We start from the raw sequence: 57671 nt of genomic DNA on the forward strand, positions 1-57671 counted from the left end.
CCCCGCCTGGCTCACACCGCCGCCGATAATAAATACTTTAGGGTTAATCACAGCAGAAATCGAGCTTAAGGCGTGACCGATATACTGTGAAACATCCTCAAGTACTCTGATCGCCAGTGCATCATTCTCTTTAGCTGCCTCGACTATGTCTTTTGCATTCACTGTACCGTCGGAAATGATATCAGAAATGATAGTTTCTTCGAAATGATGTGTATAGTGATAAACAGCAAGATTTTTCATACCTGTTGCAGAAGCAACAGTTTCCAGACATCCCCTGAGGCCGCAGTTACAGAGAAAACGTTCGTTATGATCAACTTTAATATGACCAATTTCGCCTGCCGAACCATTTGAACCGTGCATCAGCTTACGTTCACTTACGACACCACCGCCGACACCAGTACCAAGAGTGACTAATACAACATCGTCAGCATTATTTCCCGCCCCGTGGGCTTGTTCCCCTAAAGCCGCAATATTGGCATCATTATCAACAATTGCAGAAATACCGCTTAGTTTTTCAAATTCTTCCGCAACAGATTTTTTATCACTCCAGCCTAAATTAATTGCACCGTTTAGAATTCCTGTATTAAAATCCACCGGTCCCGGGACACCAATACCGATTCCCGAACACACAGAAATATCTTCTTCAATTTCATCAAAATAGTTGAGAAATGACTGATAAATATCAGGTAGAATATGTTTCCCTTCGTCAAGGATATTTGTAGCAATCTGCCATTTGTCTTTTAAAGTATTATCATTATTAAATACACCTAACTTACATGTTGTACCGCCAATATCTACAGATAGTATCATTTTATGTCATTCATCCTTTTCGTAAGTATTAGTTTTGCGTGAAGAAACTCTTCTTTTGAAATCAGACCGCTTTTATACAATTCGGAAATTTCCATATTCATCATGGTATACATATTATGTTTATCTCTATCATACACATATATATTAAAACGTCTCAATAAACGGTTAATGTATGTTAAATCATTGTTCATATCCTTCATACTCCTCAATTAAAAGGAGAAGCTCCTCATCTTCAATATCATTTTTATCCAGTGACTCAATGATAGTCCCCATCTCTTCATAGTTACGTTCTTTCCGCAGTTCAAGGAGTCTTGGTTTTACAAGATGCTCATTCGTACTGTTCATCTCAAAGCTCATCTGCATGTACTCTTCTGACTTCTCCATATCCCCTGCCTGTTCATAAAGAATACCTAATGCGTAGTATGTCAGCGCTGTTTCCTGACCTTCCTGAACAGTTAAATTCACATAAGACAATGCACGGTCATAATCTTCATCTTCGATACTGTTAAGTGCCTCCTGATCATACGCACGTACAGGATCCTCTTCATACATCACAATGTAGGACATAATCGACAGAACAATAAGTGCTGCAAATGCACTGATGTACCAACGCTTTTTAAAAGCCTTCGGATTATACAGAACACCGAGAATCATACCGAATACAAGTCCGCCGAGATGGGCAAAGTGATTCACATTGCTGAATACACTTGTGAGAAGAGATATTAGAATAAAAATCATACCTATTTGTATCAAAAGTTTTACATTTACTTTCTTATATACAAGTAAGTGCACAACTGCAATACCGAGAAGACCGTATATTGCCCCGCTTGCTCCGAGCGATATACCTTCTGTCAGGAACATTAATGAAAACAGACTTGACAATATACCGGTCGATACATAGGCAATGATAAGCCGGTATGAACCATACAGTGTCTCAACAACCTTCCCTAAAATATACAGGGCAGCCATGTTCAAAAGGAAATGTTCGACTCCCACATGCAAAAAAGCACTGGTCAAAAGACGATAAAGTTCTCCGTCAATAATTTCAGAATGACCGACAGCAAGCCGGTTTACAAACATCAGGTCATTGGATATATGTACTTTAAATAAAGCCATCAGAAATATAATCAGGTTCATAGTAATTAAGAAAGCAGTCATCGGTGTAAACTTCATCATGAAGACTTCCAATGGATGCCCGCTCATCAGACGCCTGATGTAGTACTTATCCGGTTTACTTTTCTTATGATTCACTTCAAGCTTATAAAATGGATTCACTAAAATACCGGATAAATCCTGCACATTTTTATGAGACACTTTCAAACCGTTCTGTTTATGTTTAGTACTTAATTTTTGATCAGTCAGATAAATATTTCTTATGCTCGTTATTTTAAACTTAACCAAACTTGAAAGGTGGTCTCTGCTGTTAAATATATTTTCAGAGATATATTCCAGTTCTTCTTCAGATGGTATTTTATCCGTCACTGTTAAAAGTTTCTGGGCATGGCTGTCTTTAAGCCATATGACACCTGTCTGATTGTCATAATTAAAGAAAGAATAGTTGGTAAATCGAATAATTTCATATGCTGCCTGCCATTTACTTATCATATTTCCACCCTGCTTCTGCTGCAATTGTCTGAGTTGGTGTGATAATGACATCAACAGCAATGTCATGCGGCTCTCTTGCCGTCTCACCAATCTGTTCATTAAAAATCAGAGATACTGTATTTCCGTTAAAACCTGCTAAATAACGGTCATAAAAACCACCGCCGTACCCTATCCGGTAACCATCATGTGAAAATATCAGGCCGGGAACAATTATGAGTTCAGGCTGTACTGCACGATTGGAGATTTCAGGCACACGAATATTTTTTGAATCTGCTTTTAAATCATCAAAGCTTATAAATGGATGAAATTCCATCGTTTTTTCATCATAATCACATATTGGATTGTATACTTCCACCCCTGCTTCAAGCAACATACTGATTAAAGGGTCCGTATTAAGTTCATGAGGCATAGATAATACAACGCCGACTGAATTGATATTATGAATCTTTATATATTCCAAAAATTTTTCATATAGAATCTGTGATTCGGAGTTTTTGTATGATGGATCAAGAGTGTTTAATCTTTTCATCATTTCTTTACGAAGGGATTGTTTCGACATCATATACTTCCTTTCAAAACATAAAACGTATAATGTCATTATAAAGTGTATTGGTGTAAAGAGAAAGTGTTATAAAAAAAGACCGGTAATGTATGACTTCTGATGTGCTCTGTCACATCATTAAAGTAAAAGTCATAGATTACCAGTCTGTTACATCATCGTACTTCAAATCTTTCTCCTGTATTAATGAAATAAACATGCTCCGCAATATTTTTAATATGATCTCCGATACGTTCAAGGTATTTGGCGCACAGCTGACACTGCCCGGAAACAAACAAATCACTCTCCTCTAAAATATCAGAGGTTGATATCTGCACAAACAACCGGTCGATATCTTCATCACGGTCGAGTATTTCAAGGCAGAGTTCCATATCCTTTTCTCTAAAGGCTGTATAGATATCATTCATCATTAAGACAGCAAGTCGTTCCATCGTATATAATCTCAGAAGCAGATTATCATTCTCGATTTTAATTCGTTTTCTTACTTCTGCAATATTACTGATATTATCACTGATTCTTTCCAGTTCCATTGCTGTTTTTATACTTGCAATGATGACACGAAGATCCGTTGCAACAGGACTTTCTGCTGTAATCATTGTGATTGCTCTTGTGTTGATTCTGTATTCGAGTTCATTAATAAAGCTGTCATCATAAACGATTTTACGTGCAGTGTTCATATCATCAATACTTAGACAATTGGTGACACCATCTAAACGGGAATATACTTTTCTGCCCATATCAATCACTTCATCTATCAAGGTGTTTAAGTCATTGGAGAACTTAACACGTGAAGTCATTATCCAAATCTCCCGGAAACATAATCTTCCGTCCGTTGATCCTTCGGTTTTTCAAAGATGACATTGGTCTGATCGTACTCAACAACATACCCTTGATAGAAAAACGCTGTTTTATCTGAAACACGTGCAGCCTGCTGCATGTTATGTGTAACAACAATAATGCTGTAGTTCTTTTTCAATTCCTGCATTAAATCTTCAACTTTAATTGTTGAAATTGGATCCAGCGCACTTGTCGGTTCATCCATTAAAATGACGTCCGGTTCAATAGCAAGTGCGCGTGCAATACATACTCTCTGCTGCTGACCGCCGGATAAACCGTATGCATTTTCTTTTAATCTGTCTTTGACTTCATCCCATATCGCAGCGCCACGCAGACTTTTTTCAACGACTTCATCCAATATAGATTTCTTTTTTATGCCGTGTACTCTTGGACCGTATGCGACATTATCATAAATTGATTTTGGAAATGGATTAGGCTTTTGAAATACCATTCCGACTTTTGTACGGAGTGACTCTTCAGTAAAGGATTTATCAAATATATTTTTGTCACGGTAGATAATCTCTCCTTCAGTATGAACTGAAGGGACAAGTTCAACCATTCTGTTTAACGATTTAACAAAAGTTGACTTACCGCACCCTGAAGGTCCGATGATTGCTGAAATTTCATTTTCACTGAACGATAAATTAATATCCTGAAGTGCATGGTTGCTTCCATACCATAGATTGAAATTTTTAGCTTGAAAGACTGTGTTTTTATTCTGCTTCATCATTTTGTCTACATTTGTTTCGTGCTGGATAATTTTTTTATTCGTTTCAATGGTTCTCTCTTTTGTCGCTATCATAAATAAAACCTCCGATTATTTTAGTATCTTCTGGAAAACTTATTTCTAATAAATATTGCAACTGAATTCATTAAAAGCAGTACAATCAGCAGTATGATAATTCCGGCAGCAGCGATATACTGAAATTCCTCCTGAGGCATTTTAACCCAGCTGTATATCTGCATCGGCATTGCCTGAAATGTATCAAATACGCTCGATGGTGTGACAAGAAGTGTTGTGGGAACACCAATAACAACTAAAGGTGCTGTCTCACCGATTGCACGTGATATTGAAAGAATAATACCGGTAATGATACCTGGAATGGCTGCAGGCAGGATGATTCTTGACACTGTCTGCCATTTTGTTGCCCCCATTCCGATCGAAGCTTCTCTGACAGTGCTCGGTACAGCACGTATTGCTTCCTGTGAGGAGACTACAATGACAGGAAGTATCATCAATGCAAGTGTCAGGCCGGCGGCGAGAACTGAATTCCCAAGTGCAAGTGCCCTTACAAACATTGCAAGGCCGAGCAGTCCGAAAACAACTGAGGGTACGCCTGCCAGGTTTGAGATATTAATTTTAATAAAATCTGTAATCCTGTTTTTAGGTGCATATTCTTCCAAATATAATGCAGTACCCACTGATAAGATGATTGCAACGGGTGCAGTGACAAGCATCAGCCAGAGTGAGCCGATAATTGCACCGAAAAACCCTGCATTTTCAGCTCTGCTTGAATTAAATTGTGTTAAAAAATCGAGAGTGATTTTATCGTATCCGTCGATCAGTGTATCTACAATTAAGACCACCAGCACAATTAATCCGAGAAGTGTGCACAGTAGAAAAATACTCTTCATAATATTATTCTTCAGTAAACGAGGCGGACGTTTTTTTTCTATTACTGTTTTATCAATTAACTGCATTTTAATAATCCTCCTTGAACTTCTTAGTGAACCACTGTGAAATGACATTCATCAATAATGTAAAGATAAATAAAGTCATTCCGACAGCAAATAAACTAAAGTAGAGGTCAGTACCGTACGCAGCATCTCCGGATGTAATCTGCACGATAAATGCTGTCATTGCCTGAAGTGATTCGGTTAAGTCAAGACTCGCATTCGGTGTACTCCCTGCTGCTATAGAAACAATCATCGTTTCTCCGACAGCTCTTGAAACACCGAGAACGATTGATGCCATAATACCGGATAATGCCGCAGGAAGAATAACTTTAAATGCGGTTTCCAGTCTTGTTGCCCCCATACCGAGCGATGCTTCACGTGTCGCGTTAGGTACTGAGCTCATTGCGTCCTCACTTAAACTTGTTATCATTGGAATAATCATAATACCAACTACAATTCCGGGTGAAACAGCATTATATAGATTAATCTCTCCCCAGATCCCCTGCAATAGAGGTGTGATGAAGTTTATTGCAAAGAAACCGTAAACGACTGTTGGAATACCTGCGAGAACCTCGAGAATCGGCTTAATCACACGACGGGTTCTGTCCGAGGCATATTCACTTAAATAAATTGCGGCACCGACACCAATCGGTACTGCAAAAATCACTGCAATTCCTACAATTTTTAAAGTTCCCATAATCAGGGCGAATACACCCCATTCAGCATCTGCAGAGTACGGGTTCCAGTTTGCTGTAGAAATAAATTCAAAAAAGGAAACTCTTTGGAAAAACTCAAATGACTGTGACAGTAAAGTGTATAGAATACCTATTGTTGCCAGTACTGAAACTGTTGTAATGCAGAATAAAATCACCGGAATGATTTTCTCATATTTTTTCTTCTGTATTTTATTATTTTTTTCAATCATATCTTGAATATTATAACTGCTCATATTATCACTCGCTCTTTATTTTAGAGCGGGCGGGAGTCCCGTCCGCTCTGATTTTAATTTAAGTGTACGGTTATGGTAACTTGGAAAGCTGTTCTTGTAGTGCATCATCTTCAAGTGGAACATATCCGCTCTCCTCAGCAGCTGCCTGTGAGTGATTCAGTACAAACTCCATAAATGACCGGAATGTCTCTTTTTCCTCTAAAGACTGGTTGCTCGCATATACATAAAGCGGTCTCGATAATGGATAACTGAAATCCATCACATTTTCAAATGTCGGCTCAACGGCATCTTCATCTTCTGATAATGAAACCGGTACGGCTTTTAGTTGATCTTCATTTTCAATATAAAAGTTAAAGCCGAAGAATCCAATGGAATTTTCATCCCCTACTACGGATGAGACAACCTGGTTTGTATCCTGGATCAATTCGCCCTGCACACCTTCTTCAGCCATCACTTCTTCATTGAAGAAATCATGAGTACCGTGTGATTGATCGGGACCGTATGCTGTAATCGGCTCATCAGGGAATTCGTCTCTGACGTCTGACCAGTTTTCAGCTTCTCCGCTGTAGATTTTTTTAAGTTCTTCAAAAGTGAGGTAGTCAATAAAGTCATTCGCCTGATTAACTGCAATCGTTAAACCATCTGTTGCAACCAGGAACTCTGTCCATTCAATGCCTGCATCATCTAAAGCTGCAATCTCTTCATCTGCAATTGCTCTGGAAGCATTGGCAAAATCTGCAGAGCCTTCAGTCAAATTTGAAAATCCAGATCCGGTTCCATTTCCTCCAAGTTCAACTGCTGTTCCTTCTTCAGCATAAAAATCTTCAACAAGTAGATTCAATATTGGGAATACTGTAGATGAGCCTTCCCCTCTGACACTGCTGTTTCCGCCTGCCTCTGCATTTTCTTCAGTGGGATCCTGTGCATTACCACTGCCACATGCTGCGAGTATAAACATAAAACTCATTAAAAATGTTCCCAGAAACAATTTTTTCATCACTTGATTTCCTCCAGTATTTGAGTAATTTATCTCTTTACACCACTTATAATACAGAGGCATTGTAAATATGAAATGAACGGAATGTAAAGATTATGTAAAGGTGTTAAAGCAGTTATTAATTGTTTCTTTAATAACTGTCAGGGGTACAGCATAATAAAATGAAACACCAGGAGGAGAAGTATGAAACATGCTTTGGTTATCGGGGGAACAGGAATGCTTTCCGGGACGGTTAAATGGCTGATAAAAGAAGGCTGGCATGTGTCAGTGACGGGCAGAACCCATAGAAAGATGAAACAGTTTTTAAAATATAAAGAAATCACACCGATCTATGCTGATTATCATCACACAAAAGAAATGAATAAAAAGATCATGCAGGCTGTTGATAATGAAGGTCCGATTGAACTTGTCATTGCATGGATACATTCAGATGCCAAAGGAGCGCTACATGAAGTGATGAGTGAAATTACGAAAAGGAAACAGCATGTGGATTTATATCATATCGTATCTGGTACGACCAAGATGGATGAGCTTAAAAATGAGGTGACTGCGCCGGTAAATTGTATTTACCATCAGGTGAAGCTGGGTTTTATTAAAGAAAGAAGTATCAGGCGGTGGCTGACGCATAAAGAAATTTCAGAAGGTGTTATAGAAGCTGTTAAAAATCATCAGCGGACATTTATTATTGGTGTTTTAAAATAAAAAAGCCTTAAATTCGAGTGCAGTTCACGCTCGAATTTAAGGTTTTTGTTAATTCTGAGGTTATCTTTTAGATTCATACAGCTGAATCCACTCTTCTGCAGACATTTTCCCGGCAAGATCACCAATCAATTCATAAGGTACTTTATTCGGATTTGTAAATCGAATACATGATTTTCCCATATTAAGCTTGGTTGTCATATGTTTAGGATACTCGCCTGTAAACCAGTTATATAAATCAGGGTCACGGTAAATCCCCATATGATAAACAGCCAGGTGTCTTTTCTGAGAAGCAATACCCATAAAAGGGAGCGGCTCATTATCAACATGATAGCCGTCAGGATATATCGTTTTTGGCACTACAAAGCCCGGCATACCATGCTGAACATCGATTTCAAAATCATCAGGAATACGTTCTTCCACCGTATGCCAAAGCTTTAAAAAACTTTCTTTCCACTTAGGATCCAAAGTTTCTACATATTCATCAAAAGTCATAATAACAACCCCTTATATTATTTTAAAAAAAGGATTCAGATAAAAATCTGAATCCTTTTCACTTTAGTCATAGCTTCCATATTCAAGCTGCGGATAAAACTCGCTGATATCATATTCGTATGGGTCTTCTTCATCCTGACCGTATTCGAGTTCATAATATTTCTGTATGACATCTGCTCCGAAATACTGGGCAGGAAAGAATGGTATTGTGTACGGCATGTTCGGGAATATCACAGAAAATGCCATATCAGGATCATCATAAGGTGCATAACCCAGATAGGTCTGATTCAGAACAGGTTCACCGTCTCTATATGATTCAGCAGTTCCTGTCTTCCCTGCAGCCTTAGGCTCAAGTTCATTATAGGCATCCCATCCTGTACCGTAACGGTTTGTTGATTCATCATGCGTATTAAAAACGTCATAAAACCCATTTTGAATCTGTGACATTTCTGCATCAGATAAATCAATTGTGTTCAAAACATTTGGCGAGAATGATTTAATTACCGGACCATCTGCATTGGCATCGCTATGTCTCACTTCTTTTGCAAGGTGGTGTTGTATTCTGTTTCCTCCGTTTGCAATTGTTGAAATATACTGTGACAACTGCAGACCGGAATATGTGTCATACTGTCCAATAGCGAGATCCAGATAATTCCCGGGATTATGTTTCAACTCCGGTGCAAGACCAGTGGCTTCGTTTGGAAGGTCTATGCCGGTGGATACACCAAGGCCGAACTGATTCAAGCCGTTCCTTAAAGTCTGTCCGGCTTCTTCAATGTCACTCGGCAGAGACATACCGCTGCCGTATTCTATGCCGTCCAGTGCAAGAGCAATTTTGAACATGTAAACGTTTGATGACACCATTAATGCTTCCTGATCATCAATAGTAATCTGACTGTCCTGGTTGAAGAAGGAACGTTTAGGCGGAGACCCGCTGAATGATAACGGCTCGTCCACTAAATACTGTCCGACACTGATAACATCATTCTGATAACCTGTCGCAATCGTCGCACCCTTAATTGAAGAGCCTGCAACATATGTTGAGGTCAGACCGGCATAATGATAGTCAACAACATCTCCGTCTTCATTAATTTGTTTACCGACCATGGCAAGAATCTCACCATTATTCGGGTCCTGAACGACAAGTACAACGGAGTCCATAAATTCAGGAATGATATTGTATTCAAAATCACCATTCAGGCTGTTGCGTCTTTCAGCTTCTTCTGCAAGACCTCTCAAAGAAGTTAAATGATATTCTGCAAGTTCCTCAAGTTCCTGCTGAAGTTCAATATCAATAGTTAAATATAAATCATCTCCGGGACTGCCGGCTCTTACTACTTCCTGATTAATAATCCGTCCGGATTTATCAGTACTGTATTTAACCTGTTCTTTTTTCCCGCGGAGGACATCTTCATACTGAAATTCAAGATATGTTTTTCCCACTCTGTCATTTCTCGTATAACCAAGTGATAAATAATAATCCACAAGTTCCCTCGGCAGACCTTCATCAGGAGAAGAAACCTCACCGAAAATTGTCTTTAATGTTTCTCCGTAAGGATAATGTCTTTCCCAGTCCATACCTGTAGTAATTCCGTCAAGTTCCTCAAGTGCAGAATTGACACGGGCGAACTCCTCTTCTGTAACATCTTCATTCTTAATAACCACAGGGTGGAGTTCACGTGCATTCACCATTTCTACATAAACAGCAAGAATATTTAAATCTTCATCATTCAAAACACCTTCAATTGCTTCGGCGTCTGCACGGTTGTAAAATTCACTGTTAAAATCATCATTTGAAATATTTCCGTCTTCAAGCAACGTCATTTCATCACTCATTAAATCTTCTACAAAGTCACGATGGTTTCTGAGAATAAAATCCTGCTGATCACGGAGTGTCAGAGAATCAGTATCCATTGATATGTACCCGCTCAGTTCAGTCGCAACATCCATTATTTCCGATGTATTCATATTCCTGTGCCTTGTGAAATAAATGGCCGGCTGTGATTCATTTCCGACGAGGAGATTACCATTCCTGTCGTAAATCTCGCCGCGAGGAACACTTTGATTGATTTCTACATACTGGGCATTCTCAATCTCTTCCTGGTATTCATCTCCCTGAACAATTTGAAGATAACCGAGTCTGAATATGAGCATTAAACACAGCAGAAATATAATCAGCATAATAATATTAATACGGGATTTCAGTACCTGCCTGTTTATCGCATCAAGACTTTTAATTTTAGCACGCTTCAATAAAATTCATCCTTTAAAATATTGAAATTTCCTTTGATTCATTTTAACACATACAGGGCTGTTTATTATATTAAAATGTGCCGAAAAAAAGACGGAGGAAAATCCTCCGTCTAAAATAAATCTGTATACTGCTTATTTAGCAGCATTATATAATTCATTTACTTTATCCCAGTTAACAACATTCCAGAATGCTTTTAAATATTCAGGACGTTTGTTTTGGTATTTCAGGTAATATGCATGCTCCCATACATCTGCCCCAAGAATTGGAGTTTTACCTTCAGTTACCGGATTATCCTGATTTGGTGTTGAAACAACTTCAAGTTCTCCGTTATTTACAACCAGCCATGCCCAGCCGGATCCGAATTGTCCTGCACCGGCAGCTTCGAATTTTTCTTTGAAATCTTCTACTGAACCGAATTTTGCTTCGATATCATTTTTAAGATCCCCAGTTAATTCAGTTGCCTCAGGTGATAATAACTGCCAGAATAATGAGTGGTTATAGTGACCGCCTCCGTTATTGCGTACAGCAGTTTTAATATCTGCAGGTACTGAATCTAAGTTTTTAACGATATCTTCGATATCTTTTGATTCTAAGTCAGTGCCTTTTACTGCATCATTTAATTTTGTTACATAAGTGTTATGATGCTTAGAGTGATGAATCTCCATAGTTTCTTTGTCAAAATGTGGTTCCAATGCATCATAAGCATAAGGTAATTCTGGTAGTTCAAAAGCCATAGTTAATTCCCCTCCAATAATTATTTACATATCAAATATAACAATTCGATGTTAGAATAACAATTGAATTGTCTTATATTTTTGCAATTTAATACCTAAGTATGAGTCAGTTCATTTAAAAAGACTAATTTTACAGGAAGTAGATATACATGACAAACTATCTGGGGTATTTAAAACGCCTAATCACATTTAAAAAGTATCCGTTATTCCGGACTATCCCTTTCCGCTATTTACTGCTGAATATATTAATTATATCCATATTAATCGCAGTACCCAATGTTCTTTCATTGATTTCCAGTGTCAATGCGACCTCCCACTTGACAGACAGCAGTACCGAGCTGCCGGAATTCACAATTCAAAATGAAATGTACCACGGTGATACACAGTTAGTGGAAATCGGAAGTCAAAAAATTTTATTTACAGAAGATTTGACCACTGAGGAGACCGGAGATATTGATGATGATATATTAATCGGCTTTTTGAAGGACGGCATATATGTACAGAATGTACAGAACAGCGGATTCAGTTATTCACTGCTCGGCGGTGTCTCAAATGACAGCGAGCTTCAGACATTTATTGATAACCAGCTTTCAAGTCTGTATTTTTACATTGTAATGTATGCTTTAATTTATATCGTTTTAATTTACACACTGGTATTTACTGTTCTTCTTACAGGTTCACTCCTAATCAGTTCAGTCAGCAGACTGCTGAACAAGAAAAGTGATTATATGAATTGGTTTAAAGTGTCTTCATATATTACAGCATTATTTTACATTCCGTTTTTTCTGTTGAATCTTTTTATAAATACGCCCTTATGGTATTTATATGTTTTAATGCTTCCGTTCTATGTTTATTATTTTAAGAAATTACCTGCTTTAAAGAAGAAATAAATAAGCAGTTTTGTTACAATTAAACCCGAACTTTAGTATAATAACATTTGGTCTATAAAGATTTATAAATTAAGGAGTTTGGTTATGTCTAATATCATACATCGTTCGAAAACCAGAAAAGTACAGGTCGGTGATGTTTCTATTGGTGGTGCGGATGAAATAATTATCCAAAGTATGACCACTACAAAAACACATGATGTCGAAGCAACAGTTGCTGAGATTAAAAGACTTGAAGAAGCTGGCTGCCAAATCGTCCGAGTTGCATGTCCTAAAGAAGAAGATGCTCTGGCCATCAGCGAGATTAAGAAACAGATTAACATCCCGCTTGTTGTCGATATACATTTTGATTATAAACTTGCCCTTCTTGCTGTTGAAGGCGGCGCGGATAAAATCAGAATCAACCCCGGTAATATCGGGCGCCGTGAAAAAGTCGAAGCAGTTGTTGAAGCGTGTAAAAATAAAGGAATTCCGATCCGAATCGGTGTAAATGCGGGGAGCCTTGAAAAACATATCATTAAAAAATACGGTTACCCTACTGCAGACGGTATGGTGGAAAGTGCACTGCACCATATTAAGATTTTAGAAGACCTCGATTTCCATGATATCATTGTCTCTATGAAAGCTTCTGACGTTAATCTTGCAATTGAAGCTTATACGAAAGCTGCACAGGCTTTTGACTACCCGCTCCATCTGGGAATCACTGAAAGCGGCACATTATTTGCCGGAACTGTTAAAAGTGCGGCCGGTCTTGGTGCAATCATCTCCCAGGGGATGGGTAATACAATGAGAATTTCATTATCTGCAGATCCTGTAGAGGAAATTAAGGTCGCGAAGGAGCTTCTTAAATCATACGGTCTTGCAAGTAACGCACCAACACTGATTGCATGTCCGACATGCGGCCGTATCGAAATTGATTTAATTTCGATTGCAAATGAAGTGGAAGAATATATCTCTACAATTAAAGCACCGATTAAAGTTGCGGTTCTCGGCTGTGCGGTAAACGGTCCCGGGGAAGCAAGAGAAGCAGACATTGGTATTGCCGGCGCGCGTGGAGAAGGATTACTGTTTATGCACGGTAAAACTGTACGTAAAGTACCTGAGGAAACAATGGTGGATGAACTGAAAAAAGAAATTGATATTCTTGCAGAGAAACATTACGAAAAAGAAAGACTTAAAAAAGAAGAACTCGCAAATCAAAAAAATTAAATTTATTTAACATAAAAACGGCATCTCCTTTAATTAGAGGAGATGCCGTTTTTATTGCTGTCGTATTCTTTAAGCAGATACTCAGCATAATCATCCATTCTAGAAGTCATTATTTCTTCAGTAATATCATCTCTATTAAATGTTTTCCATCCCGGATAAACTACCAGAGGATCTTCCAGAACGTCCATTAATGAAACAATATCCCAGTATATATGATGGATGTAATTTTTTGGTGCTGCACTTATATATTCACATAAAAATTCATCTGCTGCCTCTACACCTTCAAGCATGGCGAGATTCCACCGGCAGTGCCCGATATCCACACTTTTGGGTCCGGTACAGGCATTAACCCAGTCAACTACACCTGAAACACAATCATCTTCCCATAAAACATTGGCCGGATGGAAATCACGATGAATGAAAGCTTCTTCGCTTCCGGGTGCAGGAAGATGTGCAATTCTCTTTAACTTTCCCCAGACCTCAGGCACATTTGTCCAAGACGGAATCATTATTGCCTCCGGCTGTTGATATCGTTCATAGCGACTCTCGTCATCAGTAATTTGATTATCATGTAATTTCACAAGCGCTTCTGCAAGTGAAGAAAGGAAAGAATGGTTGTTCGTGATATCGAGGTCGACATGCCCGTCAATCTTCGTCATCAAAAGCAGCAAATACCCATTCACTGAGCCGTACGGATCTACGTTAATCACTTTTGGTGTATTAATATTTAGTAAACCTGCAGTATTAAGGCTCTGTTCTTCATTAAAAATTTCTTCAGATGTGAAAATATCCTTCTCATATTCACGAAGAATAAAATCCATATGTATGCCGGACGTTAATGCCACTTTAATACCGAATAAATTCGATGTGGTACTGCCTTTTATTTCATAGACATCCAGCACAGTGGAGAACTCCGGAGATGAAGACAAAATCCACTGATTAAGAGATTGGGATAAATAATTCATCCCAATCACCTGCAATCGGCACACAGGCCGTACAATTCAACTTTATGATTTCTAATTTCAACATCGTCCAATTCATTTTTCCAGACATCAACCGGACAGTAATGAATTACTTTTGTTTCTCCGCATTTTTCACATATAAAGTGATGATGGTGATGTGTTGTACATGAAATTTTATACTGTTTCTCTCCATCGAGTACAGTTTCTTCCAACACTTCAATGTCCTTTAAAGTATACAAATTGCGGTAAATTGTATCATAACTTAAACCGGGATATTCACTGATTAAGGACTCCTGTACATCTTTCGCACTTAAATAGCGGTTTTCTTCTAAAAACAATTCAATCATTCTCATACGTTTACCGGTGACCTTCAAGCTGTTTTCTCTCAATTTTTCCTCATACTTCTTGAGATTCTTTGCCATTTTTTCTCACTCCTAACCGATCAAGCAATATTGTTCCGAGCAATATTAAAATAGATACTAAAACAATCGTACCTCCGGGGGAAATATCCAGGTGAAAACTCAGGAATAATCCGCTGATTACTGCAATTTCACCAAGGATTACGCTGACAATCATCAGCTGCTTAAAGCTTGATGTAATTCTCATCGCACTCGCCACCGGCAGTGTCATTAACGCACTTACAAGAAGAATACCGACAATTCTCATTGATGCTGAAATCACCAGTGCAACAACAATAATGAATAAAAAGTGAATCCATTTACTGATATTCATAACACTCGCGTATTCTTCATCAAAGGAAACCAAAAACATTTCCTTGTAAAGCAAAAATATAAAGAAAATTACAATGACTGCAATAACCGAAATTAATGTTAAATCAGCTGAGCTGACCGCACTGATACTGCCGAATAAATAACCGAATAAATCCTGGTTAAATCCATTGGCCAGTGATAAAAATAAAATTCCTACAGCAATACCAAGGCTCATTATAATCGGGATTGCCAATTCTTGATAATGTTTATAAACTGTCCTCAAACGCTCAATTCCAAGTGCTCCGAGTACTGAAAATACAATTCCGGAGACAAGCGGGTTAATAACAAATGATGTGATGGACGATAAGTATACACCGAATGCAATACCACCGAGTGTCACATGACTTAAAGCATCTGCAATTAAAGACAGTCTCCTGATAACAATAAATGTCCCGATTAAAGGTGCGATAAGTCCGGCTATTAAGCCGCTTATAAATGAGTAGCGCATAAATTCATAATTCAATAATGCATCAATCAACTGCAACACTCCCTGTCATGATCATGGGAAACAAGCTGCAGAGGAAATCCATATATTTTTGAAAGCTCTGCTTCACCCAGATGTTTAAATTCTTGATTGGTACCGTGAAAATGTAGATGCTCATTCAAACACGCCACTTCATCAGCATGGTCCACCACGACACCAATATCATGTGTAACAAGTAGTATTGTCACGTGCTCCTGTTTCAATTTAAACAGAACTTCATAAAACTCTTTAACATGCTTTGTATCAATACCCACTGTTGGTTCATCAAGCACCAGGATTGTCGGATTATTAATCAACGCTCTCGCAATAAGCACCCGCTGGGTCTGACCGCCGGATAACAATGAAATATTTTTATCTTTCAGGTCACTGATATCAAGAAGATCCAGCACATCCAAAAGTTTCTTTTTGTCATCTTTATTAAAGCGTTTGAACAACCCTTTTCCTTTCGTTAACCCGCTGAGAATCACTTCACTGACAGTCGCAGGAAATCCTTTTTGAAAGCTGTTTGATTTTTGTGAAACATAACCAATTTCGTTCCATGCAGCATATTTTCTGCTTTTCTTTCCATTTATATATATCTCGCCCTGCTGGGATTTCAGTACACCCAATATTAATTTAATTAAAGTGGTTTTACCGGAGCCGTTAGGACCGACAAGCGCGACAAAATCACCTTTATCTATTTCCAAATTAATATCTTTGAGTGCAGGTGTCTGCTCTAATTTATCTTTATACGTATAAGAAAGATTTTTTATTTCAAATACTGGATGAGTCATCCGCACCGTCTCCTTACAATTATTAATCATTACAATAGAATACAGGAATGATTACGTTTTGTAAATAGTAATGATTCCGCAGATAAAAGCCCGCATGTCTGATAAATTATTCATACGGACTTTATGAAAATCTATTCTTTTAGTTTTAATGTCATTGCATTGACTGCAACAATCACTGTGCTCAGAGACATCAGGACTGCACCTGCTGCCGGTGATAAAATAATGCCCATGAAAGCAAGGATGCCGGCAGCGAGCGGAACAGCAAGGATATTATACCCTGCGCCCCACCATAAATTCTGAACCATTTTTCTCATTGTATTGTCTGCAAGGCCCAGGAAATGAATAATATCCGATGGATTGCTTTTTACCAGGATAATATCTCCTGATTCAACTGCAACATCTGTACCGGCACCGATGGCGACACCGATATCAGCACGCACAAGGCTTGGTGCATCATTAATACCGTCCCCGACCATCATGACTGTTTTACCTTCATTTTGATAGGATTTAATCATTTTTTCTTTATCTTCCGGCATCAGCTGTGCATGAACATCATCTATACCTAGTTCTTTTGCAACAGCCTCTGCGACTTGTCTGTTATCCCCTGTTAACATTACAGGCTGGATATTTTTTTCTTTTAGTGACTGGATCATTTCTCTTGAACTTTCCTTAATCTGATCGCCCTGTGCAGCAATGCCGCAGTTTTTTCCCTCAACAATTAAAAAGCTTATTGAGTTCCCCTGCCCTGCAAGAGATTCAAATTGTTCGAGATCATAATTAATATTGTTGTCATCCAAATATGAAACACTCGCAATTTTCATTTTCTTACTATCAATAACAGCTTCGAGACCCACACCGGGTATATTATTTACGTCTCCTGCTTTAGGAATTTTAATTGATTCTTCTGCTACCTTCTCAAGTATTCCGACTGCCAATGGATGACTTGAAGTTTCTTCAATTGCAGCCATGAAGCCAAGCACTTCTTTATCTGAATAATTATCACTAAAACTTTCGTAATGATTAACAGCAAAATTCCCTTCTGTAAGTGTGCCTGTTTTGTCCATCATTACAACATCAAGATGTCGCGCTGTTTCTAAAGCTTCCCTGTTTTTAACCAGCAGTCCGTTTTGCGCTCCGATTGATGTGGAACGTGCAGTAACCAGAGGAATGGCAAGACCGAGTGCATGCGGACATGCGATTACAAGAACAGTAACCAGACGTTCAAGTGCAAAATCGACATCTGATGCAATGATTATCCATATAATAAATGAAGTGAAGCCGGCAATTAATGCAAAATAGAATAAATATCCGGCTACTCTGTCCGACATCAATTCTGCTCTGGACTTATCATTTTGAGCGTCATTGACAAGCCCCATCACTTGAGACAGGTAACTGCTTTCTCCAGTTCCCGTTACTTTCACAATAATCGTACCGGAACCGTTTACTGCACCGCCAATGACTGTATCATCAGATGTTTTTTCAATGCTCTTTGATTCTCCAGTAACCAGTGATTCATCAACTGTTGTCCGTCCTTCAATAATCACACCGTCCACCGGTATATTATCACCGGCTTTAACCTGAACATGATCGTCCGTATTCACTTCGGACAACTGCACTTCTCTTGTACTGCCGTCCTCATCTATAACTACAGCAGTGTTAGGAAGAAGTTCTGCCATTTTTTTTAGTGCATCACCGGCATTACCCACTGCTTTCATTTCAATCCAGTGGCCGAACAGCATAATAATAATCAATGTTGCCAGTTCCCAGAAAAAATCCATAGTATGTGTATCCGGAGCGCCAAAATGATTCATATAAAAGGCATACAAACTGTAGAAGTATGCTACAGATATGCCTAGAGAAATTAAAGTCATCATTCCCGGACTTTTTTCTTTTAATTCATCTTTAGCACCTGACAGAAAAGGCTGTCCACCGTAAAAATATAAAATTGTCGCAAGTATCAGTACGACCCAGTCAGAACCCTGGAAAGTAAATTGAAACGGCAGCTCCACTCCCATCATCGGCGCCAGGAAAATAATCGGTACCGCAAAGATTAACGATACAAAGAATTTCTGTTTGAAATCTGCATGATGATGGCTGTGTCCGCCATGACCGCCGTCATGATGGTCTGAACTGTGATGATGTTCCCCGTGGCTGCTGTGAGTATCATTCTCATGATGATGATGATTTCTTTGTTCTTTCATAAAATATCCCTCACTTATTTTATCTTTTCTACAATTATATACCCTATAGGGGTATCAGTCAAACTATAAAAATACAGAGAATATTTAATGAAGTGAACATACTCTATTCTTCAATATATTTCTCTGCATGTGGATTTTCTTTGGGATGGATGTAATTATAATCCTCTATTTCATCTGCTTCAATAATTCTTTCTGTTATTTCATAAGGTTCTCTTAAATTCATTTCAGATATTTCAACAGAGCCGTCATCATTGATTCTCTCAACATAGGCAACATGGCCAATCGGTCCTTCTTCTGTCTGCAGTATTGAACCTGTTTTAGGTGCATCATTCACAATATATCCGTCTGCTTCTGCACGTTCAGCCCATTTTTCAGCATCGTGCCATCGTCTTTCAATCTTATTCCCGTCATCTCTGACTCTGTCAAAAACATAATACGTACATTCACCGTTTTCATATGTGTTATGTGACATTGGATCCGGTGTAAAAAACAGTTTTACCTCATTGAAAATACCATCTTCCGACTGTTCATTAAGCAGTAATATGCCTGCCGTAATAAAAAACAATATGCCGCCATAAATAAATATTTTTTTCACGATAAGCACCTCCGCCTGCATTGATACTCTCTTTATTTTATACATACAGGTACAGCAGTCAAATCATCCGGCTCTAAATAATTTTTATATATCATAAAACAGTGTTCGCCGGGATAAAAATGTATAAAAATAATGATAAAGACGAATAGAAAATAACTTTGATTCTTAAAAGACATAAAAAGACCTCAGAATCCTAATCAGGGTTCTGGGGTCTTTTTGAAGAATTTACTTATCTACTCATAAGCTTTCTCACCGTGGATGACACTATCGAGTCCTTCAAGTTCTTCTTTTTCATCAGTTCTGAGAGTGACAAAGATACTGATGACTTTTGCAATCAGAAAAGTCATGACTGCACTGAAAATAATCGTAGCAGCTACTGCAATAATCTGAGCCACTACAGGCATTATGCCGCCGCCTGATAAAAGCCCGTTTGAAATGTCTGGATTTACTGCGGAAGTTTGAAATACCCCTGTTCCAATCGCACCAACAATGCCTCCGATACCATGAAGTCCAAAAGCGTCCAGAGCATCATCATAATTAAGCATTGCTTTTAATTTTGTGATGGCGAAGAAACAAATTGCCCCACCTGCAATACCTAATATAAATGCGCCCGGATAAGTGACAAATCCGGCAGCCGGTGTAATGACAACAAGCCCCGCCAGCATTCCTGATAATGTACCGAAAATGGATACTTTCTTTGTAGTCAGTCTTTCAACTAAAATCCAGCCTGCTATACCTGCTGTAGAAGCGAGTACGGTATTCACGAATGCAGACATTGCAATGGAGTCAAACGTCAATGCGCTTCCCGTGTTAAAACCAAACCATCCAAACCATACGAGTATTGCCCCGATCATAGTTATCACTAAATTATGCGGCTTATTTTTAGTTTCAGGTTTTCTTGAACCTAAAAGTAATGCCAGCACTAAGCCTGATACCCCTGAAGAAATATGCACGACTGTACCGCCGGCAAAATCAATTGCTCCTATTGAATGAATCCAGCCTCCTCCCCAAACCCAGTGTGCTACCGGGCTGTAGACTAGAATTACCCAAAGAGCCATAAAAACTAAAAATGGACCGAATTTCATACGTTCAGCTACTGAGCCGGTCAGGATTGAGACGGCAATCGTACAAAAAGTGAGTTGGAAAAGCATGAACAGCGCAAAAGGCACGGTCTCGGAAAAACCTACATTCGGTTCAAAGCCAACGTTATTCAGTCCTACAAATGAAAAATCTCCCAGCCATAAACTGCTTCCCCCGAAGCTTAAAGAAAAACCGACCAATACCCAAGTAAATGTCACAACAACTATGGCTGAAATGCTGTGCATTGAGGTATTCAGTACGTTTTTTGATTGGACAAGTCCCCCATAAAACAAGGCCAATCCAGGTGTCATAATCCACACCAGTAAAGTACAAAGAAATAAAAGAATAGTATCCATGATGATCACTCCTACAAAAAAGTATGGAGCAAGTATATCCTCTTTTTTTTAAAACACAAAATCGGTGTGATATTTACTTACACGTATTGTTAGAATATATGACATGAAATTTAATATCAGTTTTTATAATTGGTTTCAAAATGCTTGATAATATAATGATGGTAGCGCTTTACATCAGGCAATAAATCATTTGATGCCGGACTCTTTTATCCGTCACTAATAAAGCGCTGATTATCCAACTTATATCACTGAATGATTTAATTTATTTTTTAAATTTTATTTTAATGAATTTTTATCATATTTCGATAATGATTGAATTAAACGATACGTGGTTTCAATACCATGATAAAAATAATCCACTTTAATATTTTCATTTGGTGAATGATTGGCTTCATCTGCATTGGCATAAGGCACAACAACAGAAGGAACATTTAAAATTTTTGTCCAGACATCATCAGGCAGACTGCCGCCCATACTCGGCTGTATATAAGATGTTCTTTCAAAAGAATGTTCGAGTGATTCTTTAATTATTTCAATAAATTTATATTCCGGAGATGTGCGGGAAGGATTCATTGTTCCCATTTTAACGACTTCAATGTCTTTAGAGAACGACTCAACATGCTCTTTAAAAAGTTCAAATATTTTATCGGGATCTTGATTTTTGACAAGACGCATATCCATTTTTAATACAGCTTCACCGGGGATAATCGTTTTCTGTCCTTCACCCGCATATCCGCTGTTAAAGCCGGCAATGTTAAATGTCGGTTCAAAACACAGCTTATTATAGTATTCCTCCTGTGTCATATTTAAACTATCATCGCCGATGTCTCTCCTGATATCCTCAATGTCAAAAGGGAGCGCCTTCATCAATTTAATTTCTGTATCCGTCGGTTTTACAACATCATCGTAAAATCCGTCAATTAATACTTTTCCATCGGAATCACGCATTGTATGGAGAAGTTCCACAAGTGTCCATGCAGGATTTTTGGCAATATTACCTTTATTACCGGAATGATTGTCGTATGCCGACTGTTTTAATTTTAATTCGACGTATAGTATTCCACGTACACCGAGGAGAATATACGGGCTGCCGTCTGAAAGCATCGGGCCGTCTGATGTATAAACAAAATCTGTTTTCAGCAGCGCTTTATTGGCTTCTATAAAATCAGAAAGATGTACACTGCCGATTTCCTCTTCTCCTTCAATGACAAATTTCACGTTAACAGGCAGAGTTTCCTCTGCTTCAATCATTGTTTTTACTGCGAGGATGTGTGCCATAAACTGTCCCTTATTGTCGCCTGCGCCCCGGGCATAGATACGGCCGTCCCTGATTTCCGGCTCAAAAGGCGGAGAATTCCACTGTTCAATCGGGTCCGGCGGCTGTACATCATAATGTCCGTATAATAATATAGTCGGCACTTCATCGGAGACAAAATATTCCCCGTACACAACCGGATAACCGTCTGTTTCAATCAACCGGACATCATTTATACCGGCATCTCTCAGCTTGTTTAAAACCAGATTGGCACACGCTTTCATACCATCATTTTGAGGACTGATACTTTTCTGACGCAGTACTTCAAATAAACTTTCTAAATACGATTCTTTTCTTTCGGATATCAATTGTTTTATATTCAATAAAATCCCGCCTTTACTATTGATTTGATAATATTTCTTTCATTATGCGGCTTACCCCTGCTTTGTATACGGTGCCGAATTTAGCCAGATGTAAAAGAAGCAGGTAAAATTCATAGAATACAATCCGTTTATCCGCCCCGTCCTGAAGCGGATATACTTTATGATACATTTCATAAAATTCATCTGTAAAACCGCCGAATACTTTGGTCGCACCTAAATCAAATTCACGATCGCCGAAAAGCGGCGCCGGGTCGAATAGCGCAGGTGTACCATCTGTTAAGAACATATAATTACCTCCCCATAAATCTCCATGTAAAAGAGAGGGTTCACTCTGATGATTTTGAAGAGAATCAACGATGACTGCCCGTACTGAGTTATAAATTTCTAAATCAGCTTTTTCCCAGTGCCCTTTCTGCAGAATCAGGTCTTTTAAAACATCAAGACGTCTTTCGATGAATATTTCAGCCCATGTTTCAGTCCAGTCATTATTGAATTCTATATTTTCAAAGTCCGAAGGCAGATGAAAACCGAAACGACCGTCAGGCTGATGATTCAGATGAAGTTCCGCCACCATTTCACCCAGTGCCTGCTGACTGCCTCCTGTCCCTTCTCTAAGGTAGCTGAGTATTAAAAAAGCATCACCGTCAATCTCTCCGCTGTTAATTACTTCAGGTGCTCTAATGCCTGCTTCTTTAAATGCGTGCAGCCCGGCAATTTCTGCAGCGAAGAACTTTTCCGAATGATTTTTCTGTATCAGTAGAAAGTAAGTTGATTCTGAAGTAGTAACTTTATAGGCATCATTTACATCTCCACCACTTACAGAATGAATTTCTTTAATGTTTTTAATAGGAAGTTTGCTTTTCCAGCTTTCAAACATAAATTTACCACCAGTCTATTATAATATAATTTCTATTTTTTTATTCCCAAATATTTATAAGACGAATCATCATGATTTTAAAGTGTTATTTGAGAAAAAAGATATTTGAATCAGAATTAATAAATAAAAAATATTCCTGTTAAGATTGTGATTTTTCACACAATGTTCATTGTATTTTTCAATTTACCCTTATAAAATACAATATATAGATTAAATTAATTAACACACACTATATATAGTGCTTGTTACTTCGGAGGAATGAAAAATGGACAATTTTGAACAACAGTCAGTAAGCAGTCTGCTATCCAGTTTTGAAGACATAATTAATCTTAAAAATCAAAACTTAATTCAGGAAAATGCCAACGTAGACGGGACCTCCCCTTGTGGACAGATGAATAGGTTTGCGAGTGAGAGTGCCAAATATTTTGCCAGATCTAAAATACTCAGTTCTGAAGCAGCAAAAGCTGTGAACGAAAACTTTATCCATATCCATGATTTGGATTATATGGCTGCGGGGACAACCACCTGCTGCCAGATTCCTTTAGGTAAAATGCTTAAATCAGGTTTCGATACCGGTCACGGCTTTATGAGATCTCCCAAGAGCATTATGAGTGCGATGGCACTTTCTGCTATTATTTTTCAAAGTAACCAAAATCAACAGCATGGCGGGCAAAGTTTTCAGGCGTTTGATTATGACCTTGCACCTTATGTCAGAAAGACATATGACCGCAGACTTAAAAAACTGATGGAATACAGGCTGCCTCTGGAAGGCAGAGAATTAGAGTCTTTGGCATGGAAGGAAACAGAAGAAGAAACTTATCAAGCATGTGAAGCTTTCATTCATAATCTGAACAGTCTTCATTCCAGAAGCGGCGGACAGGTGCCTTTTACATCGATTAATTACGGCACAGATACAAGTAAAGAAGGACGGATGATTATTAAAAACATTCTTCTTGCGACTCTTTCAGGCCTTGGAAAAGGAGAAACCCCTATTTTCCCTATTCAGATTTTCAAGATGAAGAAAGGCGTTAATTTTTATGAAGAGGATTCAAATTTCGATTTGTATCAGCTCGCTTTAAAAACGACAGCAAAAAGATTATTTCCTAATTTTAGTTTTATCGACGCACCGTTTAATCTGAAATATTATAAAGAAGGTCATCCGGATTCGGAAGTTGCTTATATGGGGTGCAGAACGAGAATAATGAGTAATGTTAATGGTGAAGAAAACAGTGTAAGCCGGGGAAACCTATCCTTTACTAGTATCAATTTAGTAAAAATAGCATTGGTTACACGGGAAATTGATGAATTTATGAAAAAGCTTGAAAAGTATGCAGATATCGTAATCAGACAGCTTTATGATCGATATTTATATCAGGCCGGTAAAAAGGCAGGTCACTTTACATTTTTATACGGCCAGAATGTCTGGAAAAACAGTCAGAATTTAATACAGTCAGATACACTGCAGAGCGTTTTGAAGGAAGGCAGTCTAAGTATCGGATTCATTGGACTGGCAGAATGTCTGAAAGTGTTGACAGGAAAACATCACGGCGAAACTGAAGAGGCACAGATACTTGGACAGCGTATTGCAGCCGTCCTTAAAAGGAAATGCACCGATGCAAGTGAAGCCTATCATTTGAATTATTCACTTATCGGGACACCTGCTGAAGGATTAAGTGGACGCTTCACCAAAAAAGACAAGGAAATTTTCGGTTGTATTCCCGGTGTAACAGACAGGGAGTACTATACAAATTCGTTTCATATACCTGTGTACTATCATCTTCATGCAGCAGAAAAAATCAAACGTGAAGCAGTTTATCACAGCTATACTGACGCAGGACATATCACATACATTGAAGTGGACGGCGATGTCAGCAAAAATTTAGCCGCTATGGATACTATCATTAAAAAAATGGGGGCTGAAGGTATTGGATACGGCAGTATTAATCATCCAGTCGACCGATGTATTCATTGCGGCTACACCGGTATTATAGATAATGAATGTCCGGATTGTCATACAACAGATGAACAGAATATTGATCGTATCAGAAGAATTACCGGCTATCTGGTTGGTACGATGGACAAATGGAATACTGCAAAAGCAGCTGAAGAAAAGGACAGGGTGAAACATATATGACAAAAAATAAAATGGCAAATATTCTATCTATTCATCATGATTCTGTTGTGGATGGAGAGGGTCTCAGGACGGTGATTTTTTTTGCAGGATGTCCGCATTTTTGTAGAGGATGTCATAATCCTGAATCCTGGAATATAAGAAATGGTACAGAGATGATGATAGATAATATTGTGGAGCACTCACTTAATTCTATGACGGATATTACCTTCAGCGGCGGCGATCCTTTTTACCAGGCTGAAGCAGCACTGTGTCTTGCAAAAGAATTTAAAAAACATGGAAAAACCATCTGGGCCTATACGGGGTGGACACTGGAACAAATCATTGAAAATCATAACCCCTTTCAGATTGAACTCCTTAATCACATTGATGTACTGGTTGACGGTCCTTTTATTTTGAATGAAAGAGATTTAAGTTTGAAGTTTCGGGGCAGTAGAAATCAGAGAATTATTGATATGACATTAGAAAAAAATATGCCTCATATATAAATTTTTAAATTGAATCATAAATAAAGACCGCTCAAGGCGGCCTTTATATTACTAATAAAATATATCTTTAACGCCGGGGTACATGTTTAAAAAGTATTTATACTGTTCACTATACAACTCACTATTTTCTTCAACAGGATAGTAATATATGGCACTTTCATCTGCACAGATGCTTTCTGAAAATGATTGATAATCCTCAGTCCAGCCATTGTGTATAAAAGCAGATGATGCTGCACCAAGTGCTGTTAAATATTCACTGTATGCTGGTACACGTATAACCTCTCCTGTGATATCAGAAAGAATTTGACACCAGACTGTACTTTCTGCACCGCCGCCGATTAAATTTATATACTTTTTGGAACGGAGTGGTAAGGTTTCTTCAATAATTTGTTTATAGGAAAAACATATTCCTTCAATCACAGAACGTGCAAAATCACTTTTATTAACTGTCGGGCTGATGCCGACAAAAGCACCTTTTGCCTGATGATCATGAACCGGACAGCGTTCCCCATGAATATAGGGCAGAAAAAGAAGGTTATTGCTGCCGGGAGGAGATTCATTAACGAGTGAATCAAATAATTCGTATCTGTCTGTGTCAGATGATCCTATCAGAAAGTCCAATGCCCATTGATGCACATTTCCTGCATTCAATAATGGTGCGATTGTAATATACATTCCAGTTTTCATATGTGAAAGAACGAAAACACTTTCTGCCGTGTCCCTGATAGTTGTATCTACTGCCGCCGCCCATCCTGTAGTACCGATATAAAAATACATGTCACCCTTATTCACCGCTCCTGCTCCGAGGGTTGAGGCTGCGGCATCTCCGGACCCTGCAAGTACTTTTGTTGTTGTCAGAAAACCTGTTTCATCTGATGCACTGTCAGTAATAAAGCCTGTATTCTCTTCGGGCTTTAGAATTTCCGGCAGCACCGTTTTTTTAATGTTGAATAGATTTAATAAATCTGGCATCCATTTTCCGGATTTCAGGTTCATCATCCCTGTTGTCGACGCAGTTACCGGGTCAGTTACTTTTCTTCCGGTCATTTTATAGATAATAAAATCTTTCGAGCTGAAAACAAATGATTCTGCTTCATGATAAATTTCCTGTTGATGACTTTTGAGCCAAAGGATTTTAGCAAGCGGCGTAGACGATTTCACAGTATTTCCGGATTTACTTGCGAGATCGGGACAGACTTTATTAATATATTCAGCCTCTTCAACAGCACGCGTATCTGAATATAATACCGCTCTGTCACACTTTCCGTCAGCAATTGGAATCACGTCTTCCATCTGTCCGGAAAAAGTAACCGCAGTCACCTCAGATGGTTTTACTGCTGTGTTTCTCCACCAGTAATCCGTGATTTTTTTAACTGCCTCCAACCATTCGGACGGACTTTGTTCCACTTCTTTGTTGTCACCGTAGTATGTATTTACAGGCACTGAACAGTCACCTGTGACTGCAGCTGACCTGTCGACAAGAACACCCTTTACTGAAGAAGTGCCGATATCAAATACCGCAATATATTCCCGCATCTAATCAATCCCATCTATATTCCATCAAAATAAAAGCGCTCAATTTATATTATACTGAATATTCCAAACTTCATGTTATCATAAAATTAATAAATATTTCATGCAATCAAAAATCAGACAAAATAAGGAGAATACCTATGCAGGTTATAATTTCACATGTTAATACCGATTTTGATGCATTAGCCTCCATGATTGCAGCAAAAAAACTCTATCCTGATGCGAAAGCTGTTATTTCAAGTGAACAAGCAGTTCCGGTCAAACAGTTCTTATCCATTTATCGTGATACATTCCTGTTTGTTCAGGACAATCTGATTGATTGGGATGAAGTGACTGAACTGATACTCGTTGATGTGATGTCTGTCGACAGATGTGGTGAGTATGCAAAGTATGTGGATACGGATGATTTAAAAATTACAGTGTATGACCATCATACTGAAGATCATCAGGATGTGACTGCTGATGATTTATATATTGAACCTGTCGGTGCAACAGTGACTCTGCTGATTGAAAAAATTAAAGCACAGGGTATAAACATCACATCACTTGAAGCGACACTGTTCGCCTTAGGAATATATGGTGATACAGGATCCTTTAAATATTCCGGCACTACAATCAGAGATTTTGAAGCGGTACATTTTCTGATGCAGAATAACATGAATCTTGATACCATCCAGCGCTTTACAGATTATAAGATGACTCCCCTGCAGCAGGATCTTTTGAACCATCTTTTAAACCGGGAAGAAACATTTATGATAGACGGCCTAAAGATAGTAATCGTTTCATATAAAATGAAAGAATTTCAAAACGGGCTTGCGACAATTACGAATAAGCTACTCAATATTACCGGAGCGGATGCGATTATTTCAGCTGTGGAGATGAAGAAGCATGTTTATATTGTCGGTCGTGCACAGGCCGAAAGGACCACACTTCTGCCTCTTCTCAAAATTTTCGGGGGCGGCGGACATAGTCAGGCAGGATCTGCCATTGTTAAAGATTCTGAATTTGAAACTGTGTTAACAAAATTGAAAGAAAACCTGTCTGAACTTCTTAAGCCCGCTGTCACAGCTGAAGATGTAATGGCCCATCCAGTTAAGACACTGACCTCTGACACTTCCATTGAAGAAGCGGGACGATTAATGTACCGTTACGGACATTCAGGATTCCCAGTTGTCGAGAATGACAGAATGCTTGGTATTGTCACCCGGCGTGACTTGGATAAGGCCAACCATCATGAGCTTGGACATGCTCCTGTTAAAGCTTATATGACCCGGAATGTGATTACAATTACGCCGGAGACTACACTTGAAGAGATGCAGAATATTATTATCAAACATAATATCGGCAGGATGCCTGTATTAAAAAATGACATACTGACCGGTATTGTTACCCGGACGAATATTATAGAAATGCTTCATAATAAAAATATGACTGATGACTTAAGGAACCCTGCAACTGAAAATTTAAGAGCTGCAATGAAAAAAGAGCTGCCGGAAGAAATACTGTCTATTTTAAAAGATATCAGCCAGGCTGCCGCTGATACCGGCATCCCTGCTTTTTTAGTCGGCGGAATTGTAAGAGATTTATTCCTGAACCATCCGAATGATGATATTGATATTGTAGTAGAAGGAAATGGTATTTTATTTTTAGAGCATCTTTATCAACAGTTCGGCGGTGACATTAAAACACACGAGCAGTTTGCCACAGGCACATGGAGACACCCTTCAGGGCAGATGATTGATGTTACTTCAGCAAGGCTGGAATATTACAGCCACCCAGCCTCTCTGCCTGATGTTGAGAAGTCAACTTTGAAAGAAGATTTATACCGGCGGGATTTCACGATTAATTCGATGGCTTTATCACTGAATAATCAGTACTTCGGCAGATTAGTTGATCCGTTTAACGGTCAAAATGACCTGAGAAGAAAACGAATCAAAGTACTGCATAACCTGAGTTTTATCGATGACCCTACACGTATTCTCCGGGCAGTCCGTTTTGAAATGAGATTCAATTTTCAAATGGACCGGCAGACTGAAACTCTCGTCCTTCATTCAATAGGCAGAATTAAAGATTTATCGAGGGACAGACTCAACGGGCAGATGAAGCGTCTCCTGAATGAAGGTAGTCCGTCTAAAATTATTCTCCGCCTGTTCGAATTAAATTTTTGGAAACAGCTTGGAATTAACGAACATTCACAGAAAAAAAGCGTCACACATTCTGAAAAATTGGAGGATGTATACAGACAGTACGAAGGATTGCAGGCCGGATGGTTTATTTATTTTATCATTCCTTTTTACCACAGCGATGTGCTTTATACTGCAAAACAATATGCAGTGACCAAAAAATCAAAGAAATTAATACAGGATATTTATACTTTATCAGACAATACAGAATGGAAAAGTATTTCAAATGTCGGAATGATGCATTCCTACTTAAAAGATATTTCAGAAGAAGCTGTACTGTTTATCATTTCATCTGAAAATGTCCACAATGAGAAGGCGATTATGACATATTTAAAACGAAGAAAAAATATGCCGTCACTCTTAACTGGAGAGGACCTGATCAAACAAGGACTTACTCCGAGTCCGGAATTCAAAAAAATAATCATGAATCTCGATGCTGCTGTACTGAATGAAGAAATTCAGACAAAAGATGATGCTTTGAAATGGCTTAAAAATAACCATGGGACTGACGGGCTTTAACAGCCTGACTATCCCATGGTTATTTTATTATACGGACTTTGAAGTATCTTCAGGTGTAACCATCATTGTTACAGCTGATAAAATTTCTGTCTCCATCATTTCTACGGATTGTTTAACTTCCTCACCGTACTCATTGTTTTCAACCATATCTTGAATTCTTTTCTCTGCCTCTTTATTATCGCTGCCAAATACTTCTTCAATAAGACCACAAGTATATACGAGACTCAGAAGCATTGCGGGCTCAGCACCGGGCTTCCTGTTTTCAAAGATAATTCTACTAACCATGCTCTTTATGTCCTCTTCAGGGCCTTCATCAACAGTAGGGTAGACATTTTTATTGAAAATAAGCAGATACGACTGCCCCTCCTCTTTTAAAATTCCCTTCCCGACGAGTGACAGATATATCGGATCATTAATTTCATCATTTCTACCGGATAATTTTCCGAGCCAGTAACTAACTGTTCTTTTTCTACCTTCATCTTTAATCTCAGTGATGACTGAATTAAAGTAAGGGATATCTGTGAGTGAATCATTAATTACGGACACACCGCCATCTTCAAGTCTAATCCGCTCCTGAATGGTTAATTCAGCAAGTATGGCACCTACCAGTCCATAATCTAGCTTACTCCCCGCCTCAGGAACTTTAGTTCCTTTTTCATCATCCGTACCCAGTAATATTAATGCCTCCGCAATTGTTAACATACACTTCACTCCAAATAACTTTTAAATTTTCTTTATTTCTAAAACGCCGCCGCAGTGCGAAACCTGTTTAAATTCTGTTCGTCCATATTCTGAAAGTAATGTTTCAAAATCATTATAAATAATATAGAACTCATCACTGTCCCAGTAATCCTGATAATTCTGTCTGCATGTCTGCAGAGATTCCATATTTTTAAAAGCAACATCACCAATCAGAATTTTTCCGTTATCAGACAGATGATTTAAAAGGTGAAGGATTAACTTAATTTTATCTGAATCATTCAGGTGATGAATTGAATATGTGAGAATAATATAATCATATTCATTTTCAAGAAATTCTCCCGGCAGTGCCCGGGTAATATCCCATTCTATCAAATCTGCTTCAGGCATTTTTTCCTGTGCAGTTCTAATCATTTCTGAAGAAAAATCAATTCCGTCAATATGGTGGCCGTTGTCATACAGCATTTTAGTTAAAACACCTGTTCCAAAGCCGATATCGAGTACACTTGAGTTACTTTTGGTCATTACTTCATTAAAAATAATATTTAATATCTTTTTATATCCAGCAAAAGGATATTCATTTTTTTCATCACTTAAACGAACTGTCTTATCATAATCGTCTGCCCATAAGTTAAAACCTTTTTCATCCAGCATTAGGAACCTCCAAATAATTAAGAGAATTTAGTTTCGTATTTGAATTTACCCATTGATATTGTAAATAAAACCTGTACCTATTTCTCTTATACCTTTTTGAATCATTTATGTTAAAATTTAGAAAAATAGCTGTAGGAGGCTGAGCGATGAAAATTATTTATGATATTGATTTTATAATCAAGAACAGAGACAGATTTTTGGAAAAGCCTTCTGATTTATGGCTGGAATATTTCAGTATCCACAGTCAAGTGTTCAAAGTACTGATGAAAAATATATACCGTCTGAATCAAAAAGAGCTGCTGTCTCTTGTCGATAATACAGATTTTCAATGTTTATTTTCACAAGCTGTCAAAAATCATAAACAGATTGACTCTGAAGAGATTAAAAATACTTTGGAAGAATGCGTAAATTACTATAATTTTAAAGCGGATTTCGATGTCTTTTTTTTAATCGGTCTTGGTCATATTGACGGTACAGCACAGGTTGCAGACAGACCATTTTTATATTTCGGTCTCGAACGGGTGAATGCCTCCAATATTTCACCATTAATCAAACACGAGTTTAATCATATGGTTAGATTTACATCAATTGATGAAATTGGAGACTTTACTGAGATTACTGTTGGACAGCTCGTCATTGCTGAAGGGTTGGCGACATTGTCCCCATTGTTCATTAATCAACAGCAGTTAAACAGGAAAAATTTGATATCTGCATTATTTATGAGTAATCAGGAATATGAGGTGCTAAGTGATGAACATGATATAGTGATTAGAAAATTTTTTCAGGATGCTGATAAAACCCTTTCTAAAGAACTTCATCTGGAGTATTTCATTCAGAATGACGAGACATGTCTACAGAGAAAGGGCTATTATATTGGTATGATGCTTATCATTGAATTAATTGACGTAGGCCTGGATTTGAAAATTCTGACTGAAACACCGACAGAAATAATATTAAACAATTTTAATTAAGATCTTTCACAAGTACTGCCGGCAGATATATTAAGCACTCACATTTCATTAACTGTTTTAATACCAAGAAGTGACATCGCTTCTTCAATATTATTTGATACCATTTTAAGCATATAGAGTTTGCTTATATCGTTATTCGAATGGATGATTCTTTCTTTTGCATAATAACTGTTAAATTCTCTGCAGAGCTTGATTACATACTTACAAATTTCAGAAGGCATTCTTTTTTCAGCTGCTTCTTTAACGGCAGCATGATATTTGGAGAGTTGATTGAGAACAGGCCACATATTTTCATCAAACTTGAAGACTGTACCTTCTATTTTTCTATCTGTCTTTCTCAATATCGACTGAATTCTTGAGTTAGTATACATCACATATACGCCGGTCTCTCCATCAAAACGAAGCATATCTTCAATATTAAATTCATAGCTGTTCATACGATCATGCTTTAAGTCCATAAATTTAACTGCTGCATCTGTAATATGTGAAGCAATGTTTTCTTTATTTTTCAAGTCGGGATTTTTTTCAGCAATAATATTCAATGCATGATGCTCAACATCTCTAATAATATCATCAAGTAAAATAACAGATCCCTTTCTTGTAGACATTTTTCTGCCGTTTTTAAGAATCAGTCCAAACGGGACATGTTCTATATCTGTACTAATATTTAAAATATCCGAGATTTGAGACAGCTGGTTAAAATGAACAGACTGTTCCTGACCCACTACATATAATATTTGATCCGCCTGAAAATGTTTGACTCTGTGAAGCATTGCTGCAATGTCACGGGTTATATAGAGTGATGCACCATCTCTCTTTTTTATCAATGCAGGCGGCAGCTTATTCAATCTAACAATATATGCCCCCTGATCAAATTCAATCAGCTTTTTTCTTTCGAGGAGTTGATTAACATCCGATAATTTATCGTTATAAAAGGATTCCCCCTGAATATAATCAAAATCGATCCCGAGTCTTTTATAGAGTACCTCAAAAGACTCGATTGAAACTTCTCTGAACCAATTCCATAATTTCATCTGTACATCATTCCCCTGCTCTAAAAGACTGAATGCCTGTCTTGCTTCATCCTCTAGTTCCGGCGTACTCTCAGCTTCTACATGGAATTTTTGATATAGTTCGAATAATTCTTTAATAGGATTTTTCGAAACTTTTTCCTCACTACCCCATTTTTTATATGCAGTGATTAATTTACCAAACTGTGTACCCCAGTCTCCTAAATGATTAATACCAATGACATCAGCTCCTGTTTTTTTAAGAATTCTGGCTAATGAATCACCGAGAATAGTCGCTCTTAGATGACCCATTGAAAACGGTTTGGCGATATTGGGACTTGAGTAATCGATGACAATGGTCTGTCCTGACGTATTATAAAAATCCTCCGGTGCATTTTTTTCGATTTCACTTAAAATTATTTCAGCTGCATCATTTCTATTTATGTAAAAATTTAAAAAACCGTTTACTGCTTTCACTTCTGAAATAATATCAAGTTTAATGTCTTTTGATAATTCTTCAGCTATGATTTTTGGTGATTTTTTCAACATTCCGGCGAGTGTAAATGTCGGGAATGAAAACTCTCCAAATGATGAATCGGCAGGGACTTCCAACTTGCTCATTATCTCATCTTTACTCATTCTACCCATGAGTGCAGCATAAATGCCTTCCGCAATTTCTTTCTTAAACATGATTAATTCCCCCTTATATAAAATAAAACCCACCTCTTTAACAGAGGTGAGTTCATCACGGTACCACTCCAAATATGCTCTTCATTGATAACGGTGGCGCCACCGGTTGTATTGTAATGCGGTTCATTCACTTCAATCATCGGGCTCCCACCACCCCCGATTCGCTTAGGATATTCATGAACTACTCTTTTACTTATAAATATTCTATTGTTTAGATATAGTCAGTTACCGGATATATATTATTGAACATCTTTCATCAAAGGATTAATTTCTTCAAGAAGATTTGGATTGAACGTTCCGGATTTAATCATTTCAATTTCATGCTTATATGGTGCCTGCTTATTTTTCTTGTCTGTTCCTACAAATGGTGTTTCCAGTATTTTCGGAAGTTCTTTAAATTCAGGATGATTAATAATATATGTGAGGGCATCAAAGCCAATATGACCGAAACCGATATTTTCATGCCGGTCTTTATGTGCGCCGACAGGATTTTTAGAATCATTGACATGGATAACTTTAATACGGTCAGTACCGACTGTCTTATCGAACGCGTTCAATACACCGTCAAAATCGTTTACAATATCATAGCCTGCGTCATGAACATGGCAGGTATCAAAGCATACGCTGAGGCGTTCGTTATGCGTTACACCGTCAATAATAGCAGCAATTTCCTCGAAGTTTCTGCCGATTTCTGAGCCTTTACCTGCCATTGTTTCCAATGCAATCTGCACATCATGGTTGTTTTCGAAGACCTTATTGAGACCTCTGATAATTGATTTGACGCCTTCTTCCGACCCTGCTCCGACATGGCTTCCCGGATGGAGAACAATTTGTTTCGCACCAAGATGTTCAGTACGGACAATTTCCTCCTGCAGAAATTCTACACCGTGATCAAACACACCGTCACGAACAGTATTTGCGATATTGATAATATATGGTGCATGAACCACAATATTTGAAATACCGTGTTCTGCCATATGCTTTTGACCGGCTTCGATGTTCAAATCTTCAATTTTTTTACGTCTCGTATTCTGCGGTGCCCCGGTATAAATCATAAATGTACTGGAGCCGTATCCTGCAGCGGAAACACTTGCAGCTTCCAGCATTTTTTTACCGCTCATTGAGACATGAGAACCGATTAACATTTAAATCATCCTTTTATTGATTATTTTACTTTCTCTTCTTTTTACGCGCTTTAGAGTGGGTTCTTTTAGCATCTCTTTTTAGTTCTGACAGCTGGGAAGCCATCTTCTTTTTATAACCAGGACGCACTTTTTTAGGTTTTCTTACTTTGTATGCAAGATCCTTTTCAATATTTGAATCCTGATTTTTACGTACAGCACGTTTAGTCCGCTCTTTAATAGGCGAAAGTTCCCCGCGCCGTATATCCTCATGGCTGAAGCTGTACCCTTTTGATTCGAGTGAATCGACTAAATGATGTTCGTCCGGGGTATACAGAGTTAATGCAAATCCCTCATACTGCCCGCGTCCGACCCGTCCGACCCGGTGGGTGAAAAATTCGATATCTTTTGGAATATCATAATTAATTACATGTGATGCACCATCAATATCGAGTCCGCGTGCAGCCAGATCACTGGCAACCACCCATTCATATTCGAGGTCTCTGATTTTTTTAATTTCTTTTGTTCGCTCTCTCGGTTTCAGACCGCCGTGAAACAACCCGACCTTGACGCCTTTATTATTTAAATAATCGAATAAAGCATCCGCACGTTCTTTTGAATTGGCAAAAATCAATCCGATATACGGATTGAGGGTATCAATCAGCTGACTGACTTTCTCTTCTTTGCCATGTCCTTTTACTGGAATAAGGCTGTAATGAATAGACGCTTTATTCTTTGGCTGTTCAATCACAATGGTTTCTGAATCACCAATATATTTTCCGAGAAATGCCTGCAGCGGCCCCGGTATCGTTGCTGAAAAAACAAGAATCTGAGCTGTTCCGCCTATTGCTGACGCCAATCGGTCAATATCATTGAGGAAACCTAAATCTATCATTAAATCGGCTTCATCAATTACAATTGATTTTGCCTTATGAACGTTTAATACATTTTCATTCATCAATTCTTTTATACGCGTCGGGGTTCCGATAACAATTTGAGGATTTTTTTTCGCACGCTCAATATCACGTTTGAAATCAGTGCCCCCTATGAATAAACTGATATTAATATCCTTATACTGTCCTGCTACCTGTACCGCCATATCATGCAGCTGTTTAGCCAGTTCACGTGTCGGCGCTAAAATAACAGCCTGCGGGTCATTTATTTCTGTGTTAATCTGATAAATTAAAGGCAGTAAAAACGCGTGGGATTTACCACTTCCTGTTTCAGATTGAACGACAACATTCTCCCCTCTTGATATCCGGGGGATAACACGTTCCTGAACCAGTGTTGGATGTGTAAAATGAATGCTTTCAATTGCAGAAAGCATATTATCATCAAATTTAAACCGCTTAAATGCTTGAGACATACTCTCACCTTTTCTATTATAAACTCTGGATTAAATTATACCCGAAAACCACTCCGGACGCTATATTAACATAATTCAGCAGCCTATGATTTAATTTCCGCCCGAAATTAGTTATAATGCATATAGGGAGGAATGTACTCTATGGATATTATTAAAATTACACCGCGGGGATATTGTTATGGTGTGGTCGATGCTATGGTCATTGCACGCAATGCATCAATGGATAAAACATTACCGCGTCCCATATATATTTTAGGAATGATTGTACACAATAAGCATGTAACAGATGCTTTTGAAGATGATGGTATCATTACCCTTGACGGTCCGAACCGTCTTGAGATTCTGGAACAGATTAACGAAGGGACTGTTGTTTTTACAGCACACGGCGTTTCCCCTCAAGTGAAAGAACGTGCCAAAGAAAAAGGACTGACATGTATTGATGCGACTTGTCCTGATGTTGAAGTGACTCATGAGCTGATACGTCAGAAAACAAAGAAAGGCTATGATGTCATTTATATCGGTAAGAAAGGACACCCTGAACCGGAAGGTGCTGTCGGAGTTAATCCGGAACATGTACACCTTGTTGAAACAATGGAAGATGTCAAATCACTTCCTGAGATTTTGAAAGACCGGAAGCTTATTGTTACCAACCAGACAACAATGAGTCAGTGGGACGTAAGTCATCTGATGGACCAGCTGAAAACCCAGTACCCGCATATTGAGGTTCATAAAGAAATATGTCTGGCAACCCAGGTGCGTCAGGAAGCTGTTGCCGAACAAGCGAAGGAAGCAGATTTATTAATTGTTGTCGGAGATCCGAAAAGTAATAATTCGAACAGGCTCGCTCAGGTTTCAAAAGAAATAGCACATACCAATGCCTATAGAATCAGTTCACTTGATGAACTGAAAACAGAGTGGCTGGAAAACATCGATTCTGTAGCTATTACGGCCGGTGCCTCTACACCAACGCCTATTGTTAAGGAAGTCATCGATTATATTAAAGATTATGATGAGGCAAATGGAGACCTTCCGCAGTCAAAAGTGCCTAAACAAAAAATTCTGCCGAAGATAAAAAATCCGTCTCCTGTAAAAATTATGGAATAAAAAATAAGCTGCCGGGAAGCCCCGGCAGCTTATTTTTATTGAAATGGATTTGTATTTACTTCTGTTTCAAAAATATTTACATCTGTTTGATCTTGCAACAACCTGCTTAGTCCTTCTACCATTAAAACTTCAATGTAGTGTCCCGCATCGATAATATTTCTGTTCAAAAGTTTTGCATCATATGCTTCATGATATTTAACATCACCTGTAATGAGTACGTCTATGCCGCTATTGAATGCAGCTTCAGCATAACTCATACCGGAACCGCCTATGACAGCTGCTTTTTGAATCTTTTCTTTATTTCCTTTAACAACATTTACGACAGGTGTCCCGGCCTTAGTCTGAATCAGTTCAACCAAAGATTCAAGGCTCCCATCATAATCAAATGTGACACCGAGACCCATCTTTGACTGATTTTCCAAATTCAAAATATCATATGCAGGCTCTTCATATGGGTGGATATCAATAAGTGCCTGAATGACCTGATGCTGATGCTTCTCTTCAAAAATACCCTCAACTATATATTCTTCCACTTCTTCAAAAACATCGGCTGAGCCGATATGAGGGTTTGCATTTTCATTTGGCTTGAACTGTCCGGCTACAGGATATTCGAAGAAACAATTGCTGTATTCTCCGACACTGCCGACTTTATTTTCAGCAAGGTGTGATTTTAATTTTTCTTTGTCATTTTCAGGGATATTAATACGAATTTTCTTAAACTCTCCTGAAACAGGAAGCAGAATATTCGTGTTCAGAAATCCGAGTTTATCCGCAATCATATGACTCACACCGTCCGGCTGATGATCCAAATTGGTATGCATTACAATTAAGTTAATGTCATTCTTAATTAATTTTCTTATCACACGTCCGACAAACTTTTCAGTCACGGTATTCACCGACGGAAAAATGACAGGGTGATGACTGATAATTACATTAGCACCCTTTTGGACTGCTTCATCTACCGTTTCCGACGCACAGTCAAGGGAAATCAGTATTCCATTCACCTTTTCTGATTCATCACCAACAATTAATCCTGTGTTATCCCAGGACTCTGCGCTTGAAAACGGAGCGATATTATCACATATATTTAACAGCTCACTGACTTTCACTATTTAACACCTCATGCCTCTCCGAAATTTTTAAATTCAATTCGTCGATTTTTTCAGTATTTTTCTCCGCTGTGGAATCGATACCTTTTAAAATCCGCTTATGGTGTTCTAATTCCCAATTTAATTTATCGATAAACGCTTCGGTCCGGTTCTCTAAATTCACAGGTCCGAATTTAAGCTCTTTTTCAGTATAATTTTTCTGCTTTGGATAAAAATCACAGACAATAATCTCGTAAAAATGCCTGCCGTCTTTCAGTACATCTTCGTTTGTAATTGTATATCCAAGTTCTGAAATAGCTTTCCTTACTGGATATGTGTATGTGTTTGCCTGTAAAATCAGTCTGGGATGATTTCCAACATGTCCGAATCCTTCTTTAAGAATTTGAGCAATCAGAGGCCCACCCATGCCGCATATTGTAATGGTATCCACATCTTCATTATTTAATACTTTGAGACCGTTTCCGAGCCTTGCTTCAATCTTATCATTTAGTTCATGCTGTCTGATGTTATTTACAGTGGATTGATAAGGACCTTCAACCACTTCACCGCATACTGCGAATTTTATTTTATCGTTATGATACGCTTCAATAGGAAGGTAGGCGTGATCCGAGCCGATATCCACAAGAGTATCTCCAGTAATATATTCCATTACTCTATTTAATCGTTCATCTAACATAAAATGCTCCTTTACATAAAGAAAAGCTCTTACACAGAGTGCAAGAGCTAAAAGTTTTAACGTTCGTCAATTAATTAGTGAAGAATTCATATAAAGCAGTAATCTCTTCATCTCCAAGTTGACCGTCGAATGATGGCATTGAGCCTTGACCATTAAGTACGATATCATGGAATTCATCTTCACCAAGACCAGTTCCTGCTAAAGCAGGTCCCATTCCACCACTGAAGTCCTGACCATGACATGACGCACAGTTGTCACGTGCAATACCTTCAGCATCTACATCGCCTGAATCAGCTCCGCCTTCTTCACCGCCGCCGGATTCTTCCGTGGAAGCCGTCTCCTCACCTTCACCGTCATCAGTCGCCCCTTCACCTGATAGAAGGAAAACTAAACCAATTCCTAAGAAAATGATAAGTAAAAACGGAATAATTGGATTCTTGTTCATCTCTTGAACCTCCCTCGTATTCACATATATACAACTATAATTGTATATTAAATTGACATAAAGTCAAAATAAATTTTTATAAAAGTTTACACTATTATAAATTCTTTTAATCCATGAAATCTTTTAATCGCTTGCTTCTGCTTGGATGTCTTAATTTTCTTAAAGCTTTTGCTTCAATCTGACGAATCCGTTCACGTGTAACGCCGAAGACCTTACCTACTTCTTCAAGTGTACGGGTACGTCCGTCATCAAGACCAAATCTCAGGCGAAGCACATTTTCTTCTCTGTCTGTCAGTGTATCAAGAACATCTTCCAATTGTTCTTTTAACAGCTCGTATGCTGCATGATCGGAAGGACTCTGAGCCTCCTGGTCTTCAATAAAGTCTCCCAGATGACTGTCATCTTCCTCACCAATCGGAGTTTCAAGTGATACCGGCTCCTGAGCAATTTTCAATATTTCACGGACTTTTTCTGCAGGTAAGTCCATCTCTTCCCCAATTTCTTCCGGAGTTGGTTCACGACCAAGATCCTGAAGGAGCTGGCGCTGAATACGAATCAGTTTATTAATCGTTTCAACCATGTGAACAGGAATACGAATTGTTCTAGCCTGGTCGGCAATCGCACGTGTGATTGCCTGTCTGATCCACCATGTCGCATATGTGGAGAATTTGAACCCTTTGGAGAAGTCGAATTTCTCTACTGCTTTAATCAGACCCATGTTCCCTTCCTGAATTAAATCCAGGAACAGCATACCGCGTCCTACATACCGTTTTGCGATACTGACAACAAGTCTGAGGTTGGCTTCAGCCAGACGGCTTTTTGCTACTTCATCCCCTTTTTCAATACGCTTTGCAAGTTCAATTTCTTCCTGTGCATTTAATAAATCCACACGTCCGATTTCTTTTAAATACATACGGACAGGGTCGTTAATTTTAACGCCCGGCGGTGCACTCATGTCATGGAGGTTTAATTTTTCATCAGTGTCTGTAGAATCTTTTTCGTTAATTAACTGGATATCATTTTCATTGATTTCATCAAAAAATTCATCCATTGCATCCGCATCTAACTCGAAATTAGAAAGTTTATCTGCGATTTCTTCATGAGAGAGATGACCTTGATTCTTCCCTCTTTCAAGCAGGTAGTTTTTAACTTGCTCAACAGATGTAAACAACTCAACATCTTTAGTTTCTGTTGTTTCAATATTATTATCTGCCATTGGACAACCTCCTAAATTTTTTGCACTTATTTTTTATGACGACTATTGATTTCTACAAGTTTCTGCATCAACTCAATCTGACGGTCAACATCATTGGACTGTTCTGCTTCCTTGAGTTGAAGATAAATCAACTGCTTATCTCTTGTACTATTCCTAATACCACTTAAGTCCCCTAAATAATCATTCAATTCATCTTTTGAGACATCATCATGGATTTTAATACTGTCGAGATCTAGTAATGCTTCAAAGCATTCTTCACTTACATATTGATTAATCATGGAAACATCATAATCTTCAAATTTCTCATAATAAGTGCACAACCCTTTAAATATACCATAATAGGTAGGCGATGTTAATACTTCTGTGCTCACTTCATCTTTAAATTGTATAAATAATGATTTGTCGCGGCTTAGTGCTTTCAAAAAGTATCTTTCCTTCTTTTCTCTGGTGGAAAGTGCAATTTTCATCTGCGGCTCTGCCGGCGGTTCAAAGTAATTAACGTTTTCTGTTTGAGATGGAATACTGCTTAATATGTGCTCTTTTGAAACTTTATAACTGTCACTGATATGTGTAATGATTCGTTCCTTCAAAGTGTTGCCCGGCACATACTTCAAATAATTAATCAGTTTATTTAAATTTTGAGTGTAGCTTAAATCATTTTCCATACTCTCATCCAGCAGATGGTCGGCCTGAAAGTGAACAAAATGCCGTTTTTGTTTCTGAACTAACTGTTCAAACTTCTCCCGGCCGTGCTTCTCAATATATTCATCCGGATCTTCGCCCTCCGGAAGCTGGATAATAAAAACATTCAATCCCTCAAAAAGAAGTGTTTCGCCGACTGAAGTGGCGGCTTTCCGACCGGCATTATCCGAGTCGAACATCAGAGTCACATTGGAAGCAAGACGCTTAATCAAATTGATGTTCTCACCGCTTAATGCGGTTCCCATTAAACCGACTATGTTTTGGACATCCGTCATCTTGACTTTTATAACATCAAGGTGGCCTTCCATCAATATAATCTCATCCTGCTTCCGGATGAATTTCCGTGCGTCACTTAAATTAAACAGCAGCTCCCGCTTTTGAAATACCGGTGTTTCCGGTGTATTCAAATACTTCGGCTCGGAACCGTCCAACGATCTCGCTGTGTAGCCGACAATGTAGTTTTGATGATTTTTAATCGGAATCATTATTCTTGAGACAAACCGGTCATAATATGAAAAGTTTTCTTCATTCCTTGATACCAGCCCGGCCTGATAAGCACTTTCCATGCTGAAGTTTTGATTTAACAAAGCATTTTTTGTGAAGTCCCTCATGTTTGGAGTAATACCGATTTTTTCTTTCTTTATGATATCAGCACTGAACCCTCTGTCAGTCAGGTATTTAAGTGCTTCTTCACCTTCATTTGTATGCATTAGTACGTGATGATAAAGATCCGTCAAATACTCATGCATTTTAATTAAAGTCATGTCTGACTCATCGACACGACTTTCCTCGGTTGTAATACTTACCCCGAGCGGTTCACCCAGCTTTTTCACAGCTTCCGAGAAGTTAAGGCTTTCAATCTCCATTAAAAACTGGAATACATTACCACCCTTTTTACAGCCGAAGCAGTGACATATCTGTTTATCCGGACTCACACTGAATGAGGGGGTTTTTTCATTATGGAACGGACAGAGACCGACATAATTACGCCCTCGTTTCTCAAGCTTTACATAACTTGAGACCAGCTCGACAATGTCAGTCCCGTTCTTTACTTTATTTACAGTTTCATCTGGAACTCTCATTCCAATCACCCTTTTGTATCAATCTTTCCTGCTTCCACATACTTTAAGATTTCATTCGCTGTTTCTTCAATCGCTTTTTCAGAAACATCTATTACAGGGCAGCCTATCTGTCCAATCACTTCATTGAAATATTCAAGTTCTTCATTAATACGTTCATCCTTGGCATAACTCGCTGTATCCTTCAACCCAAGCTGCGAAAGTCTTTTTTTCCTGATTTTATTAAGTGAATTGGAGTTAATGACCAGTCCAATACATTTTTTAGGATCGACTTGGAATAATTCTTCCGGCGGTGTTACTTCCGGCATGAGCGGCACATTCATCACTTTATATTTTTTTAAGGCCAGGAACTGAGAAAGTGGTGTTTTGGATGTACGTGATACACCAATCAGTACAATATCCGCCTTATCAAGGCCGCCGGCATCTTTTCCATCGTCATATTTAACTGCGAATTCAATCGCTTCAATTTTCTTGAAATAATCTTCATCGAGCTTATGAACACGCCCCGGTTCATAATAAGGTTCATCATTCGTTTCACCAGTAAGTATTTCCATTAACGGCCCCATAACATCCACTGATGAGATATCTTCATTCTTCAGCTCTGAACGGATGTAACTTCTAAGATCCGGTTTAATAATGGTATATACAACAATCGCATTCTTACTCTTTGCGAGATCCACAACATCATCAACATTGTCTTCTGTTTCTATATACGGATAGCGGATGATTGCTTCTTGTTCATTGCTCAGATTAAACTGGGACAAACAGGCCTTTGCGACCAGTTCACCGGTCTCACCGATAGAATCCGAAGCGATTATTACTTTTAATTTCGACATCTATTCAACACATCCCTATTCCATTAGATTAACAAACACGCGGGTAATATTTGTTTTTGTAATTCTCCCGGTTACTACTTCTATGCCGTCTTTTAATTCAACTACCGGCAGTGAATCAATCTGCTTGTCTATCAGTTGATTGGCAGCATACATCAGCAGATCATTCGGATAACACGTAGTAATATGAGGCTTCCTTGTCATAATAATGCTTACCGGAGTCTTCTCTATATCACTTTTACCCATGGTTCCCTTTAACAAGTCTTTTCTCGAAACTACACCAACGAGCTGTCGTTTTTCATCAATTGCATACAGTGTACCGACATCTTCCAAAAACATTTTGACAATCGCTTCGTAAATGGAAGTGTCCTGCGTAATCAGTATCGGCAGACTCTGAACATCTCTGACCAGAATATTTCTGAGCCGGCTTGTCATGACTTCTTCAGGTTCCTTGCCTGTATAAAAATACCCGACTCTCGGACGCGCATCTAAATAGCCGCTCATTGTCAATATCGCAAGATCCGGGCGCAGTGTTGCCCTGGTTAGTGATAATTGCTCAGCAATCTTGCTGCCGGTAATTGGACCGTGCTGTTTAACAATTTTCAATATCTTTTCTTGTCTCGCATTCAGTTCCATGGCCTCACTCCCAACATTTATAATTATACCACTTTCACAACATATGAAAAGCGATTAAATTTTATATAAATTACAAATACAGATACTATCAATTAAAACTATTATTTGCATATTCGAAGTCTCTCAAGGAACATTTTTCTTTCTGTTTTCATAGTTCAAAGCAGTACATATAGTGTCATTCATATCAAGAATACTGATTAAACATTTCAATGTATTCTTTTATTCTCATATTAATTCAAGAGAAATTCAAAACCAGCTTCTGAACATCGAGTCCTTTTCAAACGTATTTTAATCATACTTTGATTATTTATTCGATGGCAGGATGAGTTATTATAGCACTATAGAGGCTGTCATCATAATTTTCTGCCTGAATTGATGATTAAAAAGATTGCACTTAAATTCAATATTTAATATAATACTTTATAAGCGAGTTAAGAATGGTGAGAGCTTAACACATATAATATGGTATAAATAACAATTAATTTATGAATATAAAAGTTGAGTGGACACACTAATTTGGGTGGAACCGCGGGTATATACTCGTCCCAGGGCAGCGATTTTGCTGTCCTGGGATTTTTTATATCATAAAACTAAAAATCAAAATATATTAAAGGAGTCGATTTGTATGGATATGGACAGAATAGTTAATTTAGCAAAAACACGCGGATTTGTATTTCCGGGAAGTGAAATTTACGGCGGTCTTGCAAATACCTGGGATTACGGTCCATTAGGTGTAGAATTAAAAAATAATGTAAAGCAGGCCTGGTGGAAGAAATTCATTCAGGAATCACCGTATAATGTCGGATTGGATGCTGCGATACTGATGAACCCTAAAACATGGGAAGCTTCCGGTCATTTAAGCAACTTCAACGACCCGATGATTGACTGTAAGGAATGTAAAAGCCGTCACCGTGCGGATAAACTAATTGAAGATGTCATCCAGCAGGAAGATGACACATTCGTTGCTGACGGCCTCAGCTTTGATGAGATGAAAAAAATCATTGAAGAACGTGATATTAAGTGTCCGACATGCGGTGCACATAACTACACTGAGATTCGTCAATTTAACTTAATGTTTAAAACTTTCCAGGGTGTTACTGAATCTTCAACAAACGAAATTTTCCTGCGTCCTGAAACAGCACAGGGAATCTTTGTTAACTATAAAAATGCACAGCGTACAATGCGTAAAAAACTGCCTTTTGGTATCGGGCAGGTCGGTAAATCTTTCCGTAATGAAATTACGCCGGGTAATTTCACTTTCAGAACACGTGAATTCGACCAGATGGAACTTGAATTCTTCTGTAAGCCGGGTACTGAAGTGGAATGGCAGAAATACTGGAAAGAGTATGCTGAAAAGTGGCTCTTAAACCTCGGTATGAAAGATGAAAATACACGTATGCGTGACCATGATGATGATGAGCTTTCCCACTACTCCAACGCAACAACAGATATCGAATATAAATTCCCGTTCGGCTGGGGAGAATTATGGGGAATTGCGAGCCGTACAGACTTCGACCTGCGTCAGCATATGGAGCATTCCAACGAAGACTTCACATATCATGATCAGGAAACCGGTGAAAAATATGTGCCGTTCTGTATCGAACCTTCACTCGGTCTTGACCGTGTGACACTTGCTTTCTTATGTGATGCATTTGAAGAAGAGACAATGGAGAATGGCGATTCACGTACAGTTCTTCGCCTTCACCCTCAGCTTGCACCATTTAAAGCAGCTGTACTTCCACTTTCTAAAAAATTAAGCGGTGACGCAATTAAAGTGTATGAACAGCTCGCCGGTGAATTCAATATAGAATTTGATGAATCACAATCAATTGGTAAAAGATACCGCAGACAGGATGAAATCGGTACACCGTTCTGTATCACTTTTGACTTCGACTCACTGGAAGACAAAAAAGTGACTATCCGTGAGCGGGACACAATGGAACAGACACGTGTCTCCATTGAAGATGTTAATGACTTCCTGAAAGAGCGTATTAAATTTTAATCTGTAAAAAGCGACGGAGAAAATGCTCCGTCGCTTTTTACTTTTTCAACTATATTAATGCTTCAACCTCACCCATTAACTCATGGGCACCTTCTTCATGATTGGAACATACTGTAATGATTTTTTGTGACTCTGGATAATACACTTCCCGAAAATTCACGCCCGGATCATATCCCATCTGTATATACTTTAAGGTTCGATTATTTTCGTCGAGCTCCATATAACCACAGTATCCGTAAAAAATCCGGTCTTCTTCATTCACTATGACACGCGGTTTTAAAAACATTTCAAGAATCTTGTCAGACAACAAAAACCCGTCAAATAATGCCTTCCAGAATAAAGCTCTGTCAGAAGCAGTTACATAGGCTCCACCGTCCGCACCGCCTTTTACAGGAAGTGAATAAATATTGGACTTCCAATATCCCCCGGACAATTCAATATATCCATGTGCTGTATTTTCAGGCAGCCTGTCCATCTCAAAATATCCGGAATGATGCATAGAGGCTTTTTTAAACATAAACGTCTCTACATATTCTGTAAAAGACATTTTTGTCAGTGATTCAACTACAAGACCAAGCAGTATATACCCTGTGTTATTGTATTGAAAGCTGCTGTTCAAATCATTCTGCATTTCCATATGCTGAAACATCGGCAAAAAATCCTTTAAGTTTCTAACGAGGTACATTGGATGTTCGACCCATAATTCTTCAAAATCATCCATGATTTCTTCATTAAAATAATCAGGCACACCTGAAGTATGTGTTAATAAATGATGAATAGTAATTTCCCCGTTAAAATTTGGGAACTCAATATCCAGACAGTCTGAAATTTTTGAATCAAAAGTAATTTTGCCTTCATCCACCAGCATGCACACTGCAGCTGCAGTGAAAATTTTGCTGCCGGAGGCAATTGAAAATCGGGTTCCCGTGTTATTTTTCAATCTTTCTGACTGGTTCCTTTCTCCGTGAGCATCAGTTAATATCGATTTATTATTTTTCGCATAATAGGCTCCGGAAAAATTAAGTTCATGCATCTTCTCTGTAATTTTGTTTAATTTCTGCTGCTTATTCATTCTGATTCCTCCCGAATATATGATTATAATTTTCAGAGGAAACAGCCTATCTGGTTCATACCATATACTTAAACATTGAAATCAGTCCTCCCTGCCTGTTTGATATTTTTCAAAGAGTACAAAGCTGATAAATACTGTACAGATCATCAGAGCAATGAGAATTTGAATGAACTGCGGTATAGACAAATAAATGATTCCAAGCTCAATCATCAGCCATTTAAACATGGATAGAATCACTGCAAGTATTATTGTAACCGGAATTACTTTATTTCTTATATTTCTCATTTTTTCCGGATTAGATTGAAATTTCGGGTATAAATAGGATAAAGAAAAACACATTACCGCCATCGCAAAACTGGTTGTTGAAATTACTGAAGGAAATGTTTCCGATATAAAATGAATGACAAACAGTAAAATAGCTGTCGAGATAAAAAAGACGGCAAAAATAAAATACATTTTTTGATAAGGTGACATTTAAGACACTCCTTAATATACAGATGCAGTACAAAATCCATAATGAAAGCGCATACTAGTGTGTCAGTTCTTTATTCCCGGCTTACAAAGTATTTAAACTCTTTAAGTTACAGTTTGAAAATAAAATAAGGGCACCTCCGTAAATTTACGGAGGTACCTTTCGACAGTCTGTCTTCATGATTTAGAAAGTTTTACTTTCTTCACACCTTCAAATAGTACTAAGACAATCATGACAGCAATGGACAGGATTAAAATAATATCCAGCAGTGGATACATGTTGTCATTTTCAATATAAATCCCTGAGTATGTCCATACAATAACCAGCGGATAAAGCCAGTCCCTGAACTGGAATCCAATGTAAACGGTCAGAACTGTAATAAGCAGTACCGCAAGCAGTGTCCATGAAATTTCAGGTATACCGAGAAACATTTCCTGATTATATGAAACTAAAAGTGTGAATATATTAACTACAGATGCCGCAGTCACCCACCCGAAGTACACTGAAAACGGTAATCGGTCAAACCAGTGATAATCCTGATTTGATGTTTCAGTGTACATTTTTATCAGTGTAACGAGCAGTAAAATAATCACTGCGGAAGATAATAAAATCCAGCCTGCTGTAAATACCAGTATCCACAAACCGTTCAACAAGAAATTAATCAACGGCCAGATGTGTAATCTTTTTACTGTCACAGCACCTGTCTCAGAAAAAAAGACCTTGATGATCCATATGAATAACAAAATATAAATTAATCCCCATATAGAAAAAGCAAAACCTGCCGGTTGAATCAGTGCCTGGTTTTCATCAGCCACAATCCCGACATTTACTGCACTCCAATAATTTAAAAATATCATTACAGAAAAACCAATTAAGTAAATTACCGCCCATTTTCTTTGACTGTTCATCCTCATCTGCTCCTTAAATCATCATTAACACTCATTTCCCTGTTCATGATGATTGAAAACAATTACTAAAAAAGAGCTTCGGACATAATGCCGTAAGCTCTTCAAATATTATTAACTTGTTCAACTCGTTTTACCCTGAAGGAGTTGAACCGGCAGCTGATAATTTGCTTCCAGTTCAATATCTTTTTTCTCCACACGCTTCAACAGTAAATCAATTAATAAATCAACAAACTGATCAACAGGCTGTGATATTGTAGAGAGGTAAGGATAATAGTTTTGAATAAACTCACTGCTGTCATATCCAACGACCTTTAATTGATCCGGCACAGAAATTCCAAGGTCAGAAGCTTTATTCAAAACGAGTAATGCAGTCAAATCATCAGTACAAAAAATGCCGTCCAGGTTGTTTTTAGACAGAATACTGCTGATTTCTGTCTCTTTTAAAAACGCTGACTGTTCCAAAGGAAATTGATATACCAGCGGCTGAAGATGATATGATTTCATCACAGACAGATACCCTTCAAGACGCTCATTTGTCGGAGAATCCGATTCATTCGTGCCTGTAAAAACAGCAATCCTTCTGCTGCCTCTTTGATAGAGATGTTCCGTCGCGAGAGATCCGCCCTGGAAATTATCACTGGATACAATCGGAATTCCTTTATCCAGATACCTGTCAAAAGAGATAATTGGAAGGTCAACATTTTGATATTCAGGAATTCCGAGATTATGGGCACCTGCAATGATGCCGTCAACTTTGTTTGCAGCAAGCATTCTTAAATATTCCCGTTCCTTCTCCGTATCATTCCCACTGTTGCAGAGGATGACTTTATAGCCCTTATCAAACAGCCTGTGCTCAATTTTAACCGCCAGTTCTCCAAAAAAAGGATTGGATACACTTGGAAAAATCAAGCCGATCAACTGAGTCCCCTTCCCTTGTAAAGACCGTGCCATTGAATTCGGCTGATAATTCAAATCCTCCATTGCGCGATGAACTTTTTCAATCGTTTTTTGACTTAAATACCCGTAGTTATTGATGACCCTAGAGACTGTTGTTGGAGAGACCCCTGCTTTTTTAGCCACATCTGTCAGTTTCACGCTCATAAAATCATCCCTTTGTATTCGTCTTATTCGTTCATTTTTCTAAGTTCCCATACATTTCCGGAAAACGCACCTTTAAATCCTTCAAGAAAAACATGTGTATCATCTGCATTTTCCAGGAAGACTCTGCTGGTCATCACACGGTATCCATCATTGATAAACACTTCACAGACGGAGCGGTCAACAAATATATGAAGTTTCAGCTTATCTTCCGGTCTGATTTCTGCTGAACGTGTTGTTCCGTATTCCTCGCCAAACGAAATACCCGCCCGGCTCCGATCCATAGTAATCGTATGATTGTCTGCATCATATGAAAGTTTTAAACCGCTGCTGTTGGTCTTATCCGCAAAAAGAGTGAGTGTTCCGGACGCCTCTGTATCAAGTTCCAATAACAGTTCATAAATATTTTCATCTGCCTTATAGACCAGCTGGTTTTGTTCTTCTGAAATTTTACCGTTTAAATCCGTTTCACTTCGTCTCAAATCCTTCATTTCCGAAACCGGTGTCTGATATAAGTGATTATCTTGAATTGTCAGCTCTTTAACAATGCTCAGACAGTGAGCCCATTCTTCTTCAAAACTCGGATAGTTAATCTCCGGAAGACCGACCCATCCGACACTTAATACTCTTCCGTCAGGTGCATTAAACGCCTGCGTTGCATATAAATCAAAACCTTCATCAAGATGAACAAGATCTGATACATCATTAATCTTTGTGTTTTCTCTGTCAAATGAAGAGCCGATAACATAAGTGTTTGGAAATATATTCTGATAGGGTTTTATATTTTTATCAAGCCCCTGTGGACAGAATAACAGCACAGGCTGTTCATCAATGAACAAGAGGTTCGGACATTCTACCATAAAACCCATTTCTTCTTTTGTATAATCGAGTTCACCAATACAATGCCAGTTCATCAGGTCGGGACTTTGATAAGTTAAAACCGCACCCTTTTTATCTTCTGTCTGGGCACCTATAATCATTAAATACTCATCCTGATACCGGAATACCTGTGGATCACGGAACTCGTGTGTATATCCTGCAGGCGGTTCAGGAATCAGCGGGTCATCAAATTTTTTAAGCTGCATATCCTGATTCAGCCACGCACCAAGCTGATAGGAATGTCTTTCCCAATGATCATTACGTACATTGCCTGTGTACATGATAAATAGTTTATCATCTACAGATAATGCCGAACCGGAATAAGCACCGTGACTGTCATAGTCTGAGTCAGGGAGCAGAACATAATCATTCTGTTTCCAGTCCACCAGGTTTTTGGATGTCATATGATACCATGATTTCACACCGTGAACAGGACCAAACGGGTATGCCTGATAAAATAAATGCCATTCCCCATTATAATATGAAAACCCGTTCGGGTCATTCAAAAGACCTGTTTCAGGCAGTATGTGAAACGCGAGCTTCCACTCTGAATTCTGAATTTCTGAAATCAATTCTCTATGATAACTTTTACTCCATTGATTGTATGGTTTGTAAGATAAGCTTCTTGTCCATTCCATAACTTGTCCCATTTCTTTTTGAACTCCTTTATTTTTTACAGTATTGATTATTATATCACAATATAATGTGTCTTTATTATGTTAATCGTCAATCATAATAATACCATCATTTTATTAATTTTTTAAGTAATAAGATTAAATTTATGATAAGCGATTGACATAAAATAGTATTATTTGTATCATTGAGAAAACGATTTCAAAAAAGGGGGAATTAACATGAATCATAAAAGAGTTGCCGAAGACATACTCCGGATGGTTGGTGAGGATAATATCCAGGCGGCTGCCCACTGTGCCACACGGCTCCGGCTTGTACTGAAAAATGATAATGACATTGATCAGGAGGGTCTTGATAATCATCCTGATATCAAAGGGACATTTAAATCCGACGGTCAGTATCAAATTATTGTCGGACCCGGTGATGTTAACAAAGTGTACAAGGAACTGACGGAAATCGCTAATATTCAGGCGGCTTCCAAAGATGAACTGAAAGAAATGTCAAAGGGCAAGAAGAAAACTAATCCTTTGATGGCTCTTGTTAAAGTATTATCTGATATTTTTGTGCCGATTATACCAGCCCTTGTTGCCGGCGGTCTTCTAATGGCATTAAATAATGTACTGACATCTCAGGATCTTTTCGGACCCCAGTCAGTCATTGAAATGTATCCACAATTTGAGGATGCTGTCAGTATTATCGGTCTTCTTTCAGCGGCACCATTTGCATTTTTACCTGTCTTAATCGGTTTTTCAGCCACTAAGCGGTTCGGGGGTAATCCATTCCTCGGTGCTGCAATGGCGATGGCAATGGTAATGCCCGACCTTGTTAACGGATATGGAGTAGCAAACGCAATCGAAGAAGGTACGATGCCTTACTGGAACCTGTTTGGTCTTTCTGTTGCACAGGCCGGTTATCAAGGGTCTGTACTTCCTGTTCTCGCCGTTTCATGGATTCTCGCAAACATAGAGAAATTCTTCCGGAAACGACTTGCGAGTGCTATAGACTTTACATTCACGCCGATGCTTTCTGTAATTATTACAGGGTTCCTGACATTTATTTTCGTAGGTCCGTTGATGCGCGGCTTATCAGACGGATTGACTGACGGACTTGTCTGGCTGTATCAAACAACAGGCGGATTCGGTCTTGGTGTCTTCGGTACTTTTTATTCACCGATTGTCATTACAGGACTTCACCAGAGTTTCCCGGCAATTGAAACAATGCTTCTTGCAGATATTGCTGCTACGGGTGGTTCATTTATCTTCCCTGTCGCATCAATGGCAAACGTTGCACAAGGTGCTGCCTGTCTTGCAATTTTCTTTATTACAAAAAATCAAAAGCAAAAAGGACTTGCCTCTTCAGCAAGTTTATCCGCAATGCTCGGTATTACTGAGCCGGCAATTTTCGGGGTCAACTTAAAACTTAAGTTCCCATTTGTCTGTGGTATGATTGCTGCCGGAATCTCTTCAGCATTCATTGGATTTTTCCATGTTCTTGCTGTGTCTATGGGACCTGCAAGTGTTATCGGATTTATCTCAATTGCACCGCAGTCCATACCAATGTTTATGGTCGGTATTCTAATCAGTATCGTCATTTCATTTACACTGACATTCTTCTACGGCAGAAAGAAACTTGCAGCGCCTGAAAATGATAAGAGTCCTGATGAAGCTGCCAATGAACAAAATGCACCTGCATCATCTGCATTAACACATATCGAAACCATCGGCGCACCTTTAACAGGTAAAGTTGTACCGCTTTCTGAAGTCAACGACCAGGTATTCTCTTCAGAAATGATGGGTAAAGGTATTGCAGTTTATCCTGAGGGACAAAGAATAATTTCTCCGGCAGACGGGACAATTACAGTTGCTTATGAAACAAAACATGCTTACGGCATTAAAACCGATGAAGGCGTTGAGATCTTAATTCACATCGGTATTGATACGGTAAATATGGAAGGTAACGGTTTTGACCGCAAAGTTGAGCAGGGAGACATTGTGAAAAAAGGTGATCTTCTCGGTACTTTTGATATCAGTGAAATTGAAAAAGCTGAATATGACCCTACCGTCATGATTGTTGTGACCAACACTATTGAATTTACTGATGTGATTCCAGTTGATCAGGAAGAAATCAGAGAAGGCGATGATATGCTTCAGGTTAAGAAGTAGCAATTTGCCGTAATTTCATTCATAATTAATTACTTAAGTTCAATGATATGCTCCCCTTTAAGTAGACACTTAAGGGGGAGCCTTTTAGTGAAATCAGAATTACACAGATATTACTTATTGTTTGTAATTTCTATAAGAATGAGCGAAAATTTAATTATCTATCAAATCATGATTTTCATAATACAGAAGTTATAAGGAGAGAAACATATGGCAAACGGTAATACTGTTGTCAAAACCGGTCTCGGATTTGGTTCTGTTCTCGCAATCACTATTTCCTGGAGTGTAAATCAGTCGATTATCTGGGCTGTGATTCATGGGATATTCAGCTGGTTTTATGTCATTTATTACGCATTAATACGATAAAAAAACGCGTCACACTAATTCGTGTGACGCGTTTTTAATATAGTACTATTTTAAAATAAATATTATTTATAGTTCTTCAAAAGTGTATTATGAATTGAATTTTCATATCCATTTTCTTTGAAAAACATCTCCAAAAACTCAACCATATATTGATGACGTTCCTCTGCACGCTTCTTCCCCGCCGGCGTGTTCATCCGGTCTTTCAACAGCAGTAACTTTTCATAAAAATGATTCATGGATGTCGTATCCTGTTTTTTATACGCTTCTTGTGACTGATGATTTTTCGGCTCGATTAATGGATTATATAATTCCTGTCCTTTGTATCCTCCGTAGGCAAATGTGCGTGCAATACCGACAGCACCAATCGCATCAAGACGATCGGCATCCTGTACAATTTCACCTTCCAGTGTTTTCATCGGCGTTTTAACACCGGCACCTTTAAATGAAATATCCTGTATGATGTCACAAACATGCCCGATGACTGCAGGGTCCACACTCAATGATTTAAGCCAGTCGGAAGCAATCCGGGGACCTGCCTTTTCATCACCGCCTGTAAACTTCCAATCCGCAATATCGTGCAGCAGACTGGCAAGTTCCACCACTGTTTTATCAACAGACTCCTCTGTTTCATCGATGAGGATCAGACTGTTGTGGTATACTCTTTCAATATGAAGCCAGTCATGTCCTGTCCCTTCTCCGGAGAGCCGTTTTTCTACAAAATCTTTGGTCTCTTCTATAATATTCATGGTTCCCTCCTACTCCATATGCACCATTTTCCTGGCTTTAAAAAATACACCTGTATATTCATCATAAATTAACTCAATGAACTTCAGAAGCATTCTGCCGTTTTCATCGCTCATCTTTACCGATTCTATATCATCAATTTTGACATGTTTCATATATGCCGCAAGATAAAGTACACGATTACTGATTAAATTAGAACGTGCCGTTGTCTCATCAGTTAAACAGTTATTGCACAGCACACCATGATACTTAAAAGAATAATGGGAAAACTGCCTGTAATTTCGATTGCCGCATACTGCACATTCATCTACATTAAGCTCTGCACCGTAATATTTAAGCATTTTAATCGCAATTAAAGACAGCACACCGTATTTTGAATTTCCGGCTTCAAATAATTCAAGGCCTTTTACCGCCAGACGGTAATATTCTGCCGTTACATCTTCAGGTGCATCTTCTATCGCTTTTGTAATCATTTCCATCATATAAACAGCACATGAATACACTTCAAAATCATTATTCACATGTTTAAACTGCTGTACTACATCTACCTCATTCAAAGTACCGATTCCTTTAAATCGGTTATAGGTAAACAACACTTCTCTAAACCCCTGCCTGAGCACGATAAAAGGGCTCTTAGGTTTATTAAACCCTCGAGCCATCAGCGGCACACTCATGCCGTCCTCATTTAAAATTGTAATAATCCGGCTGGTTTCACTGTAATTCGTCTGCCGGATCATTATTCCCCGTTGTTGATAAATCATTCGATCACCTAGTATTCATCATCTCTGTATCCGAGATTTCGTATAAAACTGCTCTTATTACGCCAGTCTTTTTGAACTTTTACCCAAAGCTCCAAATATACTTTACTGCCAAGCAGATTTTCAATATCAACACGTGCCCGTTTTCCAATTTCTTTGAGCATTTTTCCGCCTTTACCGATGACCATTCCTTTTTGGGAGTCACGTTCTACATAAATTGTTGCCTGAACTTTGAGTTTACCGCCCTCTTTATCGGCCTTCATACGTTCAACTTCCACACCGATGGCATGCGGTATTTCCTGACTGGTCAGATGAAGTGCTTTTTCCCTGATTAATTCACCGACAATAAAGTGCTCCGGATGATCGGTTACACGGTCTGCCGGATAATACATCGGACCTTCAGGCAGATATCCTCCGATTACTTCAAGCAGTTTATCTATATTATTTCCCTGAAGTGCTGAAATAGGAACAATATCACTGAAAGACAGTTTATCTTTATATACTTCAATTTGCTTAATCAGTTCATCCGGGTGAACTAAATCAATCTTATTAAGCACTAAAATAATTGGTGTTTTAGTGTTTTTCAGCATATCAATAATAAACTCATCACCGCGTCCGATTTCTTCTGAAACATTTACGATGAATAAAATGACCTCGGTCTCTCTAAGTGTATTTCTCGCCACTTTCATCATATGTTCACCAAGCTGGTGCTTTGGCTTATGAATTCCCGGTGTATCTATAAAAATCATCTGGCTGTCATCTGTCGTGTATACACCCTGCACTTTATTACGGGTTGTCTGTGGTTTATCAGACATGATTGCCACTTTCTGACCGAGCACTTTATTCATAAAAGTTGATTTCCCTACGTTCGGCCGCCCGATAATACTGATAAATCCTGATTTAAATCCTTCGTTCATTCGTCCATATCCTTCCCTGAAAATCCTAGTGGTAATAAATCATCTACCGACCGCTTAATGACACGGCCGTCCTTACTTGTTAAATACACAGGCATATCGTCATCGCATAATTCTTTCATCACCTGTCTGCATGTACCGCATGGGCTTGCAGGATCTTTCGCATCGGTAACGATAACCAGTGCTTTAAATTTGGTTTTATTATTTGAATATGCACTGACCAGTGCACTTCTTTCTGCACATATTGTTGCAGGGTATGCAGCATTTTCAATATTTGCACCGTAAATATATTCATCCTCATCCGTAATCAGCAGTGCACCGACATTGAATTTTGAATATGGTGTATAGGCACGGCTTTGTGCCTCCTGAACTTCTGTCAGCCATTCTTCTTTGAAAATACCATCATTCATAATCGTCTCTCCCTATATTAAATTTAACAGTTTGGGTAAAAATATAATCAAGCCTGTACAAACAGCATAAATAGATACCAGAACGACTGCAAATGCACTGATATCCTTAGCATATAAAGCAAGTTCATGAAAATCCTCTGTGACTAAATCCACTGCATATTCAATACTGGTATTAAGCGCCTCTACAGTCAGCACTAAAAACACTGCACTTAAAATAAACAGCCACTCTACAGCTGAAAGCTGAAAAATGAACCCTGAAATAATCACAATCAGACTGATTAGAATATGAATTAAGAAATGCGTATCTTTACGGAACATCTGCATCATGCCGTTATATGCATATTTAAATCGTTTCATATATTACTCAGTCTTCCCTGGTGGCACCAAATGCCTCTAAAATTTCATCCTGCTTCTGATTCATCTGTACCTCATCATCCTGGTCAATATGATCGTATCCAAGGAGATGAAGAAAACCATGAAGTGATAAAAATAATAATTCACGGCGGTAGCTGTGACCGTATTCAAGTGCCTGTTCTTTTGCACGATGCGTACTCACGATAATATCGCCGAGAACCCGCACGGCTTCATCATGAACAATATCATCTTCTGCATCTTCCAGTGCAAATGAAATCACATCAGTGAC

The 57671-nt window shown here is 38.4% G+C and carries 57 protein-coding genes (2 of these 57 running past the window's edge); 11 read left to right on the forward strand and 46 right to left on the reverse strand.

Features of this window, described 5'->3' with window-relative positions; translation table 11 throughout:
* From ACFSX4_RS03070 to ACFSX4_RS03110, 9 genes are all read right to left on the reverse strand, one after another.
* Positions 1-810, reverse strand: partial view of an ROK family glucokinase gene (locus ACFSX4_RS03070; RefSeq protein WP_377771426.1) — the 5' portion only. It extends 153 nt beyond the left edge of the window; only the first 810 of its 963 coding nucleotides appear in the window; its start codon is at positions 808-810; the stop codon falls past the left edge of the window.
* The gene (locus ACFSX4_RS03075) at positions 807-1010 is read right to left on the reverse strand and encodes a YqgQ family protein (protein WP_377771428.1); all 204 of its coding nucleotides are present in this window, start codon (positions 1008-1010) and stop codon (positions 807-809) included. Before ACFSX4_RS03075 ends, ACFSX4_RS03070 begins: the two co-directional genes overlap by 4 nt.
* Positions 991-2415, reverse strand: coding sequence for a rhomboid family intramembrane serine protease (locus ACFSX4_RS03080; RefSeq protein WP_377771430.1), 1425 nt, complete (start codon positions 2413-2415; stop codon positions 991-993). The genes ACFSX4_RS03075 and ACFSX4_RS03080 overlap by 20 nt, the downstream gene beginning before the upstream one ends.
* Positions 2405-2974, reverse strand: a complete 570-nt coding sequence (locus tag ACFSX4_RS03085; RefSeq protein WP_377771432.1) for a 5-formyltetrahydrofolate cyclo-ligase — start codon at positions 2972-2974, stop codon at positions 2405-2407. Before ACFSX4_RS03085 ends, ACFSX4_RS03080 begins: the two co-directional genes overlap by 11 nt.
* 155 nt (positions 2975-3129) lie before the next feature.
* Entirely contained in the window at positions 3130-3771 is a 642-nt protein-coding gene (phoU, locus tag ACFSX4_RS03090) for a phosphate signaling complex protein PhoU (RefSeq protein ID WP_377771435.1), read from the reverse strand.
* Positions 3771-4538, reverse strand: coding sequence for a phosphate ABC transporter ATP-binding protein PstB (pstB, locus tag ACFSX4_RS03095; protein ID WP_377773429.1), 768 nt, complete (start codon positions 4536-4538; stop codon positions 3771-3773). Before pstB ends, phoU begins: the two co-directional genes overlap by 1 nt.
* 95 nt (positions 4539-4633) lie before the next feature.
* On the reverse strand, positions 4634-5512 hold the full coding sequence (gene pstA, locus ACFSX4_RS03100; RefSeq protein ID WP_377771437.1) for a phosphate ABC transporter permease PstA: 879 nt from the start codon (positions 5510-5512) through the stop codon (positions 4634-4636).
* A 1-nt stretch (position 5513) separates the two neighbouring features.
* Positions 5514-6437, reverse strand: coding sequence for a phosphate ABC transporter permease subunit PstC (gene pstC / locus ACFSX4_RS03105; RefSeq protein WP_377771439.1), 924 nt, complete (start codon positions 6435-6437; stop codon positions 5514-5516).
* Positions 6438-6507: 70 nt separating this feature from the next.
* Positions 6508-7434, reverse strand: coding sequence for a phosphate ABC transporter substrate-binding protein PstS family protein (locus ACFSX4_RS03110; RefSeq protein WP_377771441.1), 927 nt, complete (start codon positions 7432-7434; stop codon positions 6508-6510).
* 183 nt (positions 7435-7617) lie between these two features.
* On the opposite strand from ACFSX4_RS03110, the gene ACFSX4_RS03115 reads away from it, so the two are divergent.
* The gene (locus tag ACFSX4_RS03115; protein ID WP_377771443.1) at positions 7618-8136 is read left to right on the forward strand and encodes a short-chain dehydrogenase; all 519 of its coding nucleotides are present in this window, start codon (positions 7618-7620) and stop codon (positions 8134-8136) included.
* A gap of 60 nt (positions 8137-8196) precedes the next feature.
* On the opposite strand, the gene ACFSX4_RS03120 is transcribed toward ACFSX4_RS03115, so the two are convergent.
* From ACFSX4_RS03120 to ACFSX4_RS03130, 3 genes are all read right to left on the reverse strand, one after another.
* Positions 8197-8628, reverse strand: coding sequence for a DUF1801 domain-containing protein (locus tag ACFSX4_RS03120; protein WP_377771445.1), 432 nt, complete (start codon positions 8626-8628; stop codon positions 8197-8199).
* A gap of 63 nt (positions 8629-8691) precedes the next feature.
* Complete coding sequence (locus ACFSX4_RS03125; RefSeq protein WP_377771447.1) at positions 8692-10881, reverse strand: peptidoglycan D,D-transpeptidase FtsI family protein; 2190 nt, start codon at positions 10879-10881, stop codon at positions 8692-8694.
* Between the two features lie 132 nt (positions 10882-11013).
* Positions 11014-11616: a superoxide dismutase gene (locus ACFSX4_RS03130; protein ID WP_377771449.1), complete on the reverse strand. Its 603-nt coding sequence runs from the start codon at positions 11614-11616 to the stop codon at positions 11014-11016.
* Positions 11617-11765: 149 nt separating this feature from the next.
* On the opposite strand from ACFSX4_RS03130, the gene ACFSX4_RS03135 reads away from it, so the two are divergent.
* Together ACFSX4_RS03135 and ispG are read left to right on the forward strand one after the other, a co-directional pair.
* A complete protein-coding gene (locus ACFSX4_RS03135) occupies positions 11766-12506 on the forward strand; it encodes a DUF1189 family protein (RefSeq protein WP_377771451.1) in 741 nt (246 codons plus the stop codon).
* Positions 12507-12590: 84 nt separating this feature from the next.
* Complete coding sequence (gene ispG / locus ACFSX4_RS03140) at positions 12591-13712, forward strand: flavodoxin-dependent (E)-4-hydroxy-3-methylbut-2-enyl-diphosphate synthase (protein ID WP_377771453.1); 1122 nt, start codon at positions 12591-12593, stop codon at positions 13710-13712.
* A 29-nt stretch (positions 13713-13741) separates the two neighbouring features.
* On the opposite strand, the gene ACFSX4_RS03145 is transcribed toward ispG, so the two are convergent.
* From ACFSX4_RS03145 to ACFSX4_RS03185, 9 genes are all read right to left on the reverse strand, one after another.
* On the reverse strand, positions 13742-14614 hold the full coding sequence (locus ACFSX4_RS03145; RefSeq protein ID WP_377771455.1) for an aminoglycoside phosphotransferase family protein: 873 nt from the start codon (positions 14612-14614) through the stop codon (positions 13742-13744).
* 68 nt (positions 14615-14682) lie between these two features.
* Positions 14683-15096 carry a Fur family transcriptional regulator gene (locus ACFSX4_RS03150; RefSeq protein WP_377771457.1) on the reverse strand — a complete coding sequence of 138 codons (414 nt, stop codon included), beginning with the start codon at positions 15094-15096 and terminating at the stop codon, positions 14683-14685.
* Complete coding sequence (locus ACFSX4_RS03155; RefSeq protein ID WP_449257577.1) at positions 15071-15931, reverse strand: metal ABC transporter permease; 861 nt, start codon at positions 15929-15931, stop codon at positions 15071-15073. The genes ACFSX4_RS03150 and ACFSX4_RS03155 overlap by 26 nt, the downstream gene beginning before the upstream one ends.
* Positions 15919-16701 (reverse strand): metal ABC transporter ATP-binding protein, encoded by a 783-nt coding sequence (locus ACFSX4_RS03160; RefSeq protein WP_377771459.1) that lies wholly within the window; start codon positions 16699-16701, stop codon positions 15919-15921. The genes ACFSX4_RS03155 and ACFSX4_RS03160 overlap by 13 nt, the downstream gene beginning before the upstream one ends.
* A 131-nt stretch (positions 16702-16832) precedes the next feature.
* Complete coding sequence (locus tag ACFSX4_RS03165) at positions 16833-18902, reverse strand: heavy metal translocating P-type ATPase (protein ID WP_377771461.1); 2070 nt, start codon at positions 18900-18902, stop codon at positions 16833-16835.
* Positions 18903-19005: 103 nt separating this feature from the next.
* Positions 19006-19497: a CHAP domain-containing protein gene (locus tag ACFSX4_RS03170; RefSeq protein WP_377771463.1), complete on the reverse strand. Its 492-nt coding sequence runs from the start codon at positions 19495-19497 to the stop codon at positions 19006-19008.
* A 233-nt stretch (positions 19498-19730) separates the two neighbouring features.
* Positions 19731-20933 carry an ammonium transporter gene (locus tag ACFSX4_RS03175; RefSeq protein ID WP_377771465.1) on the reverse strand — a complete coding sequence of 401 codons (1203 nt, stop codon included), beginning with the start codon at positions 20931-20933 and terminating at the stop codon, positions 19731-19733.
* 276 nt (positions 20934-21209) lie between these two features.
* Positions 21210-22571, reverse strand: coding sequence for a M20/M25/M40 family metallo-hydrolase (locus ACFSX4_RS03180; RefSeq protein WP_377771467.1), 1362 nt, complete (start codon positions 22569-22571; stop codon positions 21210-21212).
* Positions 22572-22587: 16 nt separating this feature from the next.
* On the reverse strand, positions 22588-23448 hold the full coding sequence (locus ACFSX4_RS03185) for a fructosamine kinase family protein (RefSeq protein ID WP_377771469.1): 861 nt from the start codon (positions 23446-23448) through the stop codon (positions 22588-22590).
* A gap of 265 nt (positions 23449-23713) precedes the next feature.
* Between ACFSX4_RS03185 and ACFSX4_RS03190 the strand changes: the two genes are divergently transcribed.
* Both ACFSX4_RS03190 and nrdG read left to right on the forward strand, forming a co-directional pair.
* Positions 23714-25582 (forward strand): anaerobic ribonucleoside triphosphate reductase, encoded by a 1869-nt coding sequence (locus ACFSX4_RS03190; RefSeq protein WP_377771471.1) that lies wholly within the window; start codon positions 23714-23716, stop codon positions 25580-25582.
* A complete protein-coding gene (gene nrdG, locus ACFSX4_RS03195) occupies positions 25579-26067 on the forward strand; it encodes an anaerobic ribonucleoside-triphosphate reductase activating protein (protein WP_377771473.1) in 489 nt (162 codons plus the stop codon). Before ACFSX4_RS03190 ends, nrdG begins: the two co-directional genes overlap by 4 nt.
* A gap of 51 nt (positions 26068-26118) precedes the next feature.
* Here nrdG and ACFSX4_RS03200 read toward each other — a convergent pair whose 3' ends face one another.
* Positions 26119-27603: a xylulokinase gene (locus ACFSX4_RS03200; protein ID WP_377771475.1), complete on the reverse strand. Its 1485-nt coding sequence runs from the start codon at positions 27601-27603 to the stop codon at positions 26119-26121.
* A 137-nt stretch (positions 27604-27740) separates the two neighbouring features.
* Between ACFSX4_RS03200 and ACFSX4_RS03205 the strand changes: the two genes are divergently transcribed.
* Positions 27741-30302, forward strand: coding sequence for a CBS domain-containing protein (locus ACFSX4_RS03205; protein ID WP_377771477.1), 2562 nt, complete (start codon positions 27741-27743; stop codon positions 30300-30302).
* A gap of 27 nt (positions 30303-30329) precedes the next feature.
* On the opposite strand, the gene ACFSX4_RS03210 is transcribed toward ACFSX4_RS03205, so the two are convergent.
* Positions 30330-31004 carry a GOLPH3/VPS74 family protein gene (locus ACFSX4_RS03210; RefSeq protein ID WP_377771479.1) on the reverse strand — a complete coding sequence of 225 codons (675 nt, stop codon included), beginning with the start codon at positions 31002-31004 and terminating at the stop codon, positions 30330-30332.
* A gap of 21 nt (positions 31005-31025) precedes the next feature.
* Positions 31026-31655: a class I SAM-dependent methyltransferase gene (locus tag ACFSX4_RS03215; protein ID WP_377771480.1), complete on the reverse strand. Its 630-nt coding sequence runs from the start codon at positions 31653-31655 to the stop codon at positions 31026-31028.
* A gap of 146 nt (positions 31656-31801) precedes the next feature.
* Here ACFSX4_RS03215 and ACFSX4_RS03220 point away from each other — a divergent pair, with 146 nt between their 5' ends.
* Positions 31802-32626: a DUF2268 domain-containing putative Zn-dependent protease gene (locus ACFSX4_RS03220; RefSeq protein ID WP_377771481.1), complete on the forward strand. Its 825-nt coding sequence runs from the start codon at positions 31802-31804 to the stop codon at positions 32624-32626.
* Between the two features lie 38 nt (positions 32627-32664).
* Here the strand turns inward: ACFSX4_RS03220 and argS are convergent, their stop codons facing one another.
* The 4 genes from argS to ACFSX4_RS03240 all read right to left on the reverse strand — a co-directional run bounded on the left by argS (position 32665) and on the right by ACFSX4_RS03240 (position 36813).
* A complete protein-coding gene (gene argS, locus ACFSX4_RS03225) occupies positions 32665-34326 on the reverse strand; it encodes an arginine--tRNA ligase (RefSeq protein WP_377771482.1) in 1662 nt (553 codons plus the stop codon).
* 2 nt (positions 34327-34328) lie between these two features.
* Positions 34329-34466: a hypothetical protein gene (locus ACFSX4_RS03230; protein WP_377771484.1), complete on the reverse strand. Its 138-nt coding sequence runs from the start codon at positions 34464-34466 to the stop codon at positions 34329-34331.
* A gap of 99 nt (positions 34467-34565) precedes the next feature.
* On the reverse strand, positions 34566-35471 hold the full coding sequence (locus tag ACFSX4_RS03235; RefSeq protein WP_377771486.1) for a deoxyribonuclease IV: 906 nt from the start codon (positions 35469-35471) through the stop codon (positions 34566-34568).
* 25 nt (positions 35472-35496) lie between these two features.
* The gene (locus ACFSX4_RS03240) at positions 35497-36813 is read right to left on the reverse strand and encodes a DEAD/DEAH box helicase (protein ID WP_377771488.1); all 1317 of its coding nucleotides are present in this window, start codon (positions 36811-36813) and stop codon (positions 35497-35499) included.
* A gap of 141 nt (positions 36814-36954) precedes the next feature.
* Here ACFSX4_RS03240 and ACFSX4_RS03245 point away from each other — a divergent pair, with 141 nt between their 5' ends.
* Entirely contained in the window at positions 36955-37917 is a 963-nt protein-coding gene (locus ACFSX4_RS03245; protein ID WP_377771490.1) for a 4-hydroxy-3-methylbut-2-enyl diphosphate reductase, read from the forward strand.
* A 35-nt stretch (positions 37918-37952) separates the two neighbouring features.
* Here ACFSX4_RS03245 and ACFSX4_RS03250 read toward each other — a convergent pair whose 3' ends face one another.
* From ACFSX4_RS03250 to ACFSX4_RS03280, 7 genes are all read right to left on the reverse strand, one after another.
* The gene (locus tag ACFSX4_RS03250; RefSeq protein WP_377771492.1) at positions 37953-39026 is read right to left on the reverse strand and encodes a Nif3-like dinuclear metal center hexameric protein; all 1074 of its coding nucleotides are present in this window, start codon (positions 39024-39026) and stop codon (positions 37953-37955) included.
* A complete protein-coding gene (locus tag ACFSX4_RS03255) occupies positions 39013-39702 on the reverse strand; it encodes a tRNA (adenine(22)-N(1))-methyltransferase (protein ID WP_377771494.1) in 690 nt (229 codons plus the stop codon). Before ACFSX4_RS03255 ends, ACFSX4_RS03250 begins: the two co-directional genes overlap by 14 nt.
* A 70-nt stretch (positions 39703-39772) precedes the next feature.
* Entirely contained in the window at positions 39773-40147 is a 375-nt protein-coding gene (locus tag ACFSX4_RS03260) for a c-type cytochrome (protein WP_377771496.1), read from the reverse strand.
* Positions 40148-40253: 106 nt separating this feature from the next.
* Positions 40254-41363 carry an RNA polymerase sigma factor RpoD gene (gene rpoD / locus ACFSX4_RS03265; protein WP_377771498.1) on the reverse strand — a complete coding sequence of 370 codons (1110 nt, stop codon included), beginning with the start codon at positions 41361-41363 and terminating at the stop codon, positions 40254-40256.
* 26 nt (positions 41364-41389) lie between these two features.
* Complete coding sequence (gene dnaG / locus ACFSX4_RS03270; RefSeq protein ID WP_377771500.1) at positions 41390-43147, reverse strand: DNA primase; 1758 nt, start codon at positions 43145-43147, stop codon at positions 41390-41392.
* Between the two features lie 5 nt (positions 43148-43152).
* Entirely contained in the window at positions 43153-43980 is an 828-nt protein-coding gene (locus ACFSX4_RS03275) for a pyruvate, water dikinase regulatory protein (protein WP_377771502.1), read from the reverse strand.
* Between the two features lie 15 nt (positions 43981-43995).
* On the reverse strand, positions 43996-44613 hold the full coding sequence (locus tag ACFSX4_RS03280) for a helix-turn-helix transcriptional regulator (RefSeq protein ID WP_377771504.1): 618 nt from the start codon (positions 44611-44613) through the stop codon (positions 43996-43998).
* Positions 44614-45238: 625 nt separating this feature from the next.
* Between ACFSX4_RS03280 and ACFSX4_RS03285 the strand changes: the two genes are divergently transcribed.
* A complete protein-coding gene (locus ACFSX4_RS03285) occupies positions 45239-46615 on the forward strand; it encodes a glycine--tRNA ligase (RefSeq protein WP_377771506.1) in 1377 nt (458 codons plus the stop codon).
* A 49-nt stretch (positions 46616-46664) separates the two neighbouring features.
* Here the strand turns inward: ACFSX4_RS03285 and ACFSX4_RS03290 are convergent, their stop codons facing one another.
* From ACFSX4_RS03290 to ACFSX4_RS03310, 5 genes are all read right to left on the reverse strand, one after another.
* Positions 46665-47687, reverse strand: a complete 1023-nt coding sequence (locus ACFSX4_RS03290) for a serine hydrolase domain-containing protein (protein WP_377771508.1) — start codon at positions 47685-47687, stop codon at positions 46665-46667.
* A gap of 81 nt (positions 47688-47768) precedes the next feature.
* Complete coding sequence (locus ACFSX4_RS03295; protein ID WP_377771510.1) at positions 47769-48161, reverse strand: hypothetical protein; 393 nt, start codon at positions 48159-48161, stop codon at positions 47769-47771.
* Between the two features lie 174 nt (positions 48162-48335).
* Entirely contained in the window at positions 48336-49067 is a 732-nt protein-coding gene (locus tag ACFSX4_RS03300) for a tryptophan-rich sensory protein (protein WP_377771512.1), read from the reverse strand.
* Between the two features lie 120 nt (positions 49068-49187).
* Positions 49188-50168 (reverse strand): LacI family DNA-binding transcriptional regulator, encoded by a 981-nt coding sequence (locus tag ACFSX4_RS03305; RefSeq protein WP_377771514.1) that lies wholly within the window; start codon positions 50166-50168, stop codon positions 49188-49190.
* A gap of 23 nt (positions 50169-50191) precedes the next feature.
* Entirely contained in the window at positions 50192-51694 is a 1503-nt protein-coding gene (locus ACFSX4_RS03310; RefSeq protein ID WP_377771516.1) for a sucrose-6-phosphate hydrolase, read from the reverse strand.
* Between the two features lie 204 nt (positions 51695-51898).
* On the opposite strand from ACFSX4_RS03310, the gene ACFSX4_RS03315 reads away from it, so the two are divergent.
* The gene (locus ACFSX4_RS03315; RefSeq protein WP_377771518.1) at positions 51899-53839 is read left to right on the forward strand and encodes a sucrose-specific PTS transporter subunit IIBC; all 1941 of its coding nucleotides are present in this window, start codon (positions 51899-51901) and stop codon (positions 53837-53839) included.
* Between the two features lie 207 nt (positions 53840-54046).
* Entirely contained in the window at positions 54047-54202 is a 156-nt protein-coding gene (locus ACFSX4_RS03320; protein WP_377771520.1) for a hypothetical protein, read from the forward strand.
* Positions 54203-54264: 62 nt separating this feature from the next.
* Here ACFSX4_RS03320 and ACFSX4_RS03325 read toward each other — a convergent pair whose 3' ends face one another.
* The 6 genes in view from ACFSX4_RS03325 to ybeY are tightly spaced (at most 12 nt apart) and all read right to left on the reverse strand, a layout consistent with a single transcriptional unit that may run on beyond the window.
* The gene (locus tag ACFSX4_RS03325; protein WP_377771522.1) at positions 54265-54948 is read right to left on the reverse strand and encodes an HD domain-containing protein; all 684 of its coding nucleotides are present in this window, start codon (positions 54946-54948) and stop codon (positions 54265-54267) included.
* A gap of 9 nt (positions 54949-54957) precedes the next feature.
* Complete coding sequence (recO, locus tag ACFSX4_RS03330) at positions 54958-55707, reverse strand: DNA repair protein RecO (protein WP_377771524.1); 750 nt, start codon at positions 55705-55707, stop codon at positions 54958-54960.
* 8 nt (positions 55708-55715) lie between these two features.
* Positions 55716-56621, reverse strand: a complete 906-nt coding sequence (gene era, locus ACFSX4_RS03335) for a GTPase Era (protein ID WP_377771526.1) — start codon at positions 56619-56621, stop codon at positions 55716-55718.
* Positions 56618-57028 carry a cytidine deaminase gene (gene cdd / locus ACFSX4_RS03340; RefSeq protein WP_377771528.1) on the reverse strand — a complete coding sequence of 137 codons (411 nt, stop codon included), beginning with the start codon at positions 57026-57028 and terminating at the stop codon, positions 56618-56620. Before cdd ends, era begins: the two co-directional genes overlap by 4 nt.
* A 12-nt stretch (positions 57029-57040) precedes the next feature.
* Positions 57041-57385 (reverse strand): diacylglycerol kinase family protein, encoded by a 345-nt coding sequence (locus ACFSX4_RS03345; protein ID WP_377771530.1) that lies wholly within the window; start codon positions 57383-57385, stop codon positions 57041-57043.
* A gap of 7 nt (positions 57386-57392) precedes the next feature.
* Positions 57393-57671, reverse strand: partial view of an rRNA maturation RNase YbeY gene (gene ybeY, locus ACFSX4_RS03350; RefSeq protein WP_377771532.1) — the 3' portion only. Its footprint extends 186 nt past the window's final position; only the last 279 of its 465 coding nucleotides appear in the window; its start codon lies beyond the right edge, outside the window; its stop codon occupies positions 57393-57395.

Origin of the sequence: Corticicoccus populi (assembly GCF_042686195.1) — a bacterium.
Classification (GTDB): Bacteria; Bacillota; Bacilli; order Staphylococcales; family Salinicoccaceae; genus Corticicoccus; species Corticicoccus populi.

What these genes read in the sequence shown, in the direction of transcription:
- ACFSX4_RS03325 (WP_377771522.1), bottom strand. Translation starts at nt 54,948, where the DNA reads ATGAATATTATAGAAGAGACCAAAGATTTTGTAGAAAAACGGCTCTCC.
- ACFSX4_RS03290 (WP_377771508.1), bottom strand. Translation starts at nt 47,687, where the DNA reads ATGAATAAGCAGCAGAAATTAAACAAAATTACAGAGAAGATGCATGAA.
- ACFSX4_RS03345 (WP_377771530.1), bottom strand. Translation starts at nt 57,385, where the DNA reads ATGAAACGATTTAAATATGCATATAACGGCATGATGCAGATGTTCCGT.
- ACFSX4_RS03235 (WP_377771486.1), bottom strand. Translation starts at nt 35,471, where the DNA reads ATGTTAATCGGTTCTCATGTCTCAATGAGCGGTAAAAAAATGCTGGAA.
- ACFSX4_RS03160 (WP_377771459.1), bottom strand. Translation starts at nt 16,701, where the DNA reads ATGACTCATCCAGTATTTGAAATAAAAAATCTTTCTTATACGTATAAA.
- ACFSX4_RS03115 (WP_377771443.1), top strand. Translation starts at nt 7,618, where the DNA reads ATGAAACATGCTTTGGTTATCGGGGGAACAGGAATGCTTTCCGGGACG.
- dnaG (WP_377771500.1), bottom strand. Translation starts at nt 43,147, where the DNA reads ATGAGAGTTCCAGATGAAACTGTAAATAAAGTAAAGAACGGGACTGAC.
- recO (WP_377771524.1), bottom strand. Translation starts at nt 55,707, where the DNA reads ATGATTTATCAACAACGGGGAATAATGATCCGGCAGACGAATTACAGT.
- ACFSX4_RS03185 (WP_377771469.1), bottom strand. Translation starts at nt 23,448, where the DNA reads ATGTTTGAAAGCTGGAAAAGCAAACTTCCTATTAAAAACATTAAAGAA.
- cdd (WP_377771528.1), bottom strand. Translation starts at nt 57,028, where the DNA reads ATGAATGATGGTATTTTCAAAGAAGAATGGCTGACAGAAGTTCAGGAG.
- ACFSX4_RS03085 (WP_377771432.1), bottom strand. Translation starts at nt 2,974, where the DNA reads ATGTCGAAACAATCCCTTCGTAAAGAAATGATGAAAAGATTAAACACT.
- ACFSX4_RS03245 (WP_377771490.1), top strand. Translation starts at nt 36,955, where the DNA reads ATGGATATTATTAAAATTACACCGCGGGGATATTGTTATGGTGTGGTC.
- ACFSX4_RS03205 (WP_377771477.1), top strand. Translation starts at nt 27,741, where the DNA reads ATGCAGGTTATAATTTCACATGTTAATACCGATTTTGATGCATTAGCC.
- ACFSX4_RS03260 (WP_377771496.1), bottom strand. Translation starts at nt 40,147, where the DNA reads ATGAACAAGAATCCAATTATTCCGTTTTTACTTATCATTTTCTTAGGA.
- ACFSX4_RS03285 (WP_377771506.1), top strand. Translation starts at nt 45,239, where the DNA reads ATGGATATGGACAGAATAGTTAATTTAGCAAAAACACGCGGATTTGTA.
- ACFSX4_RS03200 (WP_377771475.1), bottom strand. Translation starts at nt 27,603, where the DNA reads ATGCGGGAATATATTGCGGTATTTGATATCGGCACTTCTTCAGTAAAG.
- ACFSX4_RS03310 (WP_377771516.1), bottom strand. Translation starts at nt 51,694, where the DNA reads ATGGGACAAGTTATGGAATGGACAAGAAGCTTATCTTACAAACCATAC.
- ACFSX4_RS03305 (WP_377771514.1), bottom strand. Translation starts at nt 50,168, where the DNA reads ATGAGCGTGAAACTGACAGATGTGGCTAAAAAAGCAGGGGTCTCTCCA.
- ACFSX4_RS03110 (WP_377771441.1), bottom strand. Translation starts at nt 7,434, where the DNA reads ATGAAAAAATTGTTTCTGGGAACATTTTTAATGAGTTTTATGTTTATA.
- ACFSX4_RS03220 (WP_377771481.1), top strand. Translation starts at nt 31,802, where the DNA reads ATGAAAATTATTTATGATATTGATTTTATAATCAAGAACAGAGACAGA.
- ACFSX4_RS03210 (WP_377771479.1), bottom strand. Translation starts at nt 31,004, where the DNA reads ATGTTAACAATTGCGGAGGCATTAATATTACTGGGTACGGATGATGAA.
- era (WP_377771526.1), bottom strand. Translation starts at nt 56,621, where the DNA reads ATGAACGAAGGATTTAAATCAGGATTTATCAGTATTATCGGGCGGCCG.
- ispG (WP_377771453.1), top strand. Translation starts at nt 12,591, where the DNA reads ATGTCTAATATCATACATCGTTCGAAAACCAGAAAAGTACAGGTCGGT.
- ACFSX4_RS03120 (WP_377771445.1), bottom strand. Translation starts at nt 8,628, where the DNA reads ATGACTTTTGATGAATATGTAGAAACTTTGGATCCTAAGTGGAAAGAA.
- argS (WP_377771482.1), bottom strand. Translation starts at nt 34,326, where the DNA reads ATGTTTAAGAAAGAAATTGCGGAAGGCATTTATGCTGCACTCATGGGT.
- ACFSX4_RS03255 (WP_377771494.1), bottom strand. Translation starts at nt 39,702, where the DNA reads ATGTTAGATGAACGATTAAATAGAGTAATGGAATATATTACTGGAGAT.
- ACFSX4_RS03280 (WP_377771504.1), bottom strand. Translation starts at nt 44,613, where the DNA reads ATGGAACTGAATGCGAGACAAGAAAAGATATTGAAAATTGTTAAACAG.
- ACFSX4_RS03300 (WP_377771512.1), bottom strand. Translation starts at nt 49,067, where the DNA reads ATGAACAGTCAAAGAAAATGGGCGGTAATTTACTTAATTGGTTTTTCT.
- ACFSX4_RS03130 (WP_377771449.1), bottom strand. Translation starts at nt 11,616, where the DNA reads ATGGCTTTTGAACTACCAGAATTACCTTATGCTTATGATGCATTGGAA.
- ACFSX4_RS03135 (WP_377771451.1), top strand. Translation starts at nt 11,766, where the DNA reads ATGACAAACTATCTGGGGTATTTAAAACGCCTAATCACATTTAAAAAG.
- ACFSX4_RS03175 (WP_377771465.1), bottom strand. Translation starts at nt 20,933, where the DNA reads ATGGATACTATTCTTTTATTTCTTTGTACTTTACTGGTGTGGATTATG.
- pstA (WP_377771437.1), bottom strand. Translation starts at nt 5,512, where the DNA reads ATGCAGTTAATTGATAAAACAGTAATAGAAAAAAAACGTCCGCCTCGT.
- nrdG (WP_377771473.1), top strand. Translation starts at nt 25,579, where the DNA reads ATGACAAAAAATAAAATGGCAAATATTCTATCTATTCATCATGATTCT.
- ACFSX4_RS03215 (WP_377771480.1), bottom strand. Translation starts at nt 31,655, where the DNA reads ATGCTGGATGAAAAAGGTTTTAACTTATGGGCAGACGATTATGATAAG.
- ACFSX4_RS03190 (WP_377771471.1), top strand. Translation starts at nt 23,714, where the DNA reads ATGGACAATTTTGAACAACAGTCAGTAAGCAGTCTGCTATCCAGTTTT.
- pstC (WP_377771439.1), bottom strand. Translation starts at nt 6,437, where the DNA reads ATGAGCAGTTATAATATTCAAGATATGATTGAAAAAAATAATAAAATA.
- ACFSX4_RS03240 (WP_377771488.1), bottom strand. Translation starts at nt 36,813, where the DNA reads ATGTCTCAAGCATTTAAGCGGTTTAAATTTGATGATAATATGCTTTCT.
- ACFSX4_RS03315 (WP_377771518.1), top strand. Translation starts at nt 51,899, where the DNA reads ATGAATCATAAAAGAGTTGCCGAAGACATACTCCGGATGGTTGGTGAG.
- phoU (WP_377771435.1), bottom strand. Translation starts at nt 3,771, where the DNA reads ATGACTTCACGTGTTAAGTTCTCCAATGACTTAAACACCTTGATAGAT.
- ACFSX4_RS03080 (WP_377771430.1), bottom strand. Translation starts at nt 2,415, where the DNA reads ATGATAAGTAAATGGCAGGCAGCATATGAAATTATTCGATTTACCAAC.
- rpoD (WP_377771498.1), bottom strand. Translation starts at nt 41,363, where the DNA reads ATGGCAGATAATAATATTGAAACAACAGAAACTAAAGATGTTGAGTTG.
- ACFSX4_RS03275 (WP_377771502.1), bottom strand. Translation starts at nt 43,980, where the DNA reads ATGTCGAAATTAAAAGTAATAATCGCTTCGGATTCTATCGGTGAGACC.
- pstB (WP_377773429.1), bottom strand. Translation starts at nt 4,538, where the DNA reads ATGAAGCAGAATAAAAACACAGTCTTTCAAGCTAAAAATTTCAATCTA.
- ACFSX4_RS03230 (WP_377771484.1), bottom strand. Translation starts at nt 34,466, where the DNA reads ATGATTGAAGTGAATGAACCGCATTACAATACAACCGGTGGCGCCACC.
- ACFSX4_RS03165 (WP_377771461.1), bottom strand. Translation starts at nt 18,902, where the DNA reads ATGAAAGAACAAAGAAATCATCATCATCATGAGAATGATACTCACAGC.
- ACFSX4_RS03295 (WP_377771510.1), bottom strand. Translation starts at nt 48,161, where the DNA reads ATGTCACCTTATCAAAAAATGTATTTTATTTTTGCCGTCTTTTTTATC.
- ACFSX4_RS03075 (WP_377771428.1), bottom strand. Translation starts at nt 1,010, where the DNA reads ATGAAGGATATGAACAATGATTTAACATACATTAACCGTTTATTGAGA.
- ACFSX4_RS03320 (WP_377771520.1), top strand. Translation starts at nt 54,047, where the DNA reads ATGGCAAACGGTAATACTGTTGTCAAAACCGGTCTCGGATTTGGTTCT.
- ACFSX4_RS03150 (WP_377771457.1), bottom strand. Translation starts at nt 15,096, where the DNA reads ATGGCAAAGAATCTCAAGAAGTATGAGGAAAAATTGAGAGAAAACAGC.